Source organism: Nocardiopsis sp. MG754419 (assembly GCF_018207095.1).
Lineage (GTDB): Bacteria > Actinomycetota > Actinomycetes > Streptosporangiales > Streptosporangiaceae > Nocardiopsis.
Genome location: NZ_QOCZ01000007.1, coordinates 1 through 57671, shown reverse-complemented (window position 1 = coordinate 57671; position 57671 = coordinate 1). Strand labels below are relative to the sequence as shown.

Annotated in this window: 45 protein-coding genes and 1 pseudogene (1 of these 46 running past the window's edge); 23 read left to right on the top strand and 23 right to left on the bottom strand. The window is 72.2% G+C overall.

Translation table 11 applies throughout. The features are described from left to right. Window positions 1-1048: the 5' portion of an ABC transporter substrate-binding protein gene (locus DSY14_RS02715; protein WP_211714806.1), read on the bottom strand. Its footprint begins 248 nt before the window's first position; only the first 1048 of its 1296 coding nucleotides appear in the window; the start codon lies at window positions 1046-1048; its stop codon lies off the left edge, out of view. 217 nt (window positions 1049-1265) lie between these two features. Between DSY14_RS02715 and DSY14_RS02710 the strand changes: the two genes are divergently transcribed. Then, the gene (locus DSY14_RS02710; protein WP_211714805.1) at window positions 1266-2285 is read left to right on the top strand and encodes a LacI family DNA-binding transcriptional regulator; all 1020 of its coding nucleotides are present in this window, start codon (window positions 1266-1268) and stop codon (window positions 2283-2285) included. Between the two features lie 121 nt (window positions 2286-2406). Here the strand turns inward: DSY14_RS02710 and DSY14_RS02705 are convergent, their stop codons facing one another. The 3 genes from DSY14_RS02705 to DSY14_RS02695 all read right to left on the bottom strand — a co-directional run bounded on the left by DSY14_RS02705 (window position 2407) and on the right by DSY14_RS02695 (window position 5990). Next, a complete protein-coding gene (locus tag DSY14_RS02705) occupies window positions 2407-3522 on the bottom strand; it encodes a GTP-binding protein (RefSeq protein WP_249187218.1) in 1116 nt (371 codons plus the stop codon). 116 nt (window positions 3523-3638) lie between these two features. After that, window positions 3639-4928: an FAD-dependent monooxygenase gene (locus tag DSY14_RS02700; RefSeq protein WP_307851108.1), complete on the bottom strand. Its 1290-nt coding sequence runs from the start codon at window positions 4926-4928 to the stop codon at window positions 3639-3641. 216 nt (window positions 4929-5144) lie between these two features. Next, on the bottom strand, window positions 5145-5990 hold the full coding sequence (locus DSY14_RS02695; protein ID WP_307851107.1) for an NAD-dependent protein deacetylase: 846 nt from the start codon (window positions 5988-5990) through the stop codon (window positions 5145-5147). A 118-nt stretch (window positions 5991-6108) separates the two neighbouring features. Between DSY14_RS02695 and DSY14_RS02690 the strand changes: the two genes are divergently transcribed. Then, window positions 6109-7455: a matE family protein gene (locus tag DSY14_RS02690; protein ID WP_211714803.1), complete on the top strand. Its 1347-nt coding sequence runs from the start codon at window positions 6109-6111 to the stop codon at window positions 7453-7455. 9 nt (window positions 7456-7464) lie between these two features. Here DSY14_RS02690 and DSY14_RS02685 read toward each other — a convergent pair whose 3' ends face one another. The 5 genes from DSY14_RS02685 to DSY14_RS02665 form a co-directional block, all read right to left on the bottom strand. Continuing rightward, on the bottom strand, window positions 7465-8178 hold the full coding sequence (locus DSY14_RS02685) for a PIG-L deacetylase family protein (protein WP_211714802.1): 714 nt from the start codon (window positions 8176-8178) through the stop codon (window positions 7465-7467). Window positions 8179-8485: 307 nt separating this feature from the next. Further along, complete coding sequence (locus DSY14_RS02680; RefSeq protein ID WP_211714801.1) at window positions 8486-11860, bottom strand: pyruvate carboxylase; 3375 nt, start codon at window positions 11858-11860, stop codon at window positions 8486-8488. Between the two features lie 342 nt (window positions 11861-12202). Next, complete coding sequence (locus DSY14_RS02675; RefSeq protein ID WP_211714800.1) at window positions 12203-13000, bottom strand: SAM-dependent methyltransferase; 798 nt, start codon at window positions 12998-13000, stop codon at window positions 12203-12205. Between the two features lie 117 nt (window positions 13001-13117). Then, entirely contained in the window at window positions 13118-14068 is a 951-nt protein-coding gene (locus DSY14_RS02670) for an alpha/beta hydrolase (RefSeq protein ID WP_211714799.1), read from the bottom strand. Window positions 14069-14131: 63 nt separating this feature from the next. After that, window positions 14132-14773 carry a TetR/AcrR family transcriptional regulator gene (locus DSY14_RS02665; RefSeq protein WP_374223975.1) on the bottom strand — a complete coding sequence of 214 codons (642 nt, stop codon included), beginning with the start codon at window positions 14771-14773 and terminating at the stop codon, window positions 14132-14134. Window positions 14774-14937: 164 nt separating this feature from the next. On the opposite strand from DSY14_RS02665, the gene DSY14_RS02660 reads away from it, so the two are divergent. Then, window positions 14938-15696: an SDR family NAD(P)-dependent oxidoreductase gene (locus DSY14_RS02660; protein WP_211714798.1), complete on the top strand. Its 759-nt coding sequence runs from the start codon at window positions 14938-14940 to the stop codon at window positions 15694-15696. A gap of 68 nt (window positions 15697-15764) precedes the next feature. Here DSY14_RS02660 and DSY14_RS02655 read toward each other — a convergent pair whose 3' ends face one another. Both DSY14_RS02655 and DSY14_RS02650 read right to left on the bottom strand, forming a co-directional pair. Then, window positions 15765-18341, bottom strand: a complete 2577-nt coding sequence (locus DSY14_RS02655; RefSeq protein WP_211714817.1) for a PEP/pyruvate-binding domain-containing protein — start codon at window positions 18339-18341, stop codon at window positions 15765-15767. A gap of 354 nt (window positions 18342-18695) precedes the next feature. Beyond that, complete coding sequence (locus DSY14_RS02650; RefSeq protein WP_307851106.1) at window positions 18696-18989, bottom strand: SelT/SelW/SelH family protein; 294 nt, start codon at window positions 18987-18989, stop codon at window positions 18696-18698. 215 nt (window positions 18990-19204) lie between these two features. Here DSY14_RS02650 and DSY14_RS02645 point away from each other — a divergent pair, with 215 nt between their 5' ends. Then, a complete protein-coding gene (locus DSY14_RS02645; RefSeq protein WP_307851105.1) occupies window positions 19205-19654 on the top strand; it encodes a GrpB family protein in 450 nt (149 codons plus the stop codon). 199 nt (window positions 19655-19853) lie between these two features. Here the strand turns inward: DSY14_RS02645 and DSY14_RS02640 are convergent, their stop codons facing one another. Next, window positions 19854-20957 (bottom strand): NADH:flavin oxidoreductase/NADH oxidase, encoded by a 1104-nt coding sequence (locus DSY14_RS02640; protein ID WP_211714797.1) that lies wholly within the window; start codon window positions 20955-20957, stop codon window positions 19854-19856. Between the two features lie 137 nt (window positions 20958-21094). On the opposite strand from DSY14_RS02640, the gene DSY14_RS02635 reads away from it, so the two are divergent. After that, window positions 21095-21442, top strand: coding sequence for a helix-turn-helix transcriptional regulator (locus DSY14_RS02635; protein ID WP_211714796.1), 348 nt, complete (start codon window positions 21095-21097; stop codon window positions 21440-21442). Between the two features lie 30 nt (window positions 21443-21472). Here the strand turns inward: DSY14_RS02635 and DSY14_RS02630 are convergent, their stop codons facing one another. The 7 genes from DSY14_RS02630 to DSY14_RS02600 form a co-directional block, all read right to left on the bottom strand. Next, complete coding sequence (locus tag DSY14_RS02630) at window positions 21473-23398, bottom strand: IucA/IucC family siderophore biosynthesis protein (RefSeq protein ID WP_211714795.1); 1926 nt, start codon at window positions 23396-23398, stop codon at window positions 21473-21475. Next, on the bottom strand, window positions 23395-24009 hold the full coding sequence (locus tag DSY14_RS02625; RefSeq protein WP_211714794.1) for a GNAT family N-acetyltransferase: 615 nt from the start codon (window positions 24007-24009) through the stop codon (window positions 23395-23397). The genes DSY14_RS02630 and DSY14_RS02625 overlap by 4 nt, the downstream gene beginning before the upstream one ends. After that, window positions 24006-25469 carry a lysine N(6)-hydroxylase/L-ornithine N(5)-oxygenase family protein gene (locus tag DSY14_RS02620; protein ID WP_211714793.1) on the bottom strand — a complete coding sequence of 488 codons (1464 nt, stop codon included), beginning with the start codon at window positions 25467-25469 and terminating at the stop codon, window positions 24006-24008. Before DSY14_RS02620 ends, DSY14_RS02625 begins: the two co-directional genes overlap by 4 nt. Next, window positions 25466-27097, bottom strand: coding sequence for an aspartate aminotransferase family protein (locus tag DSY14_RS02615; protein ID WP_211714792.1), 1632 nt, complete (start codon window positions 27095-27097; stop codon window positions 25466-25468). Before DSY14_RS02615 ends, DSY14_RS02620 begins: the two co-directional genes overlap by 4 nt. A 661-nt stretch (window positions 27098-27758) precedes the next feature. Beyond that, window positions 27759-28679 carry a universal stress protein gene (locus DSY14_RS02610; RefSeq protein WP_211714791.1) on the bottom strand — a complete coding sequence of 307 codons (921 nt, stop codon included), beginning with the start codon at window positions 28677-28679 and terminating at the stop codon, window positions 27759-27761. A gap of 137 nt (window positions 28680-28816) precedes the next feature. Then, complete coding sequence (dnaE, locus tag DSY14_RS02605; RefSeq protein ID WP_211714790.1) at window positions 28817-31969, bottom strand: DNA polymerase III subunit alpha; 3153 nt, start codon at window positions 31967-31969, stop codon at window positions 28817-28819. A gap of 471 nt (window positions 31970-32440) precedes the next feature. After that, window positions 32441-33169 carry a GntR family transcriptional regulator gene (locus DSY14_RS02600; protein WP_211714789.1) on the bottom strand — a complete coding sequence of 243 codons (729 nt, stop codon included), beginning with the start codon at window positions 33167-33169 and terminating at the stop codon, window positions 32441-32443. 246 nt (window positions 33170-33415) lie between these two features. On the opposite strand from DSY14_RS02600, the pseudogene DSY14_RS02595 reads away from it, so the two are divergent. From DSY14_RS02595 to DSY14_RS02565, 7 genes and pseudogenes are all read left to right on the top strand, one after another. Beyond that, window positions 33416-33631 (top strand): annotated as a pseudogene (locus DSY14_RS02595) (TRAP transporter large permease subunit); the annotation flags it as partial. A gap of 17 nt (window positions 33632-33648) precedes the next feature. After that, window positions 33649-33951 (top strand): hypothetical protein, encoded by a 303-nt coding sequence (locus DSY14_RS02590; protein ID WP_211714787.1) that lies wholly within the window; start codon window positions 33649-33651, stop codon window positions 33949-33951. A 3-nt stretch (window positions 33952-33954) separates the two neighbouring features. Next, entirely contained in the window at window positions 33955-36921 is a 2967-nt protein-coding gene (locus tag DSY14_RS02585) for an FAD-binding and (Fe-S)-binding domain-containing protein (protein ID WP_307851104.1), read from the top strand. A 180-nt stretch (window positions 36922-37101) separates the two neighbouring features. Beyond that, window positions 37102-37362, top strand: coding sequence for a hypothetical protein (locus DSY14_RS02580; protein ID WP_211714786.1), 261 nt, complete (start codon window positions 37102-37104; stop codon window positions 37360-37362). A gap of 102 nt (window positions 37363-37464) precedes the next feature. Then, window positions 37465-37962: a nitroreductase/quinone reductase family protein gene (locus tag DSY14_RS02575; protein WP_211714785.1), complete on the top strand. Its 498-nt coding sequence runs from the start codon at window positions 37465-37467 to the stop codon at window positions 37960-37962. Between the two features lie 290 nt (window positions 37963-38252). Beyond that, window positions 38253-38825, top strand: a complete 573-nt coding sequence (locus tag DSY14_RS02570; RefSeq protein WP_211714784.1) for a pyridoxamine 5'-phosphate oxidase family protein — start codon at window positions 38253-38255, stop codon at window positions 38823-38825. A 166-nt stretch (window positions 38826-38991) separates the two neighbouring features. Continuing rightward, on the top strand, window positions 38992-40263 hold the full coding sequence (locus DSY14_RS02565; protein WP_211714783.1) for a hypothetical protein: 1272 nt from the start codon (window positions 38992-38994) through the stop codon (window positions 40261-40263). A 148-nt stretch (window positions 40264-40411) separates the two neighbouring features. Here the strand turns inward: DSY14_RS02565 and DSY14_RS02560 are convergent, their stop codons facing one another. The 3 genes from DSY14_RS02560 to DSY14_RS02550 form a co-directional block, all read right to left on the bottom strand. After that, window positions 40412-41290, bottom strand: coding sequence for a helix-turn-helix transcriptional regulator (locus DSY14_RS02560; RefSeq protein ID WP_211714782.1), 879 nt, complete (start codon window positions 41288-41290; stop codon window positions 40412-40414). A 340-nt stretch (window positions 41291-41630) separates the two neighbouring features. After that, window positions 41631-42533, bottom strand: coding sequence for an SDR family oxidoreductase (locus DSY14_RS02555; protein WP_211714781.1), 903 nt, complete (start codon window positions 42531-42533; stop codon window positions 41631-41633). Between the two features lie 140 nt (window positions 42534-42673). Further along, window positions 42674-44506, bottom strand: a complete 1833-nt coding sequence (locus tag DSY14_RS02550) for a PQQ-binding-like beta-propeller repeat protein (protein WP_211714780.1) — start codon at window positions 44504-44506, stop codon at window positions 42674-42676. A gap of 1021 nt (window positions 44507-45527) precedes the next feature. Between DSY14_RS02550 and DSY14_RS02545 the strand changes: the two genes are divergently transcribed. The 9 genes from DSY14_RS02545 (at window position 45528) to DSY14_RS02505 (ending at window position 54660) form a co-directional block, all read left to right on the top strand. Then, window positions 45528-46790, top strand: coding sequence for a helix-turn-helix transcriptional regulator (locus DSY14_RS02545; protein WP_211714779.1), 1263 nt, complete (start codon window positions 45528-45530; stop codon window positions 46788-46790). A gap of 478 nt (window positions 46791-47268) precedes the next feature. After that, complete coding sequence (locus tag DSY14_RS02540) at window positions 47269-48282, top strand: hypothetical protein (RefSeq protein WP_211714778.1); 1014 nt, start codon at window positions 47269-47271, stop codon at window positions 48280-48282. Window positions 48283-48291: 9 nt separating this feature from the next. Continuing rightward, window positions 48292-49305: an SDR family oxidoreductase gene (locus DSY14_RS02535; RefSeq protein WP_211714777.1), complete on the top strand. Its 1014-nt coding sequence runs from the start codon at window positions 48292-48294 to the stop codon at window positions 49303-49305. Then, entirely contained in the window at window positions 49302-50531 is a 1230-nt protein-coding gene (locus tag DSY14_RS02530; protein ID WP_211714776.1) for an acyl-CoA dehydrogenase family protein, read from the top strand. The genes DSY14_RS02535 and DSY14_RS02530 overlap by 4 nt, the downstream gene beginning before the upstream one ends. Window position 50532: 1 nt before the next feature. Continuing rightward, a complete protein-coding gene (locus DSY14_RS02525; protein WP_211714775.1) occupies window positions 50533-51762 on the top strand; it encodes an aspartate aminotransferase family protein in 1230 nt (409 codons plus the stop codon). 205 nt (window positions 51763-51967) lie between these two features. Next, entirely contained in the window at window positions 51968-52429 is a 462-nt protein-coding gene (locus DSY14_RS02520; protein ID WP_211714774.1) for a hypothetical protein, read from the top strand. A 106-nt stretch (window positions 52430-52535) separates the two neighbouring features. Then, window positions 52536-52988, top strand: coding sequence for a type II toxin-antitoxin system RatA family toxin (locus DSY14_RS02515; protein ID WP_211714773.1), 453 nt, complete (start codon window positions 52536-52538; stop codon window positions 52986-52988). Further along, window positions 52985-53896 (top strand): ABC transporter ATP-binding protein, encoded by a 912-nt coding sequence (locus DSY14_RS02510; RefSeq protein WP_211714772.1) that lies wholly within the window; start codon window positions 52985-52987, stop codon window positions 53894-53896. The genes DSY14_RS02515 and DSY14_RS02510 overlap by 4 nt, the downstream gene beginning before the upstream one ends. Next, complete coding sequence (locus DSY14_RS02505; protein WP_211714771.1) at window positions 53893-54660, top strand: ABC transporter permease; 768 nt, start codon at window positions 53893-53895, stop codon at window positions 54658-54660. The genes DSY14_RS02510 and DSY14_RS02505 overlap by 4 nt, the downstream gene beginning before the upstream one ends. 302 nt (window positions 54661-54962) lie before the next feature. Here DSY14_RS02505 and DSY14_RS02500 read toward each other — a convergent pair whose 3' ends face one another. Beyond that, window positions 54963-56219, bottom strand: a complete 1257-nt coding sequence (locus tag DSY14_RS02500) for a helix-turn-helix transcriptional regulator (protein WP_211714770.1) — start codon at window positions 56217-56219, stop codon at window positions 54963-54965. Window positions 56220-56478: 259 nt separating this feature from the next. On the opposite strand from DSY14_RS02500, the gene DSY14_RS02495 reads away from it, so the two are divergent. Together DSY14_RS02495 and DSY14_RS02490 are read left to right on the top strand one after the other, a co-directional pair. Further along, a complete protein-coding gene (locus DSY14_RS02495) occupies window positions 56479-56892 on the top strand; it encodes a 6-carboxytetrahydropterin synthase (protein ID WP_211714769.1) in 414 nt (137 codons plus the stop codon). Further along, the gene (locus DSY14_RS02490) at window positions 56889-57608 is read left to right on the top strand and encodes a 7-carboxy-7-deazaguanine synthase QueE (protein ID WP_211714768.1); all 720 of its coding nucleotides are present in this window, start codon (window positions 56889-56891) and stop codon (window positions 57606-57608) included. Before DSY14_RS02495 ends, DSY14_RS02490 begins: the two co-directional genes overlap by 4 nt. Window positions 57609-57671 lie beyond the last annotated feature (63 nt).

The window sequence follows — 57671 nt, the reverse complement described above, 5'->3', positions numbered from 1 at the left end:
TGACGTAGGCGTCGGAGGTGAGCGTCTCGACGAGGAAGTCGACGGCGGTGTCGGGGTCGCGACCGTCGTCGTTGACGGAGAAGTAGTTGCTGGGGTTGCCCACGACGGCGCCCTCCGCGCCCGCGCCGCCCTCCACGGTGGGGAAGGGGACGTAACCGAGGTCGCCGCCGGTGGCGAACTCGGGCGCGTTCTCCTGCTGCTGCGCCAGGTCCCAACTGCCCATGAGGAACATCGCCGCGTCCCCGTTGGCGAGCAGGGCCGAGGCGCCGCCGCCGTCGTAGTCGACGGAGGCGAAGTTGGTGCCGAACGCGCCCCGGTCGACGAGTTCCCGGCACAGCTCCATGGCCTCGATCATGGCCGGGTGCTCCCAGGCACCCTCCTCGCCGTCGACCACGGCCTGGAAGACCGTGTCGCCACCGGTCCGCTCCACCAGGTAGGACAGCCACATCAGTTGCGTCCAGCCCTGGGCGCCGGGGAGCACGATCGGGGTGACCCCGTCCTCCTGGAGGACCTCGACGGCGTCGAGCAGGTCGTCGAAGGTCTGTGGGGCCTCCAGCCCCGAGGCCTCCAACACGGCGTTGTTGGTGAAGAGCACCACCGGTTGCATGCCGATCATCGGCACCCCGTAGTAGCCGTCCCCGACCTTGGCCACGTCCAGGACGCTGGGCAGGAACGCGTCCCGGAACTCCGGGTTCTCGTCGAGGGCCGCGGTGATGTCGAGGACCTGGCCCTGATCGACGTACTCGGCGAGGTTGCCGCCGCCCCAGTTGAAGAAGACGTCGGGGGCGTTGGGGGAGCCGAGGGCGACCTGAAGACGCTGCTTGTAGGCGTCGTTGACGAAGGTGACGAGTTCGGCCTCGACAGCGGCGTCGGTGTTGTAGGACTCGATCCCGCGCTCGACGATCTCGTTGACGGCGGCGTCCTCCAGGGCCCAGATCTGGAGGGTGTCCCCGGCCGTTCCGGGGCCGGAGGATCCGCAGCCGGTGGCCACCAGGGCGAGGGTCAGGACGGTACTGCCGAGCACGCTGATCCGGGGGGTGCGACTCATGGCGTGGACACCATTCTGTGGTCGGTCTGGGGGGTCCTCGAAAGCTTCCGAAATGTTTCCGATATCTTTCGAGTTGCTTGACGCTAAGTCGTCCACCAGACGGCGTCAAGGGGAGCAGTGATTTCGAGGAGGTCACGGTGCGGGAGGTCGAAAAGTTTCGGGCTACAATCCGCTGAGCGGACCACGGGACCTCGATCCCCCGACGTTGAGGAGGCGCATGGCGAAGCAACGACCCACCCTGGCCGCGATCGCGGGAGAGGCGGGGGTCTCCGTGTCCACCGTCTCCAAGGTGATCAACGGCCATCTCGACGTCGCGGCCGAGACCCGACGCCAGGTGGAACGGCTCCTCGAACAGCACCGCTACCAGCCCCGCAGGCACCGCGGCCGGCGCACCGTCGGACTCATCGACCTCGTCTTCCTCGACCTGGGAAGCCCCTGGGCCATGGAGATCCTGACCGGAGTGGAGGAGGTCGCCCACGACGCCGGTTTCGGCATCGTCGTCTCCGCGGTGCACGACCGCAGGCGCATCAGACCCGGGCGCACGTGGCTGGACAACATCCAGGCCCGGCGCTCCGACGGCGTGGTCCTGGTGCTGTCGGAGCTGTCCTCACAGCAGCAGGCGCAACTGGACGCGTTGGGCATCCCGGTGGTCATCGTCGACCCGATCGGGGACCCCGCGCGCGGGGTGCCGGCCGTCGGGGCCGCCAACTGGGACGGTGGGCTGACCGCCACCGAGCACCTCATCGGTCTGGGCCACCGGCGCATCGCCACGATCGCCGGCCCCGCGCACGTCATGTGCAGCCGAGGGCGCGTGGACGGATACCGCAGCGCCATGCGCGACGCCGGCCTGCCCGTGCCGGACGGTTACGTCACACACGGCGACTTCATGGCCGGCAGCGGCAAGGAACTCACCGAGGCCCTGTTCGCTCTGCCCGAACCGCCCACGGCGATCTTCGCCGGCTCCGACCAGATGGCGCGCGGCGCCTACGAGGCCCTGCACGAACGCGGGCTGAGGGTGCCCGACGACGTCTCCGTGGTGGGGTTCGACGACCTGCCGGAGGCGCGCTGGGCGATCCCCACGCTGACCACGGTCCGACAGCCGCTGCGGGACATGGCGCAGATGGCCACCCGCATGCTCGTCGACCTGGTCGGCGGGGACGTTCCCGAGACCACCCGCGTGGAACTGGCCACCCGACTGGTGGAACGCGACAGCACCGCCGCACCCAAGGAGGTGTGAGCGCGCGGGCCCCGGAGGAGGCGAGGGGAGTTCCGGGGCCCGCGGGCCGACCCGGTCGTGCGCGGGCCGGCCGGGGACCACCGTCGACGCCGGGGGTGCGTCGATCCGGTGGCGCTCGGGTTCAGAGGGCGTCGGCGAAGGGGTCCTCGGCCAGGGGGCGCCCGGTCTCCTCGTCGGTGATGAGGCAGGAGTCGAGCAGGGTGACCAGGCGCTCGGCGTCCAGGTCCACGCCGGTGAACGCCAGGTGTTGGCGGCGGTCGCCCACCACCGGATCCCAGTCCATGAGCGCGGAGACGCGGCGGGCCTCGGAGACCAGGTCCAGTGCGGCCTCGGGCAGGGCGCCCATCCAGGGGCCGCCGCTCTCCAGCAACAGCGCGTCGTTGTAGGCGTCCCACACGAGAAGCGTGTCGGAGCGCCCCGCCAGCCAGACGCGTCCGCGACCGCGCAGCCCGAAGGAGACGATGCGCTCCAGCGCCTCGTGCAGACGGGTCGGGTGCAGGGGGCGCTTGCGGGTCCACACCACCGTGGAGACCCTGCCGTGGGCCAGGTCCGTGTACTGGGCCCAGGCGGGGTTGAGCCGGTTGTGGGCGCTCAGCGGATCGAACCGGCCCTCGGTGAGAGCGACGACGCCGCCCCCCGGTGGCACCACCACGGCGGCCGGGTTGAGTTGTTCGAGCAGTGTGCGGGCCTCGTCGCGGTGGCGGTCGCCGTGCAGCACCAGTGTCGTGGGGTACTCGACCTGGTGGGCGAGGACCTCCGCGATCGTGCGCTCGTCCTCCACAGCGATGTCGAGGGAGCGGTCGGCCAGGTCGTCGTGGCCGGACAGGTCCGGGAGCAGCCGTTCGGCGTCGACCGCGCCGACCACGGTGGCCAGTCGCAGTGGCGCGTGGTCGGCCAGGACCTCGCAGACCCCGCGGGGCTCGACCCCGTCCCAGGTCTCGACCACGACCATGGTGTGCTCGCCGCGTTCGGCCAGTTCCAGGAGGGTGGGGACGAGGTCCTGGCGCAGGGTGCAGGAGGCGCACAGGTGGTCGAGTTCGACACGGTCGTGACTCACCGGCCCCCACCGGTCACGGATCACGCGGTGGACGAGGCCCTCGGCGATGCCGTCGAGATCGTGGTGGACGGCCAGCGAGCCCGGTACCGCGGTGATGAGGTCGTCGACGGTGCGGCGGCGCGCGTCGCGGTGCAGGCCGGAGACCACGACCACGCGCAGGGGCGCGGACACGTCGGGCATGGGGAACCACCTCCCAAGAATGAAAACGATAACCATTATCGTAATGCATGCACACGTGTCCCAGGAACCCCCGGGCCCGAGGGGCGCGTGGGGTGCCGGTCACGTGCTCTCGGGGGTCAGTCGTCGAACATGGGCGCGTAGCGTTCCAGCGCGAACTCCTCGCCCACCGGGTCCATCGGCGGGCGCAGCCCCAGTCGGTTGAGCAGCAGGCTGCCCCGGGTCAGGGCCGCCTCGGTGCGTTCGCGCACCCACATCTCGTACGGTCCGGCCTCCGGCGCGCCCGTCTCCACCACGTGCCGTGCCACCGCCTGTGCCTCGCGGACCGTGTGGCGCATCGCGGCCTCGTAGGAGAAGAACGCCCGCCCGTGGTCGCCCTCGGCGAAGGAGAGCTCCCCGGCCAGCGCCAACGCGCCCATCAGGGCCGTCGCCGGTCCCTGCCCGCTCAGCCGGTCCGGACAGTACGCGGCGTCGCCGACCAGCACCACCCTGCCCCGCGACCACACGTCCATGCGCACGCGGGTGGCCGGCACGATGCTCACGTCCGTGTCGGCCATGGCGCGCAACAGTTCCGGCATGCGCCAGCCGTCCTCGCCGAAGACCTCCTCCACCAGACGGTGTTCGGCGCCCTGGTCGAGGCTGTCGGCGTACACCGGGAAGCGGTCGCGCATCAGCAACTGCACCTGCAACCGCTCGTTGCCGGGCAGGGTCGCGGCCACACACCCGCGGTGCGGCCACACGTGCCAGGACAGGGCGTCCCGGGTGCCGAGCACGTTGGGCGACTCGAAGGTCGCCACGTTGGCCTCCAGGTAGCGCAGATGGTCGTCGTCGGATCCGGGGAAGGCCAGGCGGCGCACGGGGGAGTACAGACCGTCCGCACCCACCACCAGGTCGAAGCGCTCGGCGGGCGCTCGGGCGAAGGTGACGTCCACCCCGTCGTCGTCCTGCGCGAGGTCGGTGATCGTGTCGCCGTCCCTGTGGCGGACCCCGGGGTCGGGGAGCTTGTCGGCCGCCTCGCGCAGCGCCCGCACCAACTGCTCGTGGCGGAGAAGGAGGCCGCCGGACTGGAAGGGCATGAGGATCGGCTGGTCGCGCCCGCTGATGTGGGTGCGGATCTCGGTGTAGTGCGATCCCAGGTGACGGATCCGCTCGCCCTGCCCCATGCGGTCCAGGAGTTCCATGCCGCGCCGGGAGACCTCGACGTGGTCGCCCTCGGCGCGGGGTCCCGGCGCGGAGTCGACGACGGTGGGCGCGAACCCCTTCCTGGCCAACCAGAGGGCGAGTGCCGTTCCGGACACACCGCCCCCGGAGACGAGAACGTTCCTGTTGCTGATCGGCACGCGGTCCTCCGTGTACGCGTCGTTCGGGTCCCCGCCCGGCTCGGGGGAGTCCGGGATCCGGGGCACCACGCATCGAGCATCCCCCGTGGCCGCGCGCCGCACACACCAACGCGCCGGGGAGGAGGATCGGTCGACGGGTCGTGTGCAGGGAACTGTACCGTCCGGACGGTGCACTTTGGTGGACGGCCCGATGTGCGCTCGGTCTCGTCGGCGCACGGCCGCGGGAGACGTGGTGCCGGGGCGCCCCGGGGGCGGTGGACGACGGCGCCCGTGAGGGGCCGGTGGTCAGACGTGGTGGGCGTCGACCAGGGCGCGCAGTACGGGAGAACAGCCGAGATCGACCGTCAGCGCGGCCAGATCGTCGCAGCGGGTCGCCCCACGGTTGAGGATCACCACCGGCTTGTCGTGCTCCACGGCCCGCTTGACGAACCTGCGACCGGAGAACACGGTCAACGAGGATCCCACCACGAGCAGGCTCGCGGCGGCGTCGACCATCGCGTACGCCTCCATGACCCGCGGCTTGGGCACGTTCTCCCCGAAGTACACGATGTCCGGTTTGAGCTTTCCGCCGCAGTCGGCGCAGTCGGCCACCCGGAAGTGCTCGGTGCGGGCGAGCACGGCGTCGGCGTCCGGGGCGATCTCCACGTCCGCCACGTCCTCGGCGAAGCCCGGGTTGAGCTCCTCCAGACGCGCCGCCAGCTCCTCGCGGGCGCTCACCGTGCGGCAGCCCAGACAGATCACCCGGTCGAAACGTCCGTGCAGGTCGATGACGCGCCTGCTGCCGGCCACCTCGTGCAAGGTGTCCACGTTCTGGGTGATGACGCCGTGCACCGCTCCGGTGCGCTCCAGGGCGGACAGCGCCCGATGACCGTCGTTGGGGGTCGTGCGTTCCATGTGGCGTCGGCCGACGTGGTTGCGGGCCCAGTAGTGACGGCGGAACGCCTCGTCGCCGACGAACTGCTGGTAGGTCATGGGTGTGCGCGGGGGCGAGTCCGGGCCGCGGTAGTCGGGGATCCCCGAGTCGGTGGAGATCCCGGCGCCGGTCAGCACGGCCATCGGGCCCGGGCCGAGGACCTCGCGGATGCGGGCGGCGGCCTCTGGTGCGGCGTGAGCGTGGAGCGTGTCGGTCACGCCCCGAGGATACGTCCCCGCGTCCACCCCCTCCCTCGCGGAGGCGTTCACCGGTAGAATGTGGAGGGCTTCGTGACCCTCGTGAGTGCTCTCTCGGGTGTGTTCCGAGGCTTTTTTCATGTCTTGGCACACCGACCCCACACCCGCGGACCCTCCCTCGACGCGACACCGGTCCCCTTCGGTCCTCGACCTCCTGCGCGGGGCGGTCCCCCTGTACCTGTCCATGGTCGCCTCCCTGGTCGGGACCGCGGTGGTCGCCCTGGTCCTGGCCCACAGCCACACCACCGCGCTCGCCGCGCACGCGCTCGTCACCGCGGTGCTCGCCCCGGCGATCCTGGCCGGACAGGGGGCGCTGCGCGGCACGATGCCGTTCGTCGCCCGCGCCGAGGGCGACCCCGAGGCCCTCGGCGCGGTCGTCCGAGACGGCGCCTGGCTCGCCCTGCTGTTCGGGTCGGTCTCGGCGGTGGCGGTGGCGAGCGTGCCTCTGTGGGCGGGGGCGGCGGGCGTGGCCGCGCCCATCCGGGCGGCGCTGGGCCCCTATCCGTGGTTCGTCACCTCGTACGCGCTCCTGGCCACCCTGGGGGCCTCGGTCACCACGCTGCTCGTCGCCTTGGGCCGCAACCGGGCCGTCCTCGGATCGAGTCTGGTGCACACCGCGTTGTCGATTCTCCTGGTCCCGGTCCTGGTGACGGGCCCGGGTCCGCTGCCCGCGCTGGGGCTGACCGGCGCCGGGATCGCTCTGGTCGTCGACGGCGCGGCCGTCCTCGCCCTGAAGGTGTTCCTGGTGCGGCGCTCCCCGGAGTTCCGGGCCCGCGGGTGGTGCGGCCCACCACGCCCGCGGCGGATGTGGAGCGTCCTGCGGGTGGGTCTGCCCTCCGGGGCGTCCCTGCTGGTCAAGTCGCTCGCGTTGGGCGTGCTGGGCGTGGTCGTGGCGCGGTCGGGCCCGGCGGAGGCCGTCGCCCACCAGTTCCTCCTGCTGACCGGCACCCTGCTCTTCTTCCCGGCCCTGGCAGTGGGGCAGTCGGCCATCCCCCTCATGGCCGTGGCGGACCCGCACCGGGCCCGGCGCGTCCTGCTGACCGGGTACGTGCTCGCGCTGCCGGTCACCCTGGCGAGCCTGGCCCTGGTGTGGTCCCAGCACCCGCGGATCGCGGTGATGGTGAGTCCGGACCCCGCCGTGGGCGCGTTGATGGCCGCGGCGCCGCCGTGTCTGGTCTGGGTCGCTTCGGCGGACAACGTGCAGGTGATCGCCGGGATGGGACTGATCGCCCTGCGACGCACCGCTCCGACGCTGGTCGCGTTCGGGATCGGCTACGGGTCGTTGGCCGTGGCGTCGGAACCGCTGGTCCGGGCCGGTGGGGTGACCCTGTTGTGGGTCGGTTACGGGGTCGCCGTCACCGGCCTGGCCCTGGGGCAGGTCGTGGCCTTCCTGCGTGCGGCCCCACGACCGGCCGGGGACGGGTGATCTGCCGGTTCAGGCGGTGGAGACGATCCGGAACACCTCGGCCAGACGACCCTCGGGGAGATCGCCCTCGGCGGCGTTCTCCCCCATCCAGGTGCGCAGGAGCGGTTCGAGTGCGGCGATGTCGGCGATCTGGCTCTTGTGCTCCGCCAGAGCGGCCAGCTTGCGTTCGAACACCGACGTGATGTCCGAGTAGTGGCGCGGCAGCGGACCACCGGTCACCCACACCTCCGGCACGGTCCAGGGGGCCAGCCCCTCCTCGTGCAGCAGCTCCCGGTGCGCGTGCGGGTTGCGCGCGTCCGGGAAGACCGCGTTGATGGCCGCCTCACCGGTGGCCATGTGGTCGGGGTGACTGGCCGCGATGCTGTCCCAGTCGCGTTCGGGGGAGGGGATGATCATGCGGTGGGGGCGGAACTGGCGGATGACCCGAGCGATGTCGCGTCGCAGGTCCAGGGTGGCGAGCACGCGTCCGTCCGGGTGGCCGAGGAAACGCACGTCCTCGACCCCCACCTCGGCGGCGGCGCGCCGCTGCTCACCGCGGCGCATCTCGGCGATCTCGGCGCTGTCCAGGGTGAGCTCGTCGCCACCCGCCTCACCGTCGGTCACCATCAGGTAGACCACTTCGGCACCGGCCTCGGTCCACAGGGCGACGGTGCCGGCACAGGAGAAGTCGGCGTCGTCGGGGTGGGCCATCACGACCAGCGCGCGTTCGGGGGCGTCGACCACGGAAACTCCTCTTCGTCGCGGGGCGATCCCGCGGGTTCACTGTCGCCCCATCGTACGAAGTATCGCCCGGGAGACGGTCCACGAGCGGGTCCGATCCGGGTCGGGTCGCACACCTTCCCCTCGTGGGTGCGGCGGTCCCCCGGGCCGGGGTCGTGTTCGAGAGGGGTGTGGGCGCGGGGCCGCGTGGGCACGTCCCGTCGCCCCCCCCTGAGGGGCCCGGGCGTCGGGCCCTCGGTGCCCGCGCGCCCCGTGCCGTCCCGGGGCGGGGACCGTGGGGCGGCCGTGCGCGACGGCCGCCCCACGCGGATCAGCCCAGACGGACGATGAGGTCGCCGCCCTCCACCCGCTGGACGCCGTCGACCGCCACCCGTGTGACCACACCGGCCTGCGGGGCGGTGATCGAGGCCTCCATCTTCATGGCCTCGATGGTGGCGACGGTGTCACCGGCCTCCACCTGGTCGCCCTTGGCCACCACCGGGGTGACCACACCGGCGAACGGGGCCGCCACCTGGGAGGGGTCGTCCCGGTCGGCCTTCTCCGCCTCCGGGGCGTCGGAGGCCAGGGAACGGTCCCGGATGTGCAGTGGACGCAGCTGGTCGTTGAGCGTGGCCATGACGGTGCGCATGCCCCGCTCGTCCGGCTCGCTCACCGCCTGCAGCCCGATGAGCAGGCGCACGCCCGGCTCCAGGTCGACCACGTGCTCCTCGCCCTCGCGCAGACCGTAGAAGAAGTCCATGCTGTCGAGCACACTGGTGTCGCCGTAGGACGCCTGGTGGGCGTCGAACTCCCGGGTGGGCCCGGCGAACAGCAACCGGTTCAGGGTGCCCCGGGGTTCCTCGGCCAGTCCGGTCCGGTCGACCTCGGTCAGCTCCGCGGCCTCGCGCTGCTCGCCGCGCCCGCGCAGGGCCTTGGTGCGGAACGGTTCGGGCCACTCGCCCGGAGGCACCCCCAACTCGCCGCGGAGGAACCCCACCACCGAGTCGGGGACGTCGAACCGGTCCGGGTCCTTCTCGAACTCGTCCGGGGACACCCCCGCGCCCACCAGGTGCAGGGCCAGGTCGCCGACCACCTTGGAGGAGGGGGTGACCTTCACCAACCGGCCCAGCATGCGGTCGGCCGCCGCGTACATCGCCTCGATGTCCTCGAACCGGTCGCCGAGGCCCAGCGCGATCGCCTGGGTGCGCAGGTTGGACAGCTGGCCGCCCGGAATCTCGTGGTGGTACACCCGCCCGGTCGGGGAGGCCAGACCCGCCTCGAAGGGCGCGTAGACCTTGCGCACCGCCTCCCAGTACGGCTCCAACTCGTTGACGGCGTCCAAGGACAGCCCGGTCGGGCTCGCGGAGTGATCGAAGGCGGCCACGATCGCCGACAGCGACGGCTGCGACGTGGTGCCCGACATGGACGCGACCGCGCCGTCCACCGCGTCGGCGCCCGCCCGCACCGCGGCCAGGTAGGTGGCCAGCTGGCCGCCGGCGGTGTCGTGGGTGTGCACGTGGACGGGCAGGTCGAACTCGCTGCGCAGGGCGCTCACCAGGCGCTCGGCCGCCGGTGCGCGGAGCAGACCGGCCATGTCCTTGATCGCGAGCACGTGCGCGCCCGCGTCCACGATCCGTTCGGCGAGCTTGAGGTAGTAGTCCAGCGTGTAGAGCTTCTCGCCCGGGTCGGACAGGTCGGCGGTGTAGCAGAGCGCCACCTCCGCGACCCCGGTGCCGGTCTCGCGGACGGCGTCGATGGCCGGGCGCATCTGGTCGACGTCGTTGAGGGCGTCGAAGATGCGGAACACGTCCACACCGGTCCTGGCGGCCTCCTGGACGAACGCGTGGGTGACCTCGGTCGGGTAGGGGGTGTAGCCGACCGTGTTGCGGCCGCGCAGCAGCATCTGGAGACAGATGTTGGGCACCGCCTCGCGCAGCGCCGCCAGCCGGTCCCACGGATCCTCGGCGAGGAACCGCAGCGCCACGTCGTAGGTCGCGCCGCCCCAGCACTCCAAGGACAGCAGTTCGGGCAGGGTGTGGGCGACGGTGGGCGCGACGGCCAACAGGTCGTGGGTGCGCACCCGGGTGGCCAGGAGCGACTGGTGGGCGTCACGGAAGGTCGTGTCGGTGACGCCCAGCCGCGGGGACTCCCGGAGCCACCGGGCGAACCCCTCGGGACCCAGTTCGGCCAGGCGCTGCCGGGACCCCGACGGCGGAGTGTCCTGGGGTGTCTCGGCCAGCTTCGAGGTGGGGTCGAGCAGTTGGGGGCGTTCACCGTGCGGCTTGTTGACCGTCACGTCGGCCAGGTAGGTGAGCAGCCGGGTGCCGCGGTCCGCGGAGGGGCGCGCCGTCAGCAGTTGCGGCCGCTCCTCGATGAACGAGGTGGTGGCGCGGCCCGCGCGGAAGTCGTCGTCCTCCAACACCGCCTGCAGGAACGGGATGTTGGTGGAGATCCCGCGGATACGGAACTCGGCCACCGCGCGCCGGGCGCGGCGCACCGCCGTGTCGAAGTCACGACCACGACAGGTGAGCTTGACCAGCAACGAGTCGAAGTAGGCGCTGACCTCCGAACCCGCCGCCGCCGTGCCGCCGTCCAGACGGATGCCCGAACCGCCGGGGGAGCGGTAGGCGCTGATCGTCCCGGTGTCGGGGCGGAAACCGTTGGCGGGGTCCTCGGTGGTGATGCGGCACTGGAGGGCGGCGCCGTGCACGACGATGTCGTCCTGGGTGAGCCCCAGGTCGGTCAGGCTCTCCCCGGCGGCGATCCGGATCTGGGACTGGACGAGGTCCACGTCGGTGACCTCCTCGGTCACCGTGTGCTCCACCTGGATGCGCGGGTTCATCTCGATGAACACGTGCCTGCCGTCCTTGCCCAGCAGGAACTCGACCGTGCCCGCGTTGCGGTAGCCGATCTCCTCGGCCAGCCGCACCGCGTCGCGGCAGATCCGCTCGCGCAGGTCCGGGTCCAGGTTGGGGGCGGGGGCCAGCTCCACCACCTTCTGGTGGCGCCGCTGCACCGAGCAGTCGCGTTCGTACAGGTGGATGACGCCGCCCTCGCCGTCGGCGAGGATCTGCACCTCGATGTGGCGGGGGTCGACCACGGCCCGCTCCAGGAACACCGTGGGGTCGCCGAACGCCGTCTCGGCCTCGCGCATCGCGGCCTCCACGGAGTCGGTCAACGCCTCGGCGGCGTCGACCCGGCGCATGCCCCGGCCCCCGCCGCCCGCCACGGCCTTGACGAACAGCGGGAACCCGATGGTGCGGGAGGCCGCCACCAGGGTGTCCAGGTCGGTGGAGGGTTCGGAGGACTCCAGGACCGGGATGTCCGCTCGGCGCGCGGCGGCGATCGCGCTCGCCTTGTTGCCGGTCAGCTCCAGGACCTTCGCGGGAGGGCCGACGAAGGTGATGCCGGCGTCCGCGCACGCGGCGGCCAGCCGCGGGTTCTCGGACAGGAACCCGTAACCGGGGTAGACGGCGTCCGCGCCGGCCTCCACGGCCGCCCGGACGATCTCCTCGACCGACAGGTAGGCGCGCACCGGATGTCCGGGCTCCCCGATCTGGTAGGCCTCGTCGGCCTTGAGCCGATGCAGGGAGTGGCGGTCCTCGTGGGGGAAGACCGCCACGGTCCTCGCCCCCAGTTCGTGCCCGGCGCGCAACGCGCGGATCGCGATCTCACCGCGGTTGGCGACCAGTATCTTCCGGAACATGTCCGATGCCTCCTGAACTCGTACGGCGCTACCCACTCCGGCCGTGTCACCGGTGGTCCGGCGGGGTGCGCCTCGAACAGTGCGTCCATCCCGTCGGGGCCACCGGAACCCTAACGATCGAGGCCTGCCCGGTTTTCGCCTGGGGTCTCCTTTCAGGGCGGCTTTTTCGGCGAATTCGTCGAGTAATTTTCTTTTCTGGAAAGAGTGTCGTTTCTTTTTGTCGTGTTTGTGTGCTGGAGCACGATCGTGCCGCTCGGGATGTCGTGGGCGCGCCGTCGCCCGCGTGGCCGCGTCGAGCGCGAGGGAGGGGATGGGGTCGGTCGTCGTGAACCGCGCCGCGTGTCAGGGCTTACGGGCGACGGCGCCGAACTCGTCCATGGCCTGCGGCTCGCCCACCTCGGGCGTGGCGGGCCGCCACCGCGGAATCGACACCAGACCCGGCTCCACCAGGTCCAAGCCGTCGAAGAAACGGGCGACCTGGTCGGGGGTGCGCAACGTGATGGGGTTCGACGAGGCCTCGTTCCACTGGCGCACCGCCTCGCGCATGGCGGGGCCGGTGGCGGCGTCGGTGGAGTGGGTGATGACCACGTGGCTGCCCGACGGCAGCTCCGAGACCAGCGCGTGGACGATGCCGTACACGGTGTCGTCGGGAACGTGGAAGAGCACGCCCAGCAGCACCAGGCCCACGGGCTCGGACAGATCCAGAGTGCCCGCGGCCTCGCGCAGGATGGTCTCCGGGTCGCGCAGATCCGCGTCGACGTAGGAGGTGCGACCCGCGGGGGCGCTGTCCAGCAGGGCCCGGGCGTGGGCCAGGACCAGGGGGTCGTGGTCGACGTAGACGACGCGGGACTCCGGGGCCACCGACTGCGCCACCTGGTGGGTGTTGTCCGCCGTGGGCAACCCGGTGCCCACGTCGAGGAACTGTCGCAGTCCGCGTTCCTCGGTGAGGAACCGGATGGTGCGCCGGAGGAAGGCGCGGTTCTGGACCGCCATCGCGCCGATCATCGGCAGAACCGACAGGATGCTGTCGCCCATGGCCCGGTCGGCGGGATAGTTGTCCTTGCCGCCCAGCCAGTAGTCGTAGATGCGGGCCGAGTGCGGTTCGTCGGTGCGCAGGGGGTCGGGGGGAGTGTGCGACATGGGGGCCTCTCGTGACGGTGCGCCGACAGCCTAGGAGGCGTCGGCCCGCCCCGGTAGGGACGTTCGGGCCCCGGAGTCCGGTGCGGCACGTGGTGCGCGCCGACCCGCCCGACGTGCTCAGGGCGAGGGCTGTACGTCCCCGGCGAAGGCCGACCTCAGGGCCGCCATCTGGGCGCGCCGGAACCCGCGGACCAGGGCCGTCCGGGCGAAGAGCGCGTCGAACCCGTGGAAGGCGCCCGGGAGTACCACGAGTCCACAGGGCACACCGGCCTCCCGCAGCCGTTCGGCGTAGGTCACGTCCTCGTCGTGGAACAGGTCCAGCGTTCCCACCCCGATCCACGCCGGCGGTAGCCCGGACAGGTCCGCGCGCCGTGCGGGGGCCGCGTACGGGGAGACGCCCGCACCGCCCGGTGCGCGGCCCAGGTACGCCCGCCAGGCGAACCGGTTGTCGGTCACCGACCACAGGCGGGTCGCGAGCGTGTCCAGGTCGGTGCGCAGGGTCGTGCGGTCGTCCAGCATCGGGTAGACGAGCAGCTGGAACACGAGTGCGGGCCCGCCGCGGTCATGGCACATCAGGGCCAGGGCCGCGGTGATGCCGCCGCCCGCGCTGGCCCCGCCGATGGCGATCCGGGCGGGGTCCACGCCGATGCGGTCCGCCTCCTCCACCATCCAGGACAGGGTCGCGTAGGCGTCCTCGACCGGGGCGGGCCGGGTGCTCAGAGGGGCCTTGCGGTAGCGCGTGGCGACCACGGTGACGCCGAGTTCACGCGCGAACGTGACGCTGCGGTCCTCGTCCTGGACGGGGTCGCCGTAGAGGTACCCGCCGCCGTGGGTCCAGAGCAGTGCCGGTGCGGTCCCCCTCAGGGAGCGCGGACGGTAGACGCGCACGGAGACCGGCGGCGCGCCCTCGGGGCCGGGCACGGTGCGTTCCTCGACCAGGACGTCGGCCGGTGGCCGGGGCGCGCGCATGCGTCGGGTGGCCCACCGGGCCAGGGCCGCCGTGCACGGGCCGACCGGGATCGACGGCAGGAATCGGGCACGGGTCAGTTCGGGGTGCAGCTCGGACACGGGGTTCCTCGGGGGATCGGGCCGGGACGGAACGACGGGCGGACGCCGCGCCGGGGTGAGGGGTCAGCGGGCGATCGGTCCCAGTCCGTCGTCGACCACTTCCAGCGCCGCGCGGATCAGACCGGCCATGTCCTCGTCGTCCCGGCCACGGTCGGCGAACCGTTCCGCGGCCACGCGCAGGGCCACGTTGATCGCGGCGGCCCGGACCCGCACGGAGAGCGCGTCGGCGGGGAGGCCGGCGCGGTCGGCGATCGCCTCGGCGAAGACCTCTTCGGCGCGGTGGTGCACGTCGAGCCAGACGGCGCGCAGCCCCGGCTCGGTGCGGGTCATGCGGATGAGGTCGATCATCGACGTCACCGACGCGGCCTCGGCGTCCTCGTCCAGGGCGGCGGAGCGCTCCAGGTGCGCGGGCAGGGACAGCTCCGGCGGCCAGGAGCGCAGCCGTTCCGCCATGAGGTCGAGTCCGCCCGTGAGTAGGGGCCGCACGCAACTCTCCTTGCTCGGGAAGTAGCGCCACAGTGTGCGGGTGGAGATGCCGAGTCGGTGGGCGATGTCGTCACCGGTGGTCGCGGACACGCCCTGGGCGGTGAACAGCTCCACCGCGGCGTGCGCGATCTGGGTGCGCACGATGTGCTTGCGGCGGTCGCTCATGGGCGGCCGTCCCCGGCCCGCCGTTCCCGAGGAGGGGGTCCGTGTGCTGGGCAAGGTCCCTCCTCGGCGCGTTCCTGCACGGTGCCCTCACTTTACCGACTCCGGTGACGTCGCGAGAATATTTGTCATAGAGCGACAAAAAGTCTTACAGTGACAACATTGCAGGTCGGTGGATCCGGGACCCGCCCGGGCCTCCCACAGGGAAGGGGTGGACCCTCATGACGGGTCTGGACGCGAGCAACGCCATCGTCACCGGAGGGGGCTCCGGCATCGGTCGTGCCACCGCACTGCGGCTCTCCGAGGCCGGCGCCCGTGTGCTGGTCGCCGACCTGGACGACGAGGGCGCCCACGAGACCGTCGCACGGATCAGGGCGGCCGGTGGCACCGCCGAGAGCGTCGTCGGGGATCTGGGGGATCCGGTGATCGTGGAGCGGGTCGTCGCCACCGCCCTGGACCACCTCGGCGGGATCGACGTGCTCATCAACAACGCGGGCATCATGGACGACATGTCCGCCACCGCCGACGTCGCCGACGAGGCATGGGAACGGCTCCTGCGGGTCAACCTCACCGCCCCCTTCCTGCTCACCCGCGCGGTCCTGCCGCACATGATCGAGCGGCGGAAGGGCGCCATCGTCTTCACCGCCTCGGAGGCCTCACTGCGCGGCAGCGCCGCCGGGGCCGCCTACACCGCCGCCAAGCACGGGGTGGTCGGGCTGGTCAGGTCCACCGCGATCATGTACCGGGACCAGGGGATCCGGGTCAACGCCGTGGCCCCGGGCGGGACCGCCACCGGGATCGCCGTCCACGCCGACCCCGCCGCCGCGGGGCCGGCCGTTCTGGGGCGCTACATGGGCAACATGGGCCGGGTCGCCGACGCCGACGAGCCGGCCGCCGCCATCGTGTTCCTGGCCTCCGACGCCGCCAGCAACGTCAACGGCGTGGTCCTGCCGGTCGACGACGGCTGGTCCGCCGTCTGAACCGGGCGACCGGACCCCGCCCTCCTCATCCGCCCGGACCCCGCTCCCGCCTCCGGCCCCGGGCGTGCTCAGGTGCCGGTCGCCCCGTCGGCGGTGGTCCCGTCGGCCGGCTTCCGTCCGTCCCCGGAGCCTCGTCCACCGCGGTGCCCGTTCCCGCCGCCGACCCCGGGGCGGTCCCCGCGCTCGGCGGCGAGCTCCAGCACGGTGACCGTGCCCTCGGAGCCGTCGATCCGCAGAAGGTCGCCGGTACGGAGGGCGGTCGTGGCGCCCCGCACACCGATCACCGCCGGGATGCCGTACTCGCGCGCCACCGTGGGTCCGTGCGCGATCGTCGACCCGGTGTCGCTGACCAGGCCGGTGACGGTCATGAACAACGGCGTCCACCCGGGGTCGGTGGTCGGCGCGACCAAGATCTCCCCGGGCTCGACCCGGGCGCCCACGGGGTCCACCACCACCCGGGCCCGCCCCTCGGCACGCCCCGGTGCGGCCGGGGTCCCCGACAGGACGCCCTCGACCGCGGGCGGACGCGGCAGGGTGAGCGTCACGTCCGTGCCGTCGGTCAGCAGGGTCGCGGGCACCGTGCGTCGGCGCAGCTCGCGCCGGTGGAAACGGCGCCGATCGGCCACCAGCGCCCGCTGGTCGACCCCGTCGTGGGCGGCGGCGCGGGCCTCGCCCACCTCCAGGAAGAAGAGGTCGTCGGCCCGTTCCACCAGCCCGCGCGAGGCCAGGTCCTCACCGGCCATCAGCAGCTGGCGCCGCATCTCCGCGAACGGCACCAGCCACGCGAACTTGGCGTACTCGCGCATGCCCGCCAGCGCCCGGGAACGTCGCATGAGGAACGCGGCGATCGCCCCGCGCACCGGGCGCGCCCGCACGGCCCGTCGACACAGCTCGTCGAGCATGGACTCGGCCGCCGCGGCCGCCCGCGCGAAGCGCCGGTCCGGGGCCTGCTCCCCGCCCTCGGACCGCAGGTGGTTGGCGATGACCCCGAACACCGGGGTGGGGTCCTCCCGCCACCGGGGCACGCCGATGTCCACCTCGCCGGCCGCGCGGTGCCCGTACGTGGCCAGGAACGCCGTGACCCCCACATCGGGCAGGGTGCCGCCCACATGTCGGGCGGCCGACTCCTCCGGTGGCGTCGCCGTGAACAGGTCCCCGTACCCACGGGCCCGCTCGGCGATCCGCCACAGTTCCAGGTTCATCTCCGTGGTGACGTTGTGCGGCATACCGCCCAGGACGGTGTCGGTCTCCTGCTTCGAGGCGACCCCGCGCAACAGGGCGGCCGGGGTCGTGCTCGTCAGGAGCCCGGCGGCCACCGGACCCACCACCTTCACCAGTTCCGGGCCGAGCATCGTGTCGAAGGCGTCGCCCATGACCCACTCCAGGCGTTCACCGGCGTCGGCGCCCGCGCCCGGGCCGCGCAGGGACCGCCATCGGTCCACCGCCGCGTGGGCGCGGTTGCGTCCCGAACGCGGATCGATCAGGGACCGTACCGCGCCCACCACGACCATGGGGAGCAGACCGGTCACCACCGCGAGCACGGCGCCCACCGGGAGGGGCGCGCCGGGCCGGGGCGTGAACCGGGGGTCGTCGAGCAGGTGCTCCACCGCGGCGCGCGCCCGCGGCCCGTACACCTCCAGGCTCTGCGCCAACCCCGACCGCAGACTCCTGCTGCGCAGCGGACCGGTGAGGTCGGCGTAGAGGCGTCGACCGATGTCGACCATGAAGGGGGTCGGTCCCAGGGCGTTCTCGGAGATCCCGCGCGTTCGCCACCAGCGACTCCACACCTGTTCCAGGAGGGACGACCCCAGAGGTGTGAACGGGCGCAGCATGCCCTGCATGTTCCCGATCTCCATGTACAGGTGCGGAGGGTCGGGCACGTCCTGCGGCGGCAGCGGGAACAGGGTGGTGATGGGGCGGGACTGCAACAGCCACAGCCCGCCGTCGTGGTCGTGGGCCCACTCCACGTCCTGGGGAGCGCCGAAGAGGCCCTCGACCCGCCGCCCCGCCAGGGCCAGCGCACCCACCTGGGGCGGGTCCAGACAACCGCCCGGGTGGACGGCGGGCACCGCGTCGTCGACGACGTAGTGGTCGGGGTCGGCCGTCCCGTCCACCACACCGGTGCCCAGCCCCCGGACCGCGTCGATCACGGTGCGCGAACGCGATCCGGTGAGCGGGTCGGCGGTGAACATGACCCCGGCGGTGGCGGCGTCCACCATCGACTGGACCACGACGGCGATGCGCACGTCCGCCCGGTCGATGTCGTTGGCCTCGCGATAGGCGACGGCACGGGCGTTGTCCAGGGAGTCCCGGCAACGGCGGACCGCGTCGACGACCGCGTCCGCGCCCCGGACGTTCAGGTAGGTGTCCTGCTGGCCGGCGAAACTTTCGTCGGGCAGATCCTCCGCGGTGGCGCTGGAGCGGACCGCCACCGGGCCCCCGCCCAGGCGCGCGTAGGCCTCGGTGATCTCCTCGGCGGGCACCTCGCCCGAGGCCAGGGCCGTGGTCGTGACGCAGAACCCCGGCGGCACCCGGAGCCCGGCGGCGATCATCTCCCCGAGCCCGGTCGCCTTACCGCCCACCCGGCTCCCCATGCCCCGCCGGACCTCGTCGAGGTCGACGACGGCGGCGTCCGTTTCGTGCATCACGGCTCCCGGTCTCCTCACGCGCGGGCCGCCGGGGACGAGAGCGAGCCCCTTCTCCCCAGGGAGTGTTCCCCGCCGGAGCGCAGACGTCACTCCGAAGGTCGTGGACGCGCACGTGGGGTCGCCGGGGCGACCCCGGCCCCGATGCGCCGGCGCCACCACGGACTCCGGTCGTCGCAGGTGGCCCGCGCCGGTTCCGGCGTGAGGTGGTGGCCGCCCGCCGCCGTCGGTCGCGTCGATCGGGTGCGCGGCACCCGTCACCGCGCGGGCTCGGGGCTGGACACCGACGGGTGGGTGCCCGCCCTCCGGCGGCTCCCCTCCGTGTGCGGGCTCCGCGGCCGACCCCCGGCGGGGTCAGTTCCGGTGGTCGGAGTGGCCCAGGGAGCGTTCGGGGGCGATCCGGTCGCGGATCAGACGCTTGAGGTCGGCGGCGTCGGTGAAGGCGGCATCGCTCTTGCGCGACCACACGGGCGCACCGTCCAGACGCACCTCGAAGACACCGCCGGTGCCGGGGACCAGGGCCACCTCACCGAGCTCGGCCTCGAACGTGGTGAGCAGCTCCTGCGCCATCCACGTCGCACGCGGCAGCCAACGGCAGCGCGTGCAGTACTCGATCTCCAGCCTGGGGCTGCGCACCTGATTCGACACGGTGCCCAGTATGCCGGTCCTCCGTAGGGTGGGGACATGCCCACACCCGAGGAGATCACCCGGCACCACGAACCCCCGCACGACGACTCCTTGTGGGTCCTGGGACGACCCGACCCCGAGCCCATCCGGGTCGTGGCCCACGACCCCGCCCGGCCGGCAGGGTTCGCCGAGGTGGCCGCCCTGGTACGCGCGGCGTTGGGGAGGGCGCCCTGGCGGTGGAACACGTCGGTTCCACGTCCGTGCCCGGACCGGCGGCCAAGCCCGTGATCGACGTCGACCTCACGGTCGCCGATCCCACCGACGAGACCGCCTACGTGCCGGCGCTGGAGGCGCACGGGTTCGTGCTCACCGTCCGGGAACCCGTCTGGCACGAGCACCGCATGTTCCGCCTCGCGGTACCGGAGGTCGACCCGCACGTGTTCGGCCCGGACCGCCCCGAGACGATCCGGCATCGCCTGTTCCGCGACCGGCTCATCGCGCACCCCGAGGACCTGGCGCGGTACCGGGACGCCGAGCTCGCGGCCGCGGCCGAGGTCACCGAGAGGGGCGGCGTCGTCATGGACGACAACGCCCGCAAGGAACCGGTGCTCCGGGACATCTACGCGCGCATGTTCGCCGCCCACGGTCTGCTCCGGGCCTCCGACCGGTCCTCGTACCCGGAGTAGCCCCGGCCCGAGTGGACGAGGCGGGCCGCCCCTCGCGCCGGACGGCCCCGGATGAGACCTGCGCGGTGTCGCCCGTGGTGCTCACCGTCCGCGGTCCGTGGTGCGAGGGGCGCGGCGACCGGTGCGCGCCGTGGGACGGAGACGGCCCGGCCACCGTGCCCTCTGGGGGGCGGCGGCCGGGCCGTCCCGGTGGGTCGGATCAGCGGCGGCCGACGGCGTAGCCGTACTGCACCGGCCAGTCCGAGGACACGTCGAGCGCGTCGGCGGCCCGGTGAGCCCAGTACGGGTCGCGCAGAAGCTCACGACCCAGCATGGTGGCGTCGGCCGCGCCTGAGGAGATGATCTCCTCCGCCTGCCGGGGGTCGGTGATGAGCCCGACGGCCGCCGTGGGCAGCCCGGTCTCCTGCCGTACCCGCGTGGCGAAGGGCACCTGGTAGCCGGGGGCGGCCGGGATCCGCGCGTCGTGCACCATGCCGCCGCTGGACACGTCCAGCAGGTCGACCCCGCGGGCCTGGAGCTCCTTGGCCAGACGCACGGTGTCGTCGCCGGTCCAGCCGGTGCGCGTGTCCTCCGGGTTCTCCTCGATCCAGTCGGTGGCCGAGACCCGGAAGAACACCGGAAGCTCCTCCGGCCACACGCGGCGCACGGCCTCCACGACCCGGAGCGGGAAGCGCATGCGCCCTTCCAGGTCACCGCCGTACTCGTCGGTGCGACGGTTGCCCGCGGGGGACAGGAACGAGTCGATCAGGTAGCCGTGGGCGCCGTGGACCTCGGCGACCTGGAAACCGGCGGCGAGGGCGCGTTCGGCGGAGGCGGCGAAGTCGGCCACCAACCCGTCGATCTCCTCGACGGTCAGTTCGTGCGGCACGGGCAGGCCCTCGAAGGCCCAGGCGCTGGGCGCCACCGTCTCCCACCCGCCCTCGGACTCCGCCACCCCACGACCGCCCAGCCAGGGGCGGTCGGTGGCCGCCTTGCGACCGGCGTGCGCGAGCTGGACGGCGGGGACGGCTCCGTGCGCCCGGATGGCGGCGGTGATCCGGGAGAAGGCCTCCTGCTGCCGGTCGTTCCACAGGCCCAGGTCCCAGGGGCTGATCCGGCCGTCGGCGCGGACCCCGGTGGCCTCGGCCATGACGAGGCCGGCGCCCCCGGCGGCCCGGGACGCCAGGTGGGTGAGGTGGAAGTCGGTGGGCGCCCCGACGTCAGGGCCTTCCATGGAGGCCGAGTACATGCACATCGGCGCCATCCACACACGGTTGGGGATGGTGAGTGAACGCAGGGTCAGCGGGGTGAACAAGGAGCTCACGTTGGGTTCCTTCGCGTCGACGTCGGCCACGGCGGACAGGGTGGCACAAGTACGATACTCGTCGTACTACGACGATTGTCAAACTACGAACCCTCTCGTACTTTAGGAGGCGAGCAGGATCGACGGAAGGTCGCAGCATGCCCGAGTCCGTATCCGGAACCGTCTCCGGACGTCGGCCCACCCACCCCGAGACCTCACGGATCCGCCTGGAGACGGTCCTCAGCGCGCTGGCGGACCCCGTGCGGCTGAGCATCGTCGGTGCCCTGGCCGACGGGCACGACGACATGGCCTGCGTCGCCTTCGACCTGCCGGTGAGCAAGTCCACCTCCACCCACCACTTCCGGGTCCTGCGGGAGGCCGGGGTGATCCGTCAGTACTACGAGGGCACCGCGCGCATGAGCTGTCTGCGCGTGGCCGACCTGGAGGAGCGCTTCCCCGGATTGCTCACCGCGGTCCTCGACGCGGAACGGGCCCGCCGGGGCTGAACGCCCCGACGAGCCCGCGTCGACCCTCCCTCAGCGGTCCGTGGCCGTGGTGTCGGCGCGATCGGCCGTCGGACGGTGGGCGGCGATCGGGTTCTCCAACGTTCCGACCAGCTGCAACGCCCCGGCCGGGTCGTCCAGGTTCACCATCTGCCGGTTGTTCCGCAGCTGGAGCCGGTTGAGGCAGGACAGCGCGAACCGGTCCGTGAACAGGTCGTCGCGGGCGAACCGCTCCGCCAGATGCGGCGCGGAGGCCTGGTAGTCGGCCGCGCACTCGGCCACCGTGCGCCAGAAGTCGTCCTCGGACAGGACGCCCCGGTCGGCGAGGATGCCGTTGAGGAACCGCAGGAAGCAGTCGAAGACGTCGGTGAACAGGGACAGCAGCCGCATGTCCTCGGGCACCTCGGCGCGGATCCGCTCGACCTCGCCGGGCAGGTGCGCGTCGGCGCTCATCACCGCGATCTCCTCGGCGATGTCCTTCATCAGCACCCGCTGCGGCACTCCGTCGCGCAGCACCAGGATGACGTTCTCGCCGTGCGGCATGAACACCAGGTCGTGCGCGTAGTACGCGTGCAGCAGGGGCACCAGGTAGGCGTCCAGGTAGCGCCGCAGCCAGTCCTTCGGCGCCAACCCCGACTCGTCGATGAGCGCCTGGGCGAAGGAACCGCCCTCGGCGTCGGTGTGCAGCAGGGACGCCATCGTCGCGAGCCGTTCGCCGGACTCCAGGCGCGGGACCGGGCTCTCCCGCCACAGCCCGGCGATCATCTTCCGGTACGGCGATCGTTTCGGTGCGGCCTGCGCGTAGTGGGTGGTGCGGTACCCCACCGCGGCCCGCTCGCGCAGCACCTCCACCCCGGTGCGCCGGAACGTCGCGTCGCCCTCGATCAGCGCGACCAGCCAGTCGTTGATGGCCGGCGTGGCCTCCATGTACTCCGCGGACAGCCCGCGCAGGAACCCCATGTTGAGCACCGACAGCGCCGTCTTGACGTAGTGCCGCTCCGGGGCGGAGGTGTTGAAGAAGGTACGGATGGACTGCTGGGCCCGGTACTCGTCCGGGCCGTGACCGAGGCAGACCAGGTCACGACGGGCCACGTCGGCGGCGAAGGTGACGGCGATCCGGTTCCACCACTGCCACGGGTGCACCGGCACGAGGTGGTAGTCGGCCGGGTCCAGCCCCAGGTCGGTGAGCCGGGCGTGGAAGGCGGACAGGAGCTCCGGACCCAGCTCCGAGCGCAGGAAGGTGTCCGGATCGGTGTCGGCGGAGTGCGAGAAGGTGGTGTGCGAGCGTCGCGCGGCCACCCACACCAGGCGCACCGGCCGCCCGGCCTCGGGGGCGTAGGCCCGGTACTCGGCGGCGTCGAAGCCCAACCGCCCGTTGTTGGCGACGAAGCAGGGATGGCCCTCGGTCATCCCGGCCTCGATCTCCTGGAACCCGGACCGGGCCAGGGTGGCGGCGTCCGTGGGCCCCTGGGTCATCCGGAAGGTGCTGCTCGCGAGGGTGCTGGTGATCTCCTCCAGGTAGACCGGCAGGACCTCCTCGCTCAGCCCGAGCGTCTCCCGCAGGTCCAGGACCAGGTCCATCGCGTCCGGTGCGACCGTCGCCCCCTCGGGGGTACGGCGGACGATGCTGTCCGCGTCGATCCGCCAGTGGTCCAGGGCCATGACCCGGGCGGTGAAGCGGTACTCGGCGCCGTTGTCGGCGCGGACCGTGTACCGGCCCCCGCCCTCGGGCTCGGGGGTGAGCAGCCGTTCGTGGGCGAACTCGGCCAGGGCCTTGCGCACGAGGAGCCGCCCCGCGCGCGCCCACAGTTCGGGGGTCAGGTGGGCGGCGGCCTCATGCGGCGCGGTCGGGACATCGGTCGCCCCGGGGTGCGACCGGTCCGTCCTCGGCGCGTCGGGGAGCGTCGTGGGCGCGTCCGTCGGGGCGGGGGTCGCCGGGGTGGTGTGGCCGATGCTCATCGGGCGACTCCTCTCGTGGCTGTCGTGGGGCCGCCGACCGCCGGTGCGGCGCGGAACCCCTCGCGGGTACAGATGCTCAGGTAGGCGTCCTTGGCGCTCTCGGCCAGGTGGACGGTGGACTCGATCCGAAAGCCCACGGCCTCGTTCAGCGCGTGCACGGCGTGGTTGCGCACGTCGGGTTCCACGACCACGCGTGCGGTGGCCGGGTCGGAGAAGGCCAGCTCCATCACCGTGGTGATGACGGCGCGGGTGAATCCGTGCACCGGGGTGTCGGTGGGCGCCACCAGGAAGTGCATCCCCGTGTCGCCGGGGAGCACGTCGTGGTGCGGGGCCAGCTCACTGTGCGCGGGGGAGTAGAGCTCGGCGAGGAAACGGGGTTCGCCTTCCCAGGAACCGATGTAGGCGTTCTCGTGCTCGGAGTCGTGCACCGACCGGAAGTAACGGGCGACGTCCTCCCGCGAGAAGTCGCTCATCAGCCAGAAGGCCGCCTTGGGGTGAGTCAGCCAGCCGTGCAGGAGCGCGATGTCGGCGTCCGGATCCACGGGGCGGACCACGAACCTGCCCAGCTCGGCGTCGTCCCTGTCCAGGGAGGTGGGGAAGGTGCGGTTCATCGGCTGGTGGCCTCCAACTCCGTGTCGGCGGACGTGGCGGCGGTCCCTTCGGGGGCGTCCGGTGCGAGAACGTCGTGAGGCCGGGAGTCGACCGGGGCGCCGAACTCCTGGAAGGCGATGGAACGCTCCACCGCGTAAGGTTCGCGGCCCAGCATGGCCCGCAGGATGTAGGAGTTGCGGTAGGCGCCCATGCCCAGGTCCGGGGAGACGAAGCCGTGCGTGTGCAGCTCGGCGTTCTGCACGAACACCGCGCCCGCCGGAGCCGCCCCGTCACCGTCGGCGCCCGTGTCGTCGGCGTGCGCGGTCAGGTCGACCCGGTAGTCCCGGCGCACCCGGAACCGGTCCGTGTCCTCCCAGGCCAACCGGTCGGCGATCGACTCCAGGAAGGCCGGTGCCCGGTAGCGGTACCCGGTGGCCAGGACCAGCCCGTGCGTCTCCAGGGCGAAGTCGCGCCCCTGGTCGGAGTTGCGCAGTTCCAACCGGTAGTCGGCCGTGGCCTCGTCCCGGGAGGCGCCGGTGACCTCGGTGTTGGTCAGGAGCCGTACCGGCAGCGGACCGCGCCTGCTCTTGGTGTACAGCAGGTCGTAGATCGCGTTGATGACGTCGGTGTCGATGCCCTTGTACAGGTTCTTCTGGGAGGCGACCAGCCGTTCCCGCGTCGCGCCGGGCAGCGCGAAGAAGTGGTCGGCGTACTCCGGGGAGGTCATCTCCAGCGTGAGCTTGGTGTACTCCAACGGGAAGAACCGCGGCGACCGGGTGACCCAGTTCAGTTCGTACCCGTGGGTGTCCACGTCCTGGAGCAGGTCGTGGAAGATCTCCGCGGCGCTCTGGCCGCTGCCCACCACCGTCACGCTCCGCTTGCCCTGGAGGGCGTCCTTGGCGAAGAGGTAGTCGCCGCTGTGCACGGCGTCCCCGGGCAGGTCACGGCAGGCGGCGGGGACGTAGGGCGGGGTGCCGGTGCCCAGCACGAGCCGTCGGGCCCGGAACAGGCTCCGCTCACCGGTGACGACGTCCGCGCTGTGCAGCAGGTAGACGGCCTCCTCGGGGTCGTACTCGACCCGCTCCACCCGCTGCCCGAAGCGCACCGTGTCGCCCAGTCGCGCGGCGGCCCACCGGCAGTAGTCGTTGTACTCGGCGCGCAGCGGGTAGAAGCGCTCGCGGATGTAGAACGGGTAGAGGCGCCCGGTCTCCTTCAGGTAGTTGAGGAAGGAGAACGGTGAGGTGGGGTCGGCCAGCGTGACCAGGTCCGACATGAACGGCGTCTGGAGTTCGGCGTCCTCCAACAGCATGCCGCTGTGCCAGTCGAACTCGGGCTTTTGGTCCAGGAAGATCCCGTCCAGCTCGGCGATGGGGGCGCTCAGGCAGGCCAGGCCCAGGTTGAAGGGACCGACGCCGACGGCGGCGAAGTCGTGGACACGGCCCGAGGAGGTGGGGACGTGATCGGGGGCGCGGGTGCTCAACGGGACCTCCCGGTCTTGGTCGCGGGGTTGGGGCGGACGTCGGCCGAGGCGGCCGGGCCGGGGGTGTCGGTGGTGTCGTCGGGGGAGACGTCGACCGTCGTACCGTGCTCGGCCACGTAGCGCTCGGCGTGTCCGGCGAGCAGGTCCAGGACCTCGGCGATGTCTTCCCGGGTCGCACGCGGGTTGAGCAGGGTGAACTTCAGGTACGGGCGGCCGTCCACGGTCGTGCGGGCCACGACGGCGCGGCCCGAGGCCAGCAGCGCCTCTCGGGCGTACCGGTTGGCGCCGTCGGCGACCTCGGGATCGACCCCGGGCAGGGCGCAACGGAACACCAGGGTGCTGAGGGTGGGGCGGGTGACCACGGTGAAGCGCGGGTCGGCGTCCAGCAGCGACCATCCCTCCACGGCCAGGTCCAGCACCTGGTCGAAGAGTTCCCCGACCCCGTCGGCGCCCATGATCCGCAGCGTCAGCCAGAGCTTGAGCGCGTCGAAGCGGCGCGTGGTCTGCAGGCTCTTGTCGACCTGGTGGGGCGACAGCAGTGGTGTGCTGCCGTCGGACCGGGAGTTCAGGTAGTCGGCGTGGTAGGTGACGTACCGCAGGTAGCGGGCGTCGCGCACGACCACGGCGCTGGAGCTGACCGGCTGGAAGTAGGACTTGTGGAAGTCCACGGTGACCGAGTCGGCGTGCTCGATGCCGCTGAGCAGGTGACGGTGGCGGGAGACCAGCAGACCGCACCCGTAGGCGGCGTCCACGTGCATCCACAGGTCGTACCGACCGCAGAGGTCGGCGATCTGCGGGAGGGGGTCGATGCTGCCGAAGTCGGTCGTACCGGCGGTGGCCACGATCGCGATGGGCAGCAGGTTCTCGTTGCGGCAGCGGCGCAGCTCGGCGGCGAGCGCGTCCGGGCGCATACGGCGGCGGTCGTCGCAGGCGACGGAGACGACCGACTCGTAGCCCATCCCCAGCAGCGCGGCCGACTTGGCGACGCTGAAGTGCCCGACCTCGGAGGTCAGCACCCGCATCCGCGGCAACAGTTCGGCCAGCCTGCCGCCCTCGCGTCGGTGGGTCTCGTCCCGGGCCATGAGCAGGGCCTGGAGGTTGGACTGGCTCCCACCGCTGGTGAAGACACCGTCGGCCTGCTCCCCGAGGCCGATGCGGTCGGTGGCCCAGCGGACCAGCCGCTGCTCGATGAGGGTGCCGCCCGCGCTCTGGTCCCAGGTGTCGAGGGAGGAGTTGATCGCGGACAGGACCGATTCGCCGAGCAGGGCGGGCAGGACGACCGGGCAGTTCAGGTGCCCCATGTAGCGGGTGTGGTGGAAGTAGACGGCGTCGTCGAGGTAGAGCCGTTCCAGTTCGTCCAGGGCGGCGGAGGGGTCGCGCAGCGGCTGTTCGAGGTCGACGGAGTCGACGCCGGGCCGCAGGTCCTCGGCGGTGGCGCCGGTGCAGGGCCGGTCGACCCGGGCGATCCGGTCGGCGACCCGACCGACGGCGTCGCCGGTGAGGTCGCGGTAACGGTCGGCGCTGTGGGCGTCGAACAACTGGTCCCGGTGGTCGAGGGCGGGTGCGCCCGGGGTCTCGGGGGAGAGGGGATCGGGCGGGTCCTGCAGAGACCTCGCGAGGGAGCTCATGGTTCGTCCTCCTGAAGGCGGGCATGCCGAAGGCGTCCGCGGCACGGATCCGGGCACGGGGGATGGACAGATCGGCCGGGGGATGGCCAACTCAGGGGAGGCTAACCTAAGTTCACCTCGGGCGCACCGTGACGAGTCTTACATAATGGGATGTTTCGACTACCGAAAGTCACGAAACCCGAGGTTAACGCGGGGGTCTTCGGGACCCGGGTGTGCGTCGGGGCGACGAAAGGGTCCCGTGGCGCGCCGTCCCGACGCGAGCGCTCGGCGTCGCGCGTTCCGCTCCTCCTCACCCGGGGTGTCGGCCCCCGGACCGGGCAAGGGGCCGGTGACCACCGAAGCGACCCGGGACGAGCGTGAGCCCGCCCACCCCGGCCTCGGGCGGGGCCGAGGACGTCGAACGCGTTGCGCCCGGACGGCGCGGTGTGAGGGCACGGCGCGGTCCCGCGCGCCGGCGCCGGTGGGGCGCACGGCGCCGCCGCCGGCCGGCCACCGCGGTGGTGGGCCGATGCCTCGTCGGTGTCGGGTCGGCGCCCCGATCGGCACGGCGCCCGCGGCCCTTCGGTGCGGAACCCGCGCGGAACGGGCTTGCCATCTCGGCCCGCGGCGGGCCCGGGGCGCCGGTCCGGTCCACGTCCCGAAGGCCCCGTCCCGCGTTCCGTCAGCGCTTGTGGACCGCCTTCGGCAACACGGTGACCGGCACGGTCGCCCGGTGCAGCACGCCCTGGCTCACCGAACCCAACAACAACCCCCGCACGCTGCCCCGACCCCGGGATCCCACCACGATCATGTCCGCGGTGGCGCCCGCCTCGACCAGGGCGTCGGTGGGGTCGGCGTCCACCCGCACGACCGCCACCCCCACGTGCGCGGTCTCCTCGTCCTTGATCCGGTCCAGCATCTCGGACACCATCACCTGCGACCGCTGGTCCAGTAGATCGTCCGGCGGCGACCACCCGGCCTCGGCCAACGACTCGGCGTCGAAGGGCAGCGGGACCCGCCAACCGTGGACCACGACCACCGAACCGCCCTCCACGCGGGCCGCCTCGCGCAACGCGAAGTCCAACGCGTCGCGGGAGTAGTCGGACCCGTCCACCCCCACCACGATCCGGCGGGGCGCGGTGACCACCGACCCCTCGCCCGCCTGCACCACGGTCACCGGGCACGCCGCCCGGGCGGCCAACCGGACACCGACCGACGACTCCAGGGCCGAGCGTGCGGCGCCCAGCCCTCGCGACCCCGTCACCACCAGGTCCTGCGGCCCGATGCGCTTCAACAGTGCCTTCGCCGGATCCTCCAGGGCCAGTACGGTCTCCACCCACAGCTCCGGTTCCAGCTCGCGCACGTGCGCCTCGGAACGATCCAGCACCCGCCGCGCCTGCGCGGTGATCTCCTCGCTCGGCGGGAACCGGGTGGGCCCCGCGTACACCGACATCACCAACGGCATGTCCAGGGCGTGGATCACGTGGAGCGGCCACCCGCGGCGCGCGGCCTCGGACGCGGCCCAACCCAGTGCCCTCTCGGCGGTCGCCGAACCGTCGACGCCCACGACCACCTTCGGTGCGACCGGCTCTTTCTCGGCCATCCCTGTTCCCTCCCCCGTGGCGGGCCGCCGCGCGCCCCCGCGCGCGGTCCGTCCCGTCCTCTTCGAGAGTGCCCCACGGGCCCGGCGCCGCCTCTCTCCTGCGGGGCGTGGCGCGTGAATCGGGTCCGCGGTCCGGGTCACGCACCGTCCGTGCCGGGGCGGCCTCCATCGAGGGAGCGGACCCGGGTGGCGGTGAGGGTGGGCAGCGCGCCGGGAGCGGCTCGTCGCACCCGCCCGTGGACCGCCAGCAGGGCGGAGCCGAACACCGCGCCGGCGGAGTGCCGTTGGGCGTCCGCGAACAGGGCGACGTCCACCAGCCCGGTCCGGTCCTCCACGGTGGTGAAGACGACCCGCCGTCCCGACCGGGTGGGCGGGGTCTGCGTGCAGATCCGCGCCCCCGCCACCAACACCTGTGCCCCGTCGGGGACCCGGTGCAGGTCCTGGGCCTCCACCAGGTCACGGGCGGAGGCCAACGCGGCCAGATGCTCGGCGTGACGGTCCAACAGGTGCCCGGACAGTTCGTAGCCCAGCACCCGGAGTTCCTCGGCCACGCGCTCGGTGTGCGTCATCGGGGTCCCCGCCCCCACCGGCACCTCCACGGGGCCGGTGTGCAACGAGAGCTGGTCGGGTGCGCGCCCCACGGTGTCGGCGCCGTGGCCGCGGACCAGGGTGTGGGCGTGCACGAGGACGTCGCGTCGGTCCGGGGCTCCCGGCGTCCCGGTGACCCCGGCCAGGGCGTCCAGGGCACCGGCCAGGACCAGGTTGTCCACCGACTCCCGGGACAGGGACGCCCGGGCGAGCAGGTCGCGCGGGTCGGTGAAGGGCCGCCGCGTCAGCAGCCGGTCGAGTTCGGCTCCGGTGAGCGCGCCCACGTCCGTCAGCGCCGGCCGTAGACCCCACCGCCCCTCCGCGTCCGTCTCCACGTGCCATTCCCGCCCGGAGACGTTCACGTCCAACGCAAGGACCGTGACCCCCAGCCGGCGGGCGTCGTTCAGCAACACCCGCCGCGGGTACATGCCGGGGTCATGGGTCATCAGCCCGGCGAAGAATGCCGCCGGAAAGTGCCGTTTGAGGTAGGCGGACTGGTGGGTGGGCAGCGCGAACGCGGCGGCGTGCGCCTTGCAGAAGCCGAAGTTGCCGAACGCCGCGACCAGACGCCACGTGTCCCCGATCGTCCGTTCGTCGTGCCCGCGCTCGGTCATCAGGGTGCGCACCCGGGTCCTCACCTCCCGACGCCCCTGGTCGGTGCCCAGGGCGCGCCGCATGGCCTCGGCCTCGTCCAACCCGCAGCCGGTCATGGTGTCCAGGGTGCGCAGGAGCTGTTCGTGGTAGAGCAGCGCGCCACCGGTCTCGGCCAGGACCGGGCCCAGGGTCGGGTGGGGGAGTCGGGGCGGTTCGTCGCCCTCCCGGGCCCCCATGTAGGCGGAGACCATGTCGGTGCCCATGGGGCCGGGCCGGAACAGGGAGATGTCGGCGATGAGATCGGCGACCCCGCGCGGCCGGAGCCGGGAGACCAGTTCACGCTGGCCCGGGCTCTCGATCTGGAAACAGCCAAGGGTGTGGGAGGCCCCGACCATGTGCGCGGTGGCGGTGTCGTTCTCCGGCAGGGTCTCCAGGTCCGGGCGGAACCCCGCGGTGCGGCCGATCTCGTCGACGGCGTGGGAAAGCGACGACTGCATCCGCACGCCCAGCACGTCCAGCTTGAGCAGCCCCAGGTGTTCCACGTCCTCCTTGTCGGCCTGCACCATCGGGTATCCGGCCCCGGAGGGCTGGGTGGGCACCCGGTCGCCCAGAGCGTCGTCGGACAGCACCAGCCCGCAGGGGTGCATCGCCACGTGGCGGGGCAGCCCCGACAGGCGCTCGGCCAGGGCGAACAGTCTCTGGACGTGCGCGCTGTCCAGCCCGTCCAGGTTCCGCAGTTCCGGGAGGTCGCGCGCGGTCTCGGTGATCCGGGAGGCCCGCACCCGGGGGAAGACCGAGGCGATTCGGTCGACCTCCACCGCGGGCAGGGACAGAGCGGTCCCGGCGTCGCGCAGCGCGCTGCGGGCCCGGTAGGTCTCCATCATCGCCACGGCGGCGCTCGCCCCGGGGTGGGCGGCGATGACCGCGTCGTAGGCCTCCAGCCTGCGGGCGGCCTCCACGTCCAGGTCCACGTCGGGCAGGCCGGGGCGGCTCGGGGTGCAGAACCGCTCGAACAACAGACCGTGCTCCAGGGGGTCGATCGCGGAGATCCCCAGCAGGTGGACGACCAGGCTGCCCACCGCCGACCCGCGCGCGGAACAGCGGATGTTCTTGTCCCGGATGGCGCGGGCGGCGTCGGCGACGGTGAGGAAGTAGCTCGACAACCCCATCCGGGTGATGACCTCCAGTTCGTGGTGGGCGCGTTCCTCCGCGGCCCGGCCCAGGCGGGAGGCGCCGTCGACCACCAGGGAGCGCAGTTCGGTGGCGGCCTCGGGGCGCGTGGGCAGGTGGATGCGTTCCCACCCCAGGTCACCGACGGGGTCCAGGGCGCAGGAGGTGGCCAACGCCAGGGTGTGGGCGACCAGACGTCGGGCGCGCGCGGTGTCCCCACCGCACACCCCGGCCGCGACGTGACGCATCTGCTCGTCGGTGGCCAGGTGCGCGCGGTCGGTGCGGGGCTCGGGCCGGTAGCCGCCGGGGGCGTGCCTGCGGATCCGGTCCAGGGCGTGCGCGACCCCGGCGTGCGCGTCGGTCGGGTAGCGGGCCGCGTTGGTGAGCACCGCCAGTACGTGTTCGGCGTCGGCCAGTCGGACCAGGTCCCGGGCGGTGCGGCGCTGCCCGGAGGCGCCGTGGTCGTACGGGGCCAGGGCGACCTCCATACCAAGGTCACGCCAGGAACGCAGCAGGTCGCGGCCGTGCAGGGGTCGTTCCTGGGCCAAAGCGCGGCCCACGTCGGAGTCGTTGCCGAGCAGCACCACGAGACCCTCACGGTGTTCGGCGAGCTGTTCGGGGGTGACGGCCACCGGGCCGGGTGCCTGGTGGACGGCGGAGACCAGACGGCACAGGCGGGCCCACCCTCGGGAACCGCGGGCGAGCAGCACCACCCGGCCGCCCTCGGGTGAGGCCAGGGCCAGGTCGACCCCGAAGGCGGGGCGCACGCCGGTGTCCCGGCAGGCCCGGACGTGTTCGGCGACCCCGAAGAGTCCGTCCCGGTCGGTCAGGGCCAGCACCGGCTGTCCGTCGAGGGCGGCCCGTTCGACCAGGGCCGCCGGTGGGACGGTGCCGTGCCGGAAGGAGAACGACGACGCCGAGCGCAGATGTGCGAACACCGGTGACACCCCTCCCGTATCCGGCAGAAGGGGAAGACGCCGTTTCGAACCTCTGTTCGAAAACTCTAGCGCAGTTCACTCCGGATCGCATCCTGACCAGTACGAACGAGGCTCCGGCGGGTCGATCGGAGGGTCGGAAAGGGTCCGTCCGCGGCGATGGGGCGACGCCCCGCGCCGGTGTGCCGCCGGGGCGTGTCGGTGGGGTGCGCCGGAGCGGGGAACCCCAGGGCGCCGATCAGAACGTGTGCGTTGGGCCAGGCGGTGTTCCGCGCACGCACGGTCCTCACGCCGGGGGGTGTGTGCGTTCGAGTGTCGGCGGGCGCTGCTCGCTGGAATCCGGGGAGGGTCCGTGGGTGGGTCCGCGAGGAACGAGTCATCACACCGGAGGCGCCGGAGGTCCCCGTCTTGCCGTCGGGTGCCCGCACACGGGCCGAGGCGCGGTGGAGGTCCCGGAGCGAACACGGTCACGGCCTAGGAAGCGGGCCCTTCCACCTCGAACCGCGCCCAGATCCGCCCCGCCTCCTCCGGGGCCCGGCCCTGGCGGCGGCAGGCCTGCTCCACGAGCAGACGCCCGGTGGAGCGCAGGTGACGCTCCATGGCCTCCCGGGCGGCGGCCGGGTTCCGGTCCCTGAGGGCGGCGAGCACCGGCGCGTGTTCGGCGTCGATGTCGTCCAGGGTGCGGGCGTCACCGGCGGTGGAGGCGCCGAGCAGCCGGGTGTGGATGCGCAGGCGCGCGACGATCTGCGCGCTCCGGTCGGCCCGGCCGGCCCGCATGATCATGTCGTGCAGGCGTTCGTCGTGGTCGAAGAACAGGGTTTCGTCGCCCTCGGTCGCGGCGGCGTGCATGGCCTCCTCGACGGCGGCGATCCCGGCCAGCGCCTCGGCGTCGGCGTCGCGCGCGGCGCGGGCGACGGCCGGGACCTCCAGGGCCAGCCGTATGGAGAAGATCTCCGCCACGTCCTCCGGCTCGGTGGGCAGGACCCGGAAACCGCGGTTGCGCTCGAAGGCGAGCAGCCCGGCCTCCTCCAGCCTCACCAGCGCGTCCCGGACCGGTGAGCGGGAGATCCCCATCTCCTCCGCCAGGCGCTGGACACTGTAGAGCTCCCCCGGCCGCATGGTCTGGTCGACCACGGCCTGTCGGACCCGGTCCATCACCTGTTCGGTCAGTGACGGCGCACGGTGGGGAAGTCCTTGATCCATGGTCGCCCATCCTGCCACAGGCGATGTCCGGGTTTTGCGACATGCGAGTGTATGTAACATGTTACATGCATGTGGCGGGGGTCGCTGTGAGTGACGAGTGAGGAGAAAGCGTGGGGGCAGGAATCATCAGCCTCATCGTGTTCATCGCCGTCACGATCATCGTGAACGTGCCGATGAGGCGACCCATCTCGGAGGCGCTGGTGGCGGCCTTCGTCGCCTGCGCCCTCGACCTACGCGCTCACCTCGCTCGGCATGGACCCGACCGTGGCGGTCGTGACCCTGCTCCTGTGCACCTGCACGGAAGGGGCCTCACCGCCCATCGGTGCCCCGCTGTTCATGGCGGCCGGGTTCGCCAGGGCCGAACCCGTGAGGATGCTCGTCCCGCTCACCGTCTGGTTCGTGCTTTCGATGATCGCCATCGCCTGGCTGGTCGGTATGGGCCGGCCGCCGATCCCGGCTTGATCGCCAAGGAAGAGACCATGAGATCAGTCGTACTCCGCCCGGTGTGGTTCCTGTTCTGGGCCGGCCTGGCCGTGTTCCTGCTCAGCGGCGCCGTCGTGGTGTTCGGCCGGCTCGCCGGGGTGCTCCTGGTCCGGCCCGGCTGGATCACCGCCCTCTCCGCGGGTGCGTCGTCGGTGGCCTTCACCGGGTCGGCGCTCTGCGTCTGCTGCGCGTTCGTGCTCCAGTACACGGCCAAGGTCCGGGCGCGCCAGCCCGAGGACACCGGCGTCCCCGCCCCCGAGGACGCGGACGGCCCCGACACCGACAGAAAGGGTGTGTGACCGGTGACCAGCACACTCGACCCCTCCCCGAACCCGACCGGGACACCGGGGACCGACGGGCCCCGCACCGCCGAACTCGAACGGTTCCTGGGCGCCCGGCTCCGGCTCGACACGACCACACGGGGCGCCTACACCTCCGACGCCTCGCTCTACCGGCGGTTCCCCGCCGCGGTGCTGGAACCGCAGGACACCGACGACGTGCGCGCCGGGATCGAGCTCGCCCGACTGCGCGGCTGGCCGGTGGTCGGCCGCGGCGGGGGGACCTCCGTGGCGGGCAACGCGATCGGCGAGGGGCTGATCATCGACACCTCGCGGCGCATGAACCGCGTCCTGGAGGTCGATCCGGTCGCCCGCACCGCCCGCGTCCAACCGGGGGTGGTCTGCGACCAGCTCAAGGAAGCCGCCGCCGCCCACGGACTCACCTACGGGCCCGACCCCTCGACCCACTCCCGCTGCACCATCGGCGGCATGGTCTCCAACAACGCCTGCGGATCCCACTCCGTGGCGTGGGGGACCTCGGCCTCGAACCTGGTCGCGGTCACCTCCGTGCTCGCCGACGGACGGGAGGTCCGCTCCGAGCGCGGCGGCGCGGACGACGAGGGGGTCGACACCGCCCTGCGCGGGCTGCGCGACCGGCACCTGGCGATGCTCCGCCTCGAACTCGGTCGCTTCCCCCGCCAGGTCTCCGGCTACGGCCTGCACTACCTGCTGCCGGAGCACGGCTTCGACGTGGCCAAGGCCGTGGCGGGCTCGGAGGGGACCCTCGGTGTGATCACCGAGCTCACCGTCTCCCTCGTGGAACTCCCCGAGGCCACCGCCCTGGCGGTACTCGCCTTCCCCACGGTCTTCGACGCCGCCGCGGTGGCCCCGCGCCTGCGCCAGGACGGCGTGGCGACCATCGAGGGCATGGGCGGCGACCTCCTGACGGCCCTGCGCGCGCAGCCGGGCAAGGAACGCGCCGGCTCGGGGCTGCCCGGCGGCGCCCCCGGTGACGTCACCGCCGGGGGGTGGCTCTACTGCGAGACCAGCGGTCGCACTGTGGAGGAGGCCGAGGCGCGCGCACGCGGGTTGGTCGCCGAGGCCGGGACCCTGGTGGCCTCCACCGTGGTCACCGACCGGACCGAGGCCCGCGCCCTGTGGCGCATCCGCGAGGCCGGAGCGGGCATCGTCACCCGCCTTCCCGACGGCGGCGAGGCCTGGCCGGGCTGGGAGGACTCCGCCGTTCCCGCGGAGAACCTCGCCGACTACCTGCGCGACCTCTACCGGCTGCTGGACTCCCACGGCCTCCAGGGCATCCCCTTCGGGCACTTCGGTGAGGGCTGCGTGCACATCCGCGTGTCCTATCCGCTGCGGGAGGAGGGCGGCGACCGTGTCTTCCGCGCCTTCATGGAGGGCGCCGCCGACCTGGTGGCGGCCCACGGCGGATCCCTCTCCGGGGAGCACGGCGACGGGCGGGCCCGGTCCGAGCTCCTGACGCGCATGTACAGCCCACAGATGCTGGCGGCCTTCCGGAGTTTCAAGGAGGTCTTCGACCCCGACGGTCTCTTCAACCCGGGCGTCCTGGTGGACCCCGACCCCGTCGACCAGGGGCTGCGGCCCGGTCCCGAGCAGCGCCGCTTCGAGCTCACGCCGGTGCACGCGCTCTCCCGTGACGAGGGTTCGCTGGTCAACGCCGTCAACCGCTGTGTCGGTGTGGGCTCCTGCCGCTCCCAGGAGGGGGCGATGTGCCCGTCCTTCCAGGTCACCGGGGACGAGGTGCACTCCACCCGGGGTCGCGCCCGCCTGCTCTCCGAGATGCTGCGCGGGGAGCGGATCACCGGCGGCCACCGCTCCGAGGAGGTCCGCGAGGCCCTGGACCTGTGTCTGTCCTGCAAGGCCTGCGCGTCCGAGTGCCCGGTCAACGTGGACATGGCCACGTACAAGGCGGAGTTCCTGCACCGGCACTACGAGGGGCGTGTGCGACCGCCGGCGCACTACTCGATGGGGTGGCTGCCGCTCCTGACCTCGCTCCTGCACCGTGTCCCGGGTGCGGCGCGCGCACTCAACGTCCTGCTGCGGATCCCCGTCCTGGAACGGTCGGCCAAGGCGGTGGCCGGGATCGACCGGTCCCGTGGCATGATCCGTTTCGCGCCCCGCTCGTTGCGGGCCGAGTTCCGTCGGCGTCGCGCTTCCACGACCGTCCCGGACCAGGAACGGAGCCCGCGATCCGGTGCGGAGGGGGGCCGGGACCGACCCCGGTTGGTGCTGTGGCCGGACTCGTTCTCCGACCATCTCGACACCGGACCCGGGCTGGCCGCCGTGGAGGTCCTGGAGGCGCTGGGCTATGAGGTCCTGATGCCCCGGGAGTTCGTGTGCTGCGGTCTGACCTGGCATTCCACGGGTCAGCTCACCATGGTCCGACGGGTTCTGCGCCGCACTGTGGAGGTGATGGCGCCGTACGTGGAGGAGGGGATCCCGGTCGTGGGGCTGGAGCCCTCCTGCCGGGAGATGCTCGCCCACGAACTCACCGAGCTGCTGCCGGACGATCCCCGGGCCGCGCGACTCCAGGAGGCGGTCGTTCCGTTCTCCGACGTGGTCGCCGCGCACCTGCCCCGGGACGGTGAGGATCCCGCTCGATGGCCGTTCGCCACGCTGGACGTCGGCGCGATCGCGCAGGTGCACTGTCACGAACGCGCCCGGGGGGACTCCGGGTCGTCGTCCTCCCTGCTCGCGGCGGTGGGGGTCGACGAGCGGAGCATCCGGACCGGGTGCTGCGGCCTGGCGGGCAACTGGGGGTTCGAACCCGGTCACGCGGACCTGTCCCGGAATCTGGGCGAACGTGAGCTGTTCCCCGCGATCCGGGCGCGCGCGGACGGGGACATCGTGCTCGCGGACGGCTTCTCGTGCCGTACCCAGGTCAGGCAGGAGACCGACGCCGAGCCCCTGCACCTCGCCCAGGTCCTGCGGCGTGCTCTGCGCGAGGGCACCTGAGGGAGCCTGAGGCCGATCGGAGTGGGCCCCGCTTGCGCGCGGGTCTCGCCCTGTCGTGGGAGGGGGTGGGCGGCCACCGGAGGGACGGGGCCATCACCACCGCCCGCCCGTGCGCTGTCGTCCCTGTTCGGAACACTGGGGCCATAACCATCAAGGCGTGGGACGAACAAGGGGCGGAGGGTGTCCGAGCCGTCCCCGCGGGACGTGGACACCATGGTCGGGAACCTGGGCGCGGGCAACGACGTCCTCATCATCGAAGGCGACGGGGACCATGACGTGCAGGTGTACCTCCACCGCCCCGACCGGTTCTACCAACGGGAGTACCGCGACGGTGGCCCCACCGCGCACCACCGCACGTTCGCCTCCGTCCGGGCGGAGGTCGTCACCGCCATGACGGGGTGGTCGACCGGTGACCCCGCCTGGCGGGCGCCCTTCACCTAGGAGGACATCTCCCACGACGTCCACGACACCGCGGATCGGGCCACGCCCGCCGATGGTCCGTGACCTCCCACCGAGCCGTCCCACCGTCCGTAGGATGCGGTCATGGGTGTACTGACCCCGCTCGCCGTCCGGATCGGCGCACTGCCGTGGATGCCACGACTGCTGCCCCAGATCACCTGGCTGGACACGAGGCTGCAACGCCTCAGCCGAGGCCGGATCGGACTGCTCGACATCGCCGGCCTGCCCCACCTCCTGCTCACCGTGCGGGGGCGGGTCAGCGGCGCACCGCGCGCCACCCCCCTGTTGTGCGCACCCGAGGGCGCGGACCGGCTGGTGGCCGGCTCCGCCTTCGGCGCCCCCACCACGCCCGCGTGGGTCCACAACCTCCGGGCCGCCCCGACCGCTTCGGTCGCGGAGGCCGGGCGGTCCACGACCGTCGTGGCCGTGGAACTGTCCTCCGAGGAGAGGGAACGGGCGTGGGCGACCCTGTGCCGGGTCTGGCCCAACTTCGCGCTGTACGAGCGACGGACCGACCGGCTCATCCCCGTCTTCCGGCTCACCCCGGCCGGTGACGATCTCGGCGGAGCGCGCGGAGGGTGAGGGCGGCCCGGCGTCGTCGGTCCGGGTGAGGGCGTCACGCTCGCGTGCCCTCGGCGGGGTGAGACCGTGGTGTGTACCGGGCGGCCCCAGGGGCGAGGAACCCCTGGCGGGGAACGGCCGGTTCCGGTCTCCGGCCTTCCCGGTGTCCTGGACCGGTACGGGTCCCGCGCGGGACCCGGAGCCCTCACCTGGTCGGTCGCCCCGGCCCCCCGCAGAGCGAGCCGTGTCGCAGGAGGTCCGTCACGGACCGTCACTGGTGTGCGGCGCCCGTCGGACGTCAGACTCCCCCCATGGGAAAAATCCACGACCACATCTCCCCGCGGATGGCGCGCTTCCTTCTGGAGCAGCCGGTGTTCTTCGTCGGCAGCGCGCCATTGGACGCCGAGGGGCACGTGAACGTCTCTCCCAAGGGCATGAGCGGTACCTTCGCCATCCTGGACGAGCACCGGGTGGCCTATCTCGACTACACCGGTTCGGGCGCGGAGACCATCGCCCACGTACGGGAGAACGGGCGCGTCGTCCTCATGTTCTGTGCCTTCACCGGGCCACCGAACATCGTGCGTCTGCACGGACGCGGGCGGATCCTCACCCCGACCGATCCCGAATTCGCGCCCCTGCGTCGGCGTTTTCCCAAGGAGCGGACCCTGGGGCAGCGTTCCCTCGTGGTGGTGGACGTGCACCGCATCTCCGACTCCTGTGGGTTCTCGGTGCCCCTCATGGAGTGGACCGGCGACCGTGACCTGCTCGACCGGCACCACGAACGCCACGACCCCGCCTACTTCGACGAGTACCACCGCACCCGCAACGCCACCGGCATCGACGGCACCCCCGCGCTGTCCCCTCCCGGTCCGGAGCCCGTGTAGCCGGGGCCGGGCGCACCGGTGGGCGGCGACGGGTGGCGCGGGGCGGGCCCGATGACCGACGGGCCGGGTAGTCCGCCCTCCGTCCGGACCCCCGCGCGTCCCGCCCTCACCCGGGATGTCGGAACGGGGCGATAGAAAGGGGCCCGCCCCGACCCCAGGAGAACCCGTGTCCTTTCACTCGCCCGGCCGCCCCGACGACCTTCCCGAACCCTCGGTGATCTGGGCGATGGCCGCCCTGTCCTGCGCCGTGTCGGCGGGGATCGGTGACTTCTGGCCCGAGCTCCGACGGCTGGAGGACGACGGCCTGTACCTGGACGACGGCGGTGGCGACTGGTGGCGGTTGACCAGGGTCGAGGGCGGGCGGTATCTGCTGGTCGGCTGGGACCGTATCGGCGACACCCACATGCCCCACCAACGTCCCTTCGACCACTTCGGGCAGGCCCCCGACTGGCTCCCGTGGGCGTGGGTGGACCGGGCCGAGAAGAGGGGTGAGATCGGCTTCGCCTACTGGTGGGACGGTGCCTGGCGGCGGGTGGACTACCCCGCGTGGGTCGAGAACGACGGTCTGGGGATCGCGTGCTCCTCGCTGTCCTCCGTGGACGGCGCGCTGTCGATGCTCGCCGACTTCGTGGGGCAGGCCCTGGCCGACCACATGGACGATCCCGACGACCTCCCCGCGGACGTGCGGCTCGCCGAGGCGATGCGTCCGGTCGCCGAGGCCGCGATCACGCGACGGATCGGCGTGGAGGACGTACGTGAGATGGCCCGGCGACTGGTCGGACCCTTCGACGCGGACGCGGCCTTCGCGGTCCTGGAACGGGCCGGACTCACCCTCGGACATCGGGTCCCGCCGGAGGTGCCGGCCGGGACCGGACGTCCGGTCGAACGGCGCGGACCCTGGGCGATCAGCGGCGTCGAGTGGGAGACACTGGTCGACGAGGCGGCCCGCGGCGCCGTGGAACTCGACCGACCGGAGGCCCCCGAGAACGACCTGCTGCGCGACTGGGGGGAGTGGCTGCGGGGCCTGGCCGCCGAGCACGGGGGAGCCGTCACCCACACGATCACGTGCGGGGAACGGGTGAGCGGTTCGAGCCTGGAGGACTCCGAGGGCCGGCAGATCAGAGCGGACGGGGACTCGGACAGGGACGCCTTCGAGCTCCGCGGGAGTGAGCGTCACCCCGAACGCGGGGCCTGGTTCTTCCTACGGCTGCGCGCCGGCACCGAGGAGGTCGTCGTCGACCGGGCCTACGACCACTTCCCCGCGTGGTCGGGCATCGGGTTCGCCTCCACCCCGTCCATCGGGGACCTGCGGGTGGAGATGGACCGTAGATCGCCCGAGTGGCGGCCCGACTGGGTGTGGCTGCTCGACGAGGAGATCCCCCACGACCCTCCCACGGGCCCCCTCGTCCCGCCCGGGGTCACCGGCGGACCCGCCTGATCCGGTTCCCGGGGCGCGCGTCCCGGTGGGCGCGCGGCGTCCGGCCGGGCGGGGAACGCCCCGGAGCCGCCACGCCGCCCGCGGCCACGCTCGGTGGCCGGCGTGGTGCGGGCGCGGCACCGGCTCCCGTCAGGGGGAGGACACCCGGTCAACGGGTCGGTCCGCTCCCGTCGCCCGCCTCGTGCCCCGCCGTGCTGAAGCGGGCCGGGCCGAGCACGGCGAGGAGCCGCAGCTTCTCGTGGTCCTCGGTCCGGGGCGGAGCGGTGAGCACGAGCAGGGTCTGGGACCGGTCCTCGGTGAACAGCGCCTGGCAGTCCAGTTCGAGCACCCCGACCTCCGGGTGGAGGAGCGTCTTGTGGTCCTCGAACCGCTGCGCGACCTCGTGCCGGGCCCACAGTTCTGCGAACTCCTCGTTCGCCTTCCGGAGCGTGCGCACGAGTTCGCCCGCCCGCGACCGGGGGCCGCGCAGACCATAGGCCGCGCGCAGACCGGCCACCTGCGCACGGCTGTGCCGGTCCCGGTCGGCCTCGGGATAGATCCCTCGTTCGGCCGGGTCGGTGAACCAGCGGTAGATCGTGCTGCGGGCGAGCCCCGTGTACCGCGACGCGTCGCCGAACAGGGCGGTGGCCATCCCGTTCTGCACGAGTGTCTCGCCCAGGTCGGTGAGGATGAGCGCGGGAGTGTCGTCGAGGCGATCCAGCACCCGCATCAGCGCCGGCGCCACGTGCGGCGAGGTCGGCGGCGACACCGGTGCGTTGTGGCCGGCGATCCGGAACAGGTAGTCGCGCTCGTCGCCCGTCAACCGCAGTGCCCGGCCGAGCGCGGAGAGGATGTGCTCGCTGGGTTGCGGACCGCGTCGCTGTTCCAGCCGTGTGTAGTAGTCGGTCGACATCACGGCGAGGGCCGCGACCTCCTCGCGTCGCAGCCCCCGTGTCCGTCGACGCGCGCCCGCGGGAAGGGCGACGTCCTCCGGTCGTAGTGCCTCACGTCGGCGGCGCAGGAAATCGGCCAGTGCTGCTCGGTCCATACGGTCGATGATCCCCCGGTACCGCGGGTGGAGCCAGGGATGGGCGATCCCCCGATCGCCCTGCCCCGTCCGGATGGGCGTGTCCGGAGGCGCCGTCGCCCTCACGGGCCGGAGCGCCGGGGCGTCGCGGCGGCGCGCGGCCGACACCGCACACGGGTCCGCGCGCCGCCGCGCATGCCGAGGTCCCGTCGCGGACGGCGGGTCCCTCACCGACGGCGTCGCGTCGCACGTCCACCGTGGCCGGGGGCGATGGCCCGCGCACCACCGGCCTCGATCGGTCGGGCGCGTGGGCGTGGCCCGCAAGCCCCGCCCCGCACCTCCGGCGCACACCCGTCGGGCGTCAGGCGAACGTCACCCCGGCCAGGTCGCAGGAGACGTCCCACAGCCGGGCGGCCTCCCGAGGGTCCCTGGCGGCGCGGTAGATCCTCTCCTCGGTGGCCGCGCCGGTGAGGTGCCCCAGGCCGCGGGGGCCATAGAAGCGACCGCCCTCCGCGTCGGGGGCGGTCGCCGCGTGGAGCGCGGGGAGCAGGCCGCCCTCCACCCTCTGCACGGGCCAGCCGAACGGTGCGAAGAACCGGAACAGCGCGTCGGACGCCGATCGGCCACCGCCCATGGTGGGTCCCGCGCTCTGCAGGTTGGTCCGGGTGAACCCGGGGTGGGCGACGTTGCTGGTGATGCCCCACCCCTCGGCGCGGCTGCGGCGGTCCAGCTCCAGCCCGAAGAGCAGGGTCGCCAGCTTCGACCGGCCGTAGGCGGGCCAGGGCCGGTACTCGTGTTCGCACTGCAGATCCGACCAGTGCATCGAGCGCACCATGGCGGCGGCCAGGGCGGACTGGGTGGTGACCCGGGCCCGCCCGGCGATGAGCAACGGCAGGACCCCGGCGACCAGGGCGAAGTGCCCCAGATGGTTGGTGCCGAACTGCAGCTCGAAACCGTCGACGGTGGTGTGCCGGGTCGGTGGTGTCATGACCGCTGCGTTGTTGACGAGGATGTCGATCGGTCGGCCCTCGTCGTTCAGACGGTCGGCCAGTGCGGCGACCGATGCCAGGGACGCCAGGTCGAGTGCGCGTGTGGAGGAGTCGCCGCCGATCCTCTCCAGGGCGGCGCGCCCCTTGTCCGGGTTCCGTACCGGGATGATGACCTCGGCGCCGGCCCGGGCCAGGCGACGGGCCAGGCCGAGCCCGATCCCGTCGCTGCCACCCGTGACGACGGCCCGCTTACCGCGCAGATCTGTGGTGTCCATGACTCGAGCGTGGTCCGCCCGGCCGATCGGATGAAGGCTCCGGTGATCGGGGGATGCCCGGTCCCCGTCGGCCTCGCGGTCGATCCGTGCCCTCGGTGCTCGGTCCGGCCCGGACGTGCGCCCCGGCGGTGATCGGGGACTCAGCCGATACCGATGACCCGGTCGGACAGGGCCAGGGCGACCGCTCCGGGGGCCATGACGGTGCCCTGGACGATGCCGGTGCCGCCGAGCAGCCGCGTCGGCCGCGGCTCGGTATCGGTCAAGGACACGGAGTGCAGCTCCCACGGGCCCTCGCGGCCCTGGGGCGGTGCCCACAGCACCAGCCCCGTCCGCCCGGACAGCAGGGCGTGGTGGTGCCCCTCCGTCTCGGCCTCCTGGTGGGCCGCCGGAGCCGGCAGGGTGGTGGCCACCGAGGGCTCCCCGTCCAGGGGGATCCGGGTGAGGACTACGTCGGACCCCGGCTCTCCGCTGATACCGAGGGGACGACGACCCTCGTACACCAGCTCCTCGCGGTCCACGTCGGCCAGGGCGTTCTCGGTGGTCTCGGGGAAGTCACCGTGCGCGGACCGACCCCGGCCCGCGTCGACGTCCGCCAGATGCAGGAAGTCGCGGTCGTCCTCCATGACCAGCAGGGTGTCCTCGTCGACCGTGCGCGTCCCACCGACACGGAACGACCGGATCAGGAGGGAGGCGTCACGTTCCTCGTGATCCCACAGGACCTCCTGACGTGTCTCCCCGGAGAGCGGGTCCAGCGCCGCGAACCCGACCTGGACGCGACCCTGCGGCCCCTCCCTGTCGAAGACCCCCGGTGCGGCGCACATGCGCGCCACGAACAGGAGGTCGTCGCGGAACACGGGGTCCTCGCCGTAGTGGCACAGGGTGCCGTCGATCTCCTCCGCCTCCCGCGCCCATAGTTCCTCACCGGTACGGGTGTCGGTCACCGCGACCCGGGTCGGCTCGCCCGGTGCGAGGTCGGCGTAGGGGGACAGGGTGCTCAGCAACAGGTCGTCGGGCCGCTCGGAGGTGAGGAGGAACCGCTCGGTCCCGCCCTCGATGGTGATGTCCTGGGCTGCGTAGGGGGCGTCGTCGACCCTCGACTCTCCGGTGGACGCGTCCAGCACCCACAACCGTTGCTCACCATGGGAGGAGCTGCGGATGTGGTAGACCGACCGTCCTTCGTCGAAGGTGCCGCTGCGCCCGGTCTCCTGTCCGGGGAACCGCACGGACCACAGTTCCCGGCCGTCGGTGCCGTCGAGACCGACCAGGCCGTCGGCGACGACCACGACCGGTCCGTGGGAGCCCGTGAAGACCTCCCGCACCGCCCGTCGGTCGGGCGCCCACTCCCAGATCTCCTCCCGGGGGTCCGCCGGGGGAGCGGAGGCCGGACCCGGGTCGGCCGTCGTCCGTTGCGCGAAGGTGTCGTCGATCGGGAGCGCCATCGCGACGAGCACCGCCGGAATCAGCGTCGCGGCGCCGGCCGTCCGGCCGAGGACCGGCAGAGAGCGTGCGGGCCCGGAACCGGTCGGTTGGCGAAAACCCATGATCCAGGCCCCGGAGGCCAGCCCGAGCGATCCCCCCACCCAGAACACCGACATGAGCGAGGCCTGAAGACCCTCCCGCCCGGCGAGGCGCAGGGCCACGTCGAGGGGGACGATGAGGATGATCACCAGGGTCACCGTCAGCCCGGCCCCCGCGTACTTCGCGTGCCTCCGCCGGGCGGTGTCGTCGGACCCGGAGGTGAGGAGCACGGCCAAGAGGACGACGTAGACCACCAGGACCACCCAGAACAGGGCGAAGCCCTCCCACGCGCTCACCGCGAGCGCGGCCAGGAACCCGGTGTGGAACAGGCCGGAGGCGAAGGCGCCCCACCAGTCCCGTCGCCCACCGGGGACCTCGGCGGAGTCGTCCAGGTCGGCGGGTGCCTCCTCGTCGGAGTCGTCCGGGTCGGCGCGTGGCGTTGGGGTGAGGGACAAGGCGTGGGGGTTCCCGTTCCGGTCGCGGCGGTGCTGCCGAAAGGACAGCGAACCCTCCCCTTATACGTCACGACGCGCGATCGCCCCGCATCGGATTCCGGGCGGGCCCGCGACCGTCCCGGTCGACGGGAGGGCCGGACCCGCGCGTGCCGGTGGAGGTCCACACCGAGCGCCGCGTTCCGGTGCCGACGCAGGAGCGAGGACCCTCGCACCCGACCCCGGTGCGCCGACGATCACCGACCCGGACACGTGTCCCCCCGACGATCCGGGACCTGTTCCCGGGAAGTGGGAGTGCGACCGGGCCTGACCTGGCATCCTGGTCGACGTGCCTGGCCGTCATGAACTCACCGATGCCGCGTGGGCCCCGCTCACCCCGTCCTCGACCATCGACGTGCCCAGAGGCGGGCGGGCGGGCGATCACCGCACGGTCGGTGACGCACTGTTCCCGGGCGCCGACGCCGCCGGTCCGCGTGGTCGACGACGCGCCACCGGTGCCGCGAACCGGGGGCACCGCCCGCAACGAACCGAACGGGCGTGAGGCGATCGGACGCTCTGGAGGCGGACGGGCCACCCGGGTCCCCCTGATCGCCGATCGACACCCGTACCGCTCGGACCTCGGCCCCGCCGCTGCGAGGGCTCGCCCCTCCTCGCCCCGGTCGCCCCGCGCCCGTCCCACGCTCCGTTCCGGCGATCCGACCCGGTCCCGGCCGGTACGCGGTCGGCGCGACGGCCGTCCTCTCCTCTTCCGCTCCTCGCTCTTGGGAACAGCCGTGATCGCCACACCATCAAGACGCTGATCCGTGTTTCGCAGCGCAACCTTTTCCACGGAGAGAGGACGGCCGATGACATGGTGGCACGGGGAGTACGGTTGTTCGGGCGCCGTACCGCGAGGCGGCGTAGGAACGGGTGACACACGGGTGCGGTCCCGCGACCGGAGCGTGGACGGGTTCCGCCGCACCCGCGGCCTTGCCCTCGGCCGCGTCGACGTCGGAGCGTCGGCCCGGAGCGGACGGGGTCGCCGGTGAACGTCGAGCCAGTGGAGTTCGGTTCCGCGTTGAGGACGTTGAGGAACAGCCAGGGACTCTCCCTCGGGGAGCTCTCCCGCCTGGTCAACTACAGCAAGAGCCACCTCAGCCGGGTGGAGAACGGAAAGAAGCAGCCGACCTCGGATCTGGCGCGGCACTGTGACGGCGCGCTCGGGGGCGAGGGCCGTCTCATCCGTATCGCCCGGAGTGTTCCGCGTCGTGTGGCGTCGGTGGTCCCGACCCCGACGGTGCGGCAACTCCCGCGTTCCGTCACCGATTTCGTCGGTCGGGTCGATCTGCTGCGGCGACTCGACAGGATGTGTCCCGCATCGTCCGAGGGCCGACACCGAGGCTCTCCACTCGTCCTGGTCGACGGGCCCGCCGGAATCGGCAAGACCGAGACGGTCCTGCACTGGGGACATGTCGCGGCGGAGCGGTTCGGCGATGGCACGCTCTTCGCGGACCTGAACGGGTTCCGGCAGGGTGGTGCACCGCTCACCGCGGAACAGGTGCTGCGCCGTTTTCTCCACGACCTCGGCGAGACGAGTGTCGCCCTGCGAGGCAGGGACGCACAGCAACTGGGCGTGCGCTTTCGCAGTCTGCTCACCGGCAAACGCATGCTGATCGTCCTGGACAACACCACCCGCCCTGAGCAGGTGCGTCCCCTGTTGCCCGCCAGCCCCGGTTGCATGACCGTGGTCACCAGCCGCAGCCGTATGCCGGGCCTGCTCGCCAGGGACGGCGCGTTGCGTCTCCAGGTCCCGCCCATGGCCCCGGAGGAGAGCCGGGAACTGCTGGTCACCGTCGACCCCGAGAGCCGCCTGGCCCGCAGGCCCGAGTTCCTCGACGCGTGCGGGCACGTGCCCCTGCTCCTGCGTATCGCCTCCCGGCGGAACATGAACCCGGAGTTCTACGACGGCCTCCACCGGTGGGAGAGCGCCGCGATGCTGCGGCTGTTCTCCATGGTCGGCGACGACTCCACCTCCCTACGGTCCCTGCTGCAGGGGTCGTACGAGGGGTTGAGCGGGGAGGCCACCTGGGCCTTCCGGTTGCTGGGCACCCGTACCGAGGGCTGGTACACCGTCCGCGACGCCGCGCGTCTGCTGGACACCGGACCGTCCGCGGCCGAGGAGTTGTTGGCCGAACTGGCCGACCTGCACCTGCTCCGGTACCGCGACGGCCGCTTCGCGTTCGACCCCGTGCACCGCGCCTTCGCGATCGAGCGGGCGGGTGCGGTGGGGGCCGGGCGCGACGGCTGACGGAGGGCGCCACGGTGGGTCCGGTCGGGGTGTCCCGGTTCCGGGCGGGAGGCGCCGCCCGGATCACCGGTGGTCGCGATCGTGGTGGAGACACCCTCGGGCCCTCGCACGGGGCGCTCGGTCTTGGACCCGCGCGGCCCGGACCGTTGCCTCCCATTCCCCGCACAGAGGCAACGGACAACGTCTCCCCAACGGCGCCGTCACGAATGCAGACTTGTCGTCCATCGGTGATGGAGGACGAACACGTGCAACCCCGAACCGCGTCGACGTCGAGACCACGAGGATCGCGCCCGAGGAACCCCCGCCGCAGACGGTGATCCGCGGCATCCCCTCCGCGGGTCGATCGGCGCGGCCCCACGACGCGATCGAACACGACGCGATCACGCCTGAACGCACCACGGTCACGTGCGGCGATGACGTGCCGTGACCCACCCCCATGCCAGGTTCATGTGCCCACCGAAGGAGAAAAGGCGCGTTGATGGACGATGTCCGGCTCGGTAGATACCAGGAGTACATCGCACGGCACGGACTCACGGAGCAACAGGTCCTGGACCAGGTCGACGAGTCGTTCGGGCGGCCACTGCTCATCGTCGCCGCGGGATCGGTCATCGCCGGATTCGGCAACGACACCAGCGACCTGGACCTCCACACCGTCGTGGAGGAGGACGTGGCCAGCCTGCTCCCGCTGATGTCCTATCCGAACGGTGCGCGGATCGACGGCGTCCTCTGTGGCGCCGACCGGCTCATGGACAGGCACCGGGAGATGAGTGCGAGCACCTGGCCGCCACGGGAGGTGCGGCCGGGAGACATCTGGGCCAAACGCAAGGCGATCGATGCCATCACCAGGTACGGCCTGGGCCTTCCCCTCTTCGGTACCGACGACTGGATCGCCTGGCAGCAGTGCCTGGAGGCCGAGGCCGACGCGTGGATCAGCGATTGGTACGCGGTGGAGGCCCACCGCATGCGGGCGGCGGCCCAGGCCCTGCGCGCCCACAAACCGCTGGTGGCGGGGGTCCGAGCGGGCGACGCCCTCCTGGCGGCGCTCGATCGCCACGCCGCCTCCCGAGGGGAGTCCTACTTCAAGGGGAAATGGCTGGGGGAGAAGCTGGAGCGCCTGGGAGACGCGCGGGCGCTCGCGGACTACGCGCGAGCGGTGAGCCCGCCGCTCTCCGCCCGCGAAGTGCCGCGCTACATCGAGCGCGTCGACGACACGCTCCACTCCTACCTGGGCGACGTCGACACCGGCTCCTGGCGGTGGAGCCTGCAACCGGCCGTCGGCACCTCATGGGAGTCCTTCGGCGAGCAACACCTGGTGTCGCGGTGGGGCCTGCGGGCGGCGGTGGTCTCCGCGGGCAGCGGCGTCGCCGAACCCCGCACGTGGACCTATCGCCTGTCCGAGGAGTGGGATCCCGATGTCGAAGCGCTGTTCTGCGAGGACATGCTCTGGCTCGGTGTGCAGCAGGTGGGACGGCCGTCAGGCTCTTCGGAATGAGGACGTCGAATGAGTGTGCAGCGCACCATGTTGGTCACCGGTGCCACCGGCGTGGTCGGTTGGGAACTGGTCGGGCGGGCACGTGCGGCGGGGTGGGACGTCGTCGGCTGCTCGGCGCGGGGAGGCGACGGCGGCATCGCCTGGCGGATGGGGCAGGAGCCTCCACCCCCGGAGCTGGACAGGGCCTGGCACGTCATCGTGCACGCCGCCGCTCGGCCGCGGTGGAACCTCCCTCGCGACGAGGCGATCAGCGGCAACCTGGCACCCGTGGCGGCCCTGGAGCCCCTGGTCGGCCGGGCCACCCATGTCATCCACCTCTCCACGGCGTTCTCGATCGGTCTGCGGGGGGACACACGCTCCGCGTCGCTCGATGACTACCGCAACACCTACGAATGGTCGAAGGCCGCGGCGGAGCGCGAGGCCCGGGAACGCTACGCGGCGAGCATCGTCCGCCCGCCCCTGATCCTCGGACGCCGTTCGGACGGCGTGGTCAGAAGGCGGACCGGGCTCTACTCCCTCCTGCAGGCGTCGGTGACCGGCGCCCTCCCCGTCCTGGTGGGCGATCCGGACGTCGGCGTCGAAGCCGTCACCACCTGTGATGTCGCGACGTGCGTGCTGTCGATCGCCGAGAGGGGGCCCGTCGGATCTCCCGTCGTTCTCGGCCGTGCCGAACACGCGTCGTCGGCGAAAACGATCTGGGACCTCGCCTTCTCCGCGCTGAACGACTGGAGAAGGGAGCGCGGCGCGGGGGAGCTGGACACGCCCACCTTCGTGACACCCGACCAGTGGCACCGCTTCTACCTCCCCTTCGCCCGGCCCCACCTCTCCGATCGCCAACTGCGCACGATCGATCTGCTCGGTGAGTTCATTCCCTACCTCTCCCGGGGCGCTCCGATCGGCGTGAACCGGTACGTCGAACCCATCGATGCCGCGTTGCCCGCCATCGTTCGGGGCTGGGCCGAGCGGCTGCCCGGCCTGGCGATGCGAAGCCCACGGCCCTGGACGATCAAGGAGCAGGTATGACGGACGCGTACACCTACGAATCCGCGCGTACATCCGCCTGGCCGGACACCTCGCACCTCCTGTCCCCGGACGACGTGGCGGAGATCGCCACCTACGCCGAGGAGAACGACCGGACCGGGCGGCTGGCGGATCGCAGTATCGACATCCTGCGTGAAGCCCGGTACTTCGGACTGCCCGTCCCACGGGAGTTCGAGGGGCGAGGGGCCTCCATCGCCGAGTGCTGTGCCGTGCAACGGCGGATCGGGGAGGCGGATCCCGCACTGGCGATCGCGACCACCATGCATCTCTTCTCGGTCGGGGTCGTGGTCGAGCACCGGGACCGCCACCACGACGAGTCGTGGATGTTGTTGGAGGCCATCGCCGCCCAGCAACGGATCGTGAGCAACGCGTTCGCGGAGCCGGGTCTGGCCGGTGCGCTCACCCGGTCCAACTGCGTGGCCCGGCGATCCGGTGCGAACTGGATCCTCGACGGCCTCAAGACGCCCTGCTCCCTGGCCGAGCGCAGCGACCTGGTCTGCCTGCAGATGATGGACGAGCGAGGTGGGACGGACGCCCTGATGGTCGCCCTGCTCGCCACCCGGAGCCCCGGGATCACGACGGAACGCACCTGGAACACTCTGGGGATGCGGGCGACGGAGTCGGATACCCTCCGCTTCGACGGCTGTGCTTTCCCCGATGACCTGGTCTTCCATCGCACGGAACCGGGATCACAGAGCGACGAGGTGTTCGCGGCCGGGATCGGATGGTTCTGTGTCGCCTCGACCGCCTCCTACCTGGGTGTCGTCTCGGCGGCGATCGAGGAGTCCCGGGCCGCTCTCCGCGCCTCGCGCATCACGCACCTGGGCGCGTCGCGGGCGCAGCTGCCCTCCTTCCAAGCGGCCCTCGGCGACCTGATGTCCTTGGTGATGCCGATGGAGTGGGCCTGCGCGGGACTGGCGCGTCGACTGGGCGAGAAGGACGGCGATCCGCGAGCGTTGATCCCTTCCCTGCTGGCCCTGAAACAGCAGACCGCCGGGTTGGCGACCACCGCGGTGCAGATGGCGTCCGAACTGGTGGGGGTCGGGTCGTATGCGGCCACGGGGAAGGTGGCGCGGCTCCTGCGGGACGCACAGGCGGCGCGCTACCACCCGCCGACGCGCTGGGCCACCCGACAACTCCTGGGGCGTTGGGCCCTCGGGCTTCCGTTCGGTTTCGAGCTCGACGAGAAGCCGGTCGGAGGCGGTTGAGATGCGCGAACCCCTCGAACTCATACGCACCCACCAGTCCTCAGGCCGATCCTTTCTGCACACCATCATGGGGGCGGTGGACCCGGAGGTCGCGGGGAAGGGCCAGTGGATCACGAGCCGTGGTGGACACCGGTATCTCGACGTCGGTTCCTTCGGGGTCTTCCTCCTCGGACACGGGCACCCCGGGCCGGTCGGCGCGGTCGCCCGGCAGATGGACCTCCTGGCCGGGGCGAGCAGGACCCTCCCCGGGGAGGTCAACGCCCGTGCCGCGGCGGCGCTGGCGGCGGTGGCGCCGGCGGGCCTGTCCAAGGTGCTGCTTTTGAACTCCGGGTCCGAAGCGGTGGAGGCCGCGCTCAAACTGGCCAGGGCACGTACGGGGCGGACCCCCTTGGCCCACCTCTCCGGCTCCTTTCACGGCAAGAGCACCGGCGCCCTGAGCCTCACCGATGCGGAGGCGTTCCGTCGGGGGATCGGTCCCCTGCTACCGGACGTCGTACGGATTCCGCGCGACGACGCCGCCGCGGCCGCCGCGTTGATCGAGCGCCATCGGCCGGCCGCCGTGTTCGCCGAACCCGTCCAGGGCGAGGGGGGCATGTACCCGCTCGCACCCGTCTACGCGGCGGTTCTTCGAGAGGCGTGCACGCGCACCGGCAGCCTGTTGGTCTTCGACGAGATCCAGTCCGGGCTCGGGCGATGCGGCACGTTCTGGGCCCATGAGGATCTCGGCGTGCGCCCCGACATCCTGCTGAGCGGGAAAGCGTTGGGAGGCGGTGTCATGCCGGCGTCGGCCGTGATCGCCACCGAAGACGCGTTCCGTCCGTTCGACGTCGATCCGCTGCTGCACACCTCCACCTTCGGCGGCAACCCCCTCGCGTCGGCCGCCATCCTCGGTGCGCTGGACGTCATCGGTGACCTGGACGTCCCGGCGCGGGTGCGCCGTGCCGGTGCGGCGCTGCGCGCGATCCTGACCGGACTCGTGGCCCATCGGCCCGGACTGTTCTCGTCGGTGACGGGGCGCGGCCTGATGTTGGGCCTGCACTGTCGAAAGCCGGAGGTCGCCGCCGAGATGATGCGGGAGTCCCTGGCCGGAGGCGTGCTGCTGACGATGTGTCTCACCACGCCGACCGTGCTGCGGTGCACGCCCTCCGCCTTCATCGACGCCGAGGAAAGGGGGTTCTTGAGCAACGCGCTGCACAGTGCGGCGGTCAGGGTGGAGAGAGAGTCGGCCTGATCCCTCACTCCGTGGGTGTCGCCGTCGCGGTGAGGCGTCCGAGGACGCCCCGGAACCGAGGAGAACCGTCCCTTTCCCGAGCCGGGTCGGCGCTCGTCCTCACCCGACCGTCCCGACCGGGCCGACTCTAACGAAGAGGTGTTGTGTGGGCGTTCGAAGCACGCAGGGGTTGCGGTCCCACGTGTGCCGCACCGGTCATGGTGCCGTGATCACACTGGTGATCGTTCAGGGAGCATGGGAGGACATCGCCGGGGGAGTACGCGCCGGTCAGTGGCGCATGGTGGCCGCGCAGACGCGCCAGCTGGTTCTGGCGAGTCTTCAGGTGAGCGGTCTCGAGTACGGGGGAGAACCGTACTGGCACGAGAACGGCGGCGCCTTCGACCAGATCACGCACGCGCCCGAGGCGCTCCGCGATCAAGGCCTCGCACTCGTTCACGAGGCCGGCGCCCTGGCGCGGGACCCCTCGGGGGCCGAGTCGTGGCTGACCCGACTCGAGGCGTGGGCGCACGTGGTGCACAGGGGGCTCGGCCTCGACGAGGACCTCCCCGAGCTTCGGTCCCCTGAGGGCATGTTCGGCGGGCTCCGGCTGGTGCGGGGGTGGACGGAGACGGTCGACGCTCTCGGTCTTCCTCCCCTGCTGCCGAGCGATTGGACCAAGCCCCTGTAGTGGTCCGGGCCGATCGACGTGCGAAGACGCCCGGGGAACCCGCCGGTCTCGTGGCCCGATCCGCGGTCCGGGAAAGTGAGCCGCCCTCCATGAAAGGGAGATATCCATGCCTGTCGTCACGGTGACCGAGCGTTTGCAGGCGCCGGTGGACCACGTCTGGAGCCTCGTGTGCGACGTCGCGTCGTATCCGAGGTTCATGGAGTCGGTCATCACCACCAACGTGCTCTCCGAGTCCACTCGGGAGAGTGGCGACGTCGAGGTCGTGACCGAGTGGGAGGTGCAGATCAAGGGGTCCATCCTCAAGTGGACGGAGAAGGAGATCCGCGACCCGGAGCGCCGGCGCATCGACTACACCCAGCAGTCCGGCGACCTGGAGGTGTTCCAGGGGTTCTGGCAGGTGACGCCGGTCGACGACGACGTGACCGAGGCCACGCTCGAAGTGGAGTTCGAGATCGGCGTGGCCATGCTCAAACCCATGCTGGAGCCCGTGGCCGCGCGGGCGATCGAACGCAACTCCTCGGACATGCTGCTGTCGCTGGGGCGGCGGGTCGACGGATGACACCGAGCCTGCGGGTGGAGGGGCTCGGCAAGCGCTACGGAGAGCGGCGGGTGCTGAGCGGCGTCGACCTCGTCGCCGGGCGCGGCGAGATCCTGGCCGTGCTCGGTGCCAACGGCGCCGGGAAGACCACGCTCCTCTCCATCATCGCGGGGATCACCTCCCACGATGAGGGAGACGTGCGGGTCTTGGGCGTCGACGTGCGAGCACACCCGAAGGCCGTGCGGGGCCGGATCGGCTGGGCGGCCCAGGACACCGCCGTCTATCCGACGCACACCGTCGAGGAGAATCTGCGGTACTTCGGAACGCTCGGCGGGGTGCGTCGCGGTGGGCTGCGCGCGTCGGTCGACGCCGTCATGGAGGCCCTCGACCTCACGCGGTCGAGCCGCACGCCGGTTCGGGACCTGTCGGGCGGACAACGACGCAGGGTGCACGCCGCATGCGCCCTGGTGCATCGTCCGGAGTTGATCCTCCTCGACGAACCCACGGTGGGTGCCGACCCCGAGACGCGGCGCGACCTGCTGCGGCTCGTGGCCGCCATCGCCCGGGACGGTGCGACCGTTCTCTACACCTCCCACTACCTCGGGGAGATCGAGGACCTGGACGCTCGTGTCGTCGTGCTCGGAGGGGGTAGGTGTCTGGCCGAGGGTCCGGTGAGCGACCTGGTCTCCCGGCACGCCAGAAGTGAACTCGTGCTCCGGTTCCATGGACCTCCGCCGACCACGCACTGGCCGGGGGCGAGGGTGGACGAGGACCTCCTTCGGCTCCCCACCGCGGATCCGGCGATCGACATCATCAAGGCCGTCGAGTGGGTCGGTGCCGAGCGCGATCGGTTGCGCTCCGTGGATATCGCCAAGGCCGATCTGGAGTCGGCCTACTTCAACATCCTGAGGGCGGGGTCGTGCCCGTGACCCCTGTCGTGGCCGTCCTGCACCATGACCTGATCTGGTTGCGCCGCGATCCGGTCCCCTTCGTCACCCTGCTGCTGACGCCCTGCCTCCTGATGTCCTTCACCGCGCCGCTGTACGCCGGTGTCGCCTCCCGGCTCGGCCACGAGGGTGCGAGCGGCGCGGACTTCTCGGTGCCCGGAATGGCGCTGATGTTCGCCTTCTTCATGGGCGGAGTGATCAAGGAGTCCATCTTCCGTGAGTTCGAGTTGCACACCTGGAACCGAGTGCAGGTGTCCGGTGCGTCGGCCGGCGACCTCCTCGGGGGAAAGATCCTTCTGGGCGGCATGCTCGTCCTCGGTCAGTCCTCGGTGCTCTTCCTGGTGGGAGGGCTGCTGCTCGGCCTGAACGTGAGGGGGAGCATGGTCGCTCTGATCGTCCTGCTCGTCGGGGTCGCGGTGTGCGTCGTCTCCTTCTCCCTGGCCCTGTGCACCCTCGCCCGCTCCCGGAGTCAGGCGTTCGCCTACGACAGAGTCATCACGCTCGTGTGGACCGTGCTCGGGGGCGCTCTGGTCCCGATCGAACTCATGCCCTCCTGGGTGCGGGCTCTGGCCACCGTCACCCCCGTCCACTGGGCCGTTTCGGGGTTGCGAGAGGTGATCGTCGGTGGTGGCGGGTTACGTCAGGTCCTGCTGTCGGTGGCGTGCCTCTTCGCCTTCTCTCTCGTTTTCTGCGCGATCGCCTTGTGGCGTGTCTCCAAAAAGGTGGACCGAGGGTTTCGGTGGTGAATGCTCGCCGTTTTTTCGGGCCGGTGGGATTCTGCGTGGGGATCGGTCCCTTTCCGTCTCGTACTTCGGCTCGGTGAAGGAGAGGAGTGCCGGAATATCGGCGTCGCGTCATCGGGAGAGGAACGCGCCGGGGCGCCCCGCCGGGTGTTCCCGGCGGCGCGGGTGAGGTCGAGACGCGCTGAGCGGAACAGCTCGGAGACCCCGGGACCCGATCGCGGTCGGGCGCCGAAGGGTCCGGTGCCCCCCGGCGCTCGACCCCCCGGCTCGCGCCCCTCCCGTGCTCGAACGGCGGGTGAAGGGGGCTATTCGGTCTGCAGGAACTCGCGCACGGCCGTGTGCGCGGTGTGGGCCCGCAGCCTCGCGCGCAGCCCGGCGAGCTCGGAGGCCGATCGCGCCGAGTCCACCGAGCCCAGACACCGGGCCGCGTGGCGTGCCGTGGCGACGGCGGCGTCCAGGTCCCGCAGTGCCAGATGCGCCTCCGAGGCCCGGGCCAGATAGATCGCGTGGCTCCGGGGAAACGCCGTGTCGCCGGGGTAGTCCGCCGCCCTGGCGGCCTCGAAGCGGCGCAGCGCCTCGGCAGGGTCCCCCAGGGACAGGGCGGTCGACCCCGCGATCATCTCGATCTCGCCGTGGTCCACCCAGTACAAGACCTCGGGATCGTCCTCGCGCGGCCCCTTGTCCAGCGCCGTGCGCGCCAGGTGGAGCTGGTGCGCGCACTCCTTCCTCGCGCCGGTCGTGGAGAGCGCACGGGCGGTGCGGGCCGCGAGCATGGCGTGCATACGCGGGGTGGCCCTCCAGCGCACCTGCTCGCGTGCGAGGTCCAGGAGGTGCACCGCCCGCTCGGGCGGTCCCGTGGAGTAGCACTGGATCGCGGCGAACGACGCGGCGTACGCGCCGCCCACGGGGTCGCCGGCCTCGGCGGAGGCGCGCAGCGCGCCGTCGAAGTACCGGGCCGCCAACCCCGGTTTCCCCTGGTCGAAGGCGGCCCATCCCACCTGTCGGGCGGCCTCGGAGGCCATCGCGTGGAGGCGGGGCACAGTGGTGCCCTGGTACCGGTCCGAGCCGATCAACCTGATGATGAGCGCCAGCTCGCCGCGGGCCAACGGCAGGACGTCGCCGCCTCCGAGTTCGTCGTCCAGGTGGCGCAGGTGATCGAGTCGGTCGCCGATGTGCGCCAGCAGGTCCGCGCCGCCGGGAAGGTCGAGCGGCCGGTGGGGGACCGACTCCAGGGCCCGGGCCCAGCTGCTCGCCGAGGCCGACAGGGCCGCGGTCACCGTGAGGAGTTCGCGCCGGTCCACGTGCCCCCGCTTCATCAGGCCGGTGAGCATCGCCATGCTCTCCGGCCGGTCCCAGGACAGCGCGCGGGTGCCGGCGGCGGGGTCGCGCAGGGCCCGGGTGAAGCGGCCGCCCGTGCTCAGCACCCCGTCATAGGCCTCGGCCACTTCGGGGGTCAACGCCCGGTTGCCGTTCTCGATATTGCGCAGATAGGTCGCGCTGAATCCCGCCGCGCGCGCGAATCTCGCCCAGACCAGTCCGGAGGCGCGGCGTTCCTGTCGCATTTCCTCCCGCAACCGATCGGACATGAAGGGGCGCCTCCGTTGTGGAATCGGTGTTGGATCGACTCTTGCCATTGTCGTGGAACGGTCATGGGGATGTACTCGAATTGATGAATAGGGATCCTTCTCGCCCCGTACCTCCGGGCTCGGAGGGGACACCGCCGTTTCCACTCCGACGTCAGCGCACGACCGTGCCCGCGGACCACGACCCCTGTCGGCTCCGGCCGAGGGTGGTGGCCCCATGAGAGAACAAGGACGGCCCATGCCCGACGAGACCCTCGTCCCGCCCCCCGCGGGGACCCACACCATCGGCAAGACCTTCGACTTCGAGGCCGGGCACCGCCTGGGGGGCCTGGCCCCCGGCCACAAGTGCTCGCGCCGGCACGGGCACAGCTACCAGGTCGAGGTCATCCTCACCGCCCCGACCCTGAGCGGGCCCGGGTTCGTCACCGACTTCGGCGACCTCGCGCCCTTCAAGGCGTTCGTGGACACCGAGCTCGACCACCACGACCTGCACGAGATCCTGTCCTTCGAACCGACCTCGGAGAACCTGGCCGGGTTCCTGGCCGGGTGGTTCATCCAGCACGTCGAACCGGACCTGCCCGGCCGCCTGATCGCCGTGCGCGTCCGGGAGACCACGCGCAGCTGGGCGCGCTTCGACGTGGAGCGCCCATGAGCGCCGTGGAGGGGGACGAGCCACGACTGCTCATCGCCGAGCGTTTCGGGGTCGAGCGGCCCACGTTCCAGGGGGAGGGCCCGAGCTGCGGTGTCCCGGCCCTGTTCATCCGACTGTCGAGGTGCAACCTCGACTGCACCTGGTGCGACACCCCCTACACCTGGGACACCTCCCGGTTCGATCTGCGCGCGGAGTCCTCGCGGCGGTCGGTGCGGGACCTGGTGGCCTGGGCGCGAAGTTCCCGGGTGGAGCTGGTCGTCATCACCGGTGGCGAGCCGCTGATCCAGCAGCGCTCCCTGGTCCCGCTGGTGCGCGCCCTGACGGCCGGTGGCCAACGGGTGGAGTTCGAGACGAACGGCACCCTCACCCCCGACCCGGAGTTGCTGGTCGACGGCGTGCGGTTCAACGTCAGCCCCAAGCTCGCCAACTCCGGTGTCGCCGAGCACAGGCGGATCGTCCCCGAGACGCTGAGAGCCTTCGCGGCCAGTGGCAGAGCGGTGTTCAAGTTCGTCGCCCGTACCGAGGCGGACCTGGACGAGATCGACGTCCTCACCGCACGGCACGGTCTGGCCCCGATCTGGGTGATGCCCGAGGGCGCCACACCGGAGGAGCTGATCGCGACCACCCGTGTGCTCGCCGACTCCGTCGCGGCCCGCAGATGGCACCTGGCCCAGCGTCTGCACGTGATGGCGTTCGCCCAGCCCCGCGGACGCTGACCCCGCCGACCCCTTCTGCCCGGACCCCTGGAAGCGAGGCCCCGATGACGCACGCCCTCAGCC

Bases quoted from the DNA above. Each gene is read 5' to 3' on its own strand.
- DSY14_RS02615 (WP_211714792.1), bottom strand. From the start codon at position 27,097: ATGAGCTCCCTCGCGAGGTCTCTGCAGGACCCGCCCGATCCCCTCTCC.
- DSY14_RS02570 (WP_211714784.1), top strand. From the start codon at position 38,253: ATGGGAAAAATCCACGACCACATCTCCCCGCGGATGGCGCGCTTCCTT.
- DSY14_RS02495 (WP_211714769.1), top strand. From the start codon at position 56,479: ATGCCCGACGAGACCCTCGTCCCGCCCCCCGCGGGGACCCACACCATC.
- DSY14_RS02680 (WP_211714801.1), bottom strand. From the start codon at position 11,860: ATGTTCCGGAAGATACTGGTCGCCAACCGCGGTGAGATCGCGATCCGC.
- DSY14_RS02590 (WP_211714787.1), top strand. From the start codon at position 33,649: ATGAGATCAGTCGTACTCCGCCCGGTGTGGTTCCTGTTCTGGGCCGGC.
- DSY14_RS02655 (WP_211714817.1), bottom strand. From the start codon at position 18,341: ATGCACGAAACGGACGCCGCCGTCGTCGACCTCGACGAGGTCCGGCGG.
- DSY14_RS02675 (WP_211714800.1), bottom strand. From the start codon at position 13,000: ATGTCGCACACTCCCCCCGACCCCCTGCGCACCGACGAACCGCACTCG.
- DSY14_RS02490 (WP_211714768.1), top strand. From the start codon at position 56,889: ATGAGCGCCGTGGAGGGGGACGAGCCACGACTGCTCATCGCCGAGCGT.
- DSY14_RS02610 (WP_211714791.1), bottom strand. From the start codon at position 28,679: ATGGCCGAGAAAGAGCCGGTCGCACCGAAGGTGGTCGTGGGCGTCGAC.
- DSY14_RS02630 (WP_211714795.1), bottom strand. From the start codon at position 23,398: ATGAGCATCGGCCACACCACCCCGGCGACCCCCGCCCCGACGGACGCG.
- DSY14_RS02535 (WP_211714777.1), top strand. From the start codon at position 48,292: ATGAGTGTGCAGCGCACCATGTTGGTCACCGGTGCCACCGGCGTGGTC.
- DSY14_RS02515 (WP_211714773.1), top strand. From the start codon at position 52,536: ATGCCTGTCGTCACGGTGACCGAGCGTTTGCAGGCGCCGGTGGACCAC.
- DSY14_RS02710 (WP_211714805.1), top strand. From the start codon at position 1,266: ATGGCGAAGCAACGACCCACCCTGGCCGCGATCGCGGGAGAGGCGGGG.
- DSY14_RS02660 (WP_211714798.1), top strand. From the start codon at position 14,938: ATGACGGGTCTGGACGCGAGCAACGCCATCGTCACCGGAGGGGGCTCC.
- DSY14_RS02575 (WP_211714785.1), top strand. From the start codon at position 37,465: ATGGGTGTACTGACCCCGCTCGCCGTCCGGATCGGCGCACTGCCGTGG.
- DSY14_RS02600 (WP_211714789.1), bottom strand. From the start codon at position 33,169: ATGGATCAAGGACTTCCCCACCGTGCGCCGTCACTGACCGAACAGGTG.
- DSY14_RS02530 (WP_211714776.1), top strand. From the start codon at position 49,302: ATGACGGACGCGTACACCTACGAATCCGCGCGTACATCCGCCTGGCCG.
- DSY14_RS02555 (WP_211714781.1), bottom strand. From the start codon at position 42,533: ATGGACACCACAGATCTGCGCGGTAAGCGGGCCGTCGTCACGGGTGGC.
- DSY14_RS02525 (WP_211714775.1), top strand. From the start codon at position 50,533: ATGCGCGAACCCCTCGAACTCATACGCACCCACCAGTCCTCAGGCCGA.
- DSY14_RS02560 (WP_211714782.1), bottom strand. From the start codon at position 41,290: ATGGACCGAGCAGCACTGGCCGATTTCCTGCGCCGCCGACGTGAGGCA.
- DSY14_RS02510 (WP_211714772.1), top strand. From the start codon at position 52,985: ATGACACCGAGCCTGCGGGTGGAGGGGCTCGGCAAGCGCTACGGAGAG.
- DSY14_RS02625 (WP_211714794.1), bottom strand. From the start codon at position 24,009: ATGAACCGCACCTTCCCCACCTCCCTGGACAGGGACGACGCCGAGCTG.
- DSY14_RS02500 (WP_211714770.1), bottom strand. From the start codon at position 56,219: ATGCGACAGGAACGCCGCGCCTCCGGACTGGTCTGGGCGAGATTCGCG.
- DSY14_RS02540 (WP_211714778.1), top strand. From the start codon at position 47,269: ATGGACGATGTCCGGCTCGGTAGATACCAGGAGTACATCGCACGGCAC.
- DSY14_RS02705 (WP_249187218.1), bottom strand. From the start codon at position 3,522: ATGCCCGACGTGTCCGCGCCCCTGCGCGTGGTCGTGGTCTCCGGCCTG.
- DSY14_RS02635 (WP_211714796.1), top strand. From the start codon at position 21,095: ATGCCCGAGTCCGTATCCGGAACCGTCTCCGGACGTCGGCCCACCCAC.
- DSY14_RS02690 (WP_211714803.1), top strand. From the start codon at position 6,109: ATGTCTTGGCACACCGACCCCACACCCGCGGACCCTCCCTCGACGCGA.